Source organism: Acanthopleuribacter pedis, from assembly GCF_017377855.1.
Lineage (GTDB): Bacteria > Acidobacteriota > Holophagae > Acanthopleuribacterales > Acanthopleuribacteraceae > Acanthopleuribacter > Acanthopleuribacter pedis.
Genome location: NZ_JAFREP010000006.1, coordinates 230,685 through 288,355, shown reverse-complemented (window position 1 = coordinate 288,355; position 57,671 = coordinate 230,685). Strand labels below are relative to the sequence as shown.

Genomic DNA, 57,671 nt, shown 5'->3' with positions numbered 1-57,671 from the left:
GACGCCGGCGTAACCGCGAGCGGCCGGCCCTACTTCGCCATGGAGTACATTCAGGGCGAAAGCTTAACGGCCTTTTGTGACGAACACCAATTCACGCCGGGACGACGCCTCGACCTTTTTGTGCAGATCTGCGAGGCGGTGCGCTACTCCCACCAAAAAGGCGCCATTCACCGCGACCTCAAACCCGCCAACATTCTGGTCCAGCAGACCGAGGACGTGGTGGTCCCCAAAATCATTGATTTCGGCATTGCCAAATCACTGTTGACGCCCATGCCGCCCGAGGCCGCTTCACCTCATAACCAAAACCCGGAAACCATGGTGGGCTCTGCCATTGGAACCCTGGGTTACATGAGCCCCGAACAAACGCAACACCAGAACCAGGACATCGACGTGCGCGCCGACATTTACAGCCTGGGCGTGATTCTGTTTGAGCTGATGACGGGAAGTTTGCCGATTCCGGTGGCGACACTAAGACAACAACCGTGGCAAGAAGCCTTGGTGTTGATTCGCGAGCAGGCCGCGCCGCCGGCAAGCACACGCCTGGCCGGTTGGCAGCGCGACAAACAGCGCGAGGCGGCACGCCGCCGCGGCACCCAACCCCGCGCGTTAATCGCTTATTTGAAACAGGATATCGACTGGATCATCGCAAAAGCCCTGGCCAAGAACCGCGATCAACGCTACGCCGGCGTCAGCGATTTGCTGGCCGACATCCACGCCTTCCGCGGCTTCCGTCCCATCGAGGCCGCGCCCGACAGCCGCGCTTACCGTGTGCGCAAATGGCTGCAACGCAACCGCGTCCTCTTCGCCACAACCGGCGCGGTGATGGCGGCGCTGGTCGCCGGCACCGCCATGGCCGTCAACGGATTGGTGCAAGCCCGTCAAAGCCAAGCAACCGCCGTGCAGGAAGCAACACGGGCCAAACATTCGCTGGCCTTGTTGGAAGATTTTTTGACCTCGGTCGAGCCGGGGGAACGGGGTTATGAAACCCGTTTGCTCGATTTGTTGGACAGCTTCCGGGTTCGCCTGCGCGAGGAGGATTCCATCGATCCCCTCACCCAAGCTCATGTGTACCATGTGATGGGCCGGAGTTATACCAAGCTCGGCCAATTCGAACCGGCACGCGCCTGCTTGGAAAACGCACAGCGGATCCGATCCAACGCCCTGGGCGCGGACCACTTGGACAGCCTCGAAAGTCAATTGTTGTTGGCCAACCTGGATCGCGTCACCGGCAACCCCGCCGCCGCGGAAGCCGTTCACCGTGCCCTTTACAAGCAACTGGTCGACGGCCAGGGTGCGCGCCATCCCCTGGCGCTCCGCGCCTTGTCGGAACTTGCGCTGGACCGCCACGCGAGCGGCAACCCACAAGAAGCCTTGGCCAAAATGGTCCAGGTCGTCACCCTGCGTACCGAGGTGTTGGGGGCCGAAAACGAAGCTACCCAAAACGCCATGGACAGCCAAGCGGTACTGTTGACCGACTTGGGACGCCACGGGGAAGCGGAAGAGATTCACCGCAACATCCTTGCACTGAGAACCAAGCAATTCGGCAGCGATCATCCCAAAACACTGGTTTCGATGCACAACCTCGGCCGTAATCTGGCCAGACAAAACCGTCACGACGAGGCCCACGACCTCCTGGCCGAGGTGGTGCTGCGCGGGGCGCAGGTTTTGGGCGAAGATCATCCGCGCAACCTGAATTCCACCGCGCAATTGGGGCGTTCGCTGCTGGGTTTGAAACGGTATGCGGAGGCCGAGGCCTTGTACCGCGGGCTCTTGCCACGCCAAATCAAACGGGTCGGCGAAGACCACAGCTTGGTGCTGGGTACCAAAAACAACCTGTGTTTGGCGCTTTGGTATCAAAAACGGCACGGGGAGGCGGCCCGCCTTCAAGAGCAAATTTACCGTCAAAAAATAAAATTGCTCGGCCCGGACCATCCCAGCACCCTCAACAGCGGCAACAACTTGGCCTACATGTTGGGTGCAGGCGGTGAAACGGAAAAGGCGGAGCGCTTGGCGCGAGAGATTTTGGCGAAAATGAGTGCCCGCTTGGGGAGGGACGCCAAAAATGTGGTGGAAGTCGCGAAAACCCTCGTGGGCATCCTCAAACGCGCGGGCAAACACGATGAGGCCCGCGCGGTAACCAAAGCGTGGATCCCGCAAGAAGACAAACCACAGCCGTAATTAAGCACCTTATTTAGAAAGGTTTATCCAGGCAACGTGCAAGCCGGCGGTAACGGGATGGGTGGGGGAACCAGATCCGCGTGAAGGTCCTGGGTTTTGCCACTAAACACAAATTTCGGGTTCCTTAGACTGGGATCCTGAATCGCCGTGGACCCAATTTGGTAACCAAGTCTTCGGTATAACGCCAACTGACCACCCGTGGTATTGGTCATCCCCACGAATGAAGCAAACCCCTTGCGAAAGAAAAAGGATTGTCGCCGACGCACCAATTCGGTGCCGATCCCTTGGGACTGCATGAAGGGTGAGACAAAAAGCCCGGCGCAATAAAACGCATCTTCGGCCTTTAGGTGGGGCCAAAACCGAGAAAAAGGCAATGCCAAATCGAGCAAGGCCGTCGGGAAACCCAGGGCGGCCCCGATGATGCGGCCGTCGGCGCTAAAAGCCAGAACAACCACGCCGGAACGAATCGAAAGAAGCAATCGCTTGGCTAACTTTTCGGAACTCCAGGGTTCTCGATATTCGGGTGAGCCCAAGGTGCGCGAAATTAGTTCGCTTAACTGAGTGCTTGAAGAGCCAAGCATGGTTTCTTCAAGGTAACCGTAATGCACAGGCATGGCCTTACCTCAACACCTGCAATTTTTGTATAAATCCTCAGCTAAATTACATGAAATCACCCGGCGTTGCAGCAGAAAAAGCGCGGCCGATTATCATTTCTAACTTCGAACTAACCACCTCTATTAGAACCACTTAATCAACAACCGAACCCTCTTCAGTTATCCTCAATTCACACCAGATAAAAGCGCACAACCCCGAAAGTTCAAGCCGCGTCAAGGATCTCGACGGAGAAAAGGCGCCCAACCGTCGAGACCCGGACCCATCACTGGGGGAGTCGGTAGTGCATTTCGTAGAAGTGAAGGCCGTCCTTGATGATGATTTTCATCGTGCCCTCGATTCCGGCGAGTTCCCCCGACCCGGAGTTGGGCACCACCTCCAGTGTCTGCCGCTGTTCACCCTCGTGCATGGTGGCGGCATGCTGCACCACAAAACTACCGCTTTTCCCGTCGAGGCGACCGCTAATCTGTTCCATCGCCACATATGCCGCCGAGGACTTTACCGAGGTTCGCGCGCTTAGCATTTCGCCGACACCAACCCCTTCTAGGTCGCCGGAAAAGGTTTTGTCAAAACCCATCCGACCCAACACCACGCCTGCTTCACCCGTCATCGAACATTCCAGCGGTTTCAACCGCACCTCAAAAGAACCCTTCGCCATCAAAACTCCCCTTTGGTGGTCGCCCTCAACACCGGAACCCAAAAAAATCGCCGTTGCCAGCCATGTTGCGGTAACAATCACACGCCACCTCCTGAAATGGTGCCGGTACCCGGCATGCGTGTTAATTTAAGACGGCGGCCATCGGCCGGTATTGTAAAAACGCGACGAACCGAGGTCGGCATGGCCCCAAACCACCAGGAAATTCGCGGCGTGTTGCACCTGGCGCGCGGTCGCGATAACTACAACTTAACCCGTATCCCGCCCTCCCCGGCACTGGCGCCGTACATCGAACGTTATTGGTTGGTGGGCTGGGATTTACGCGGGCGCGAACCTCAAGTGCAGGAAAACATCCCCCACCCCAACGTCCATCTGGTGATTGAACAGGGCCGGAGCGAGATCGTGGGCGTGGTCACCCGTCGCTACACCCGGATTTTGGAGGGTGAGGGCCGTGTCATCGGGGTCAAATTCCATCCCGGCGGTTTTTATCCGTTTCTTAAGAAACCGATCACCTCCCTAACCGACCAAACGCTGCCCCCCGCGCACCTGTTCGGCGCCGCCTTCAACGACCTAGAAAACGCTGTGCTTTCCGGCGCCACCCACGCGGAACAAGTCCACCATTTGGAACGCTTCCTCAAGGCGCAACAGCCCGACCGGGCGGGGGTCACCGATGAGGTGCGCCTCGCAACGGAAATCACTCACTGGATCGCCGCCCATCCCGAGGTAACCAAGGTCGACCAAATCGCCGACCATTTCGCTGTCTCCAAACGCCGACTGCAACGTTTGTTTCAAAAATTCGTGGGTATCGGTCCCAAGTGGGTCATTAAAAAGTACCGCCTCCACGAGGCCTTGGCCCAATGCGAAACCGCGCCCCCCAATTGGACCGATTTGGCCTACACACTGGGTTACAGCGATCAGGCCCATTTCATCAAAGATTTTAAGGCGCTTACCGGGCACACGCCGACCGCCTACCTACGCCGAAACCAACACCCGCGGGATTAAGGCGCCAAAATAAACAGGTCGGCACCCTCTTCTAGGTTGCGATACCCTTTCATCACAAAATCACGGTAAAAGGTTCCGCTGCTGGTGTAGGTCCGGCCCGCAACCACGACAGGCACGCCGTGATTGAGGATTTGGCACAACACCCGAAAATTCCCAGCCAAAGCATCCCAATTTTTGGGGTCCTTGTTTTCCCGTTCCCATGTGGCGACGTCCTTGTCGGGCACCACCCATTCTTTGATAGGCACAAAGAGTTCCACGCCGCCCTTATCCAAGCCAAGCCGAAAGTGGTCGTCGTCCGACAGTAAGGTTTCAAGGAACTGCTTTTCAAAACCCAGCAAAGGCGTCGGCCATCCCTGATCGCGTGCCCACTGCTTTGGCGCTTTCTTCAACGGCGTTTTCTTGCAGTGTTTTGGGTGGAACCCGTGGGGACAATTCCAATTGGTCAACAAGCGGCCGGCAAGGTGCGCCTTCTCTGCCGCCAAGCGTTCGTTGACACCGACGCGTCGGTAAATCCACACCAAGTCCAGTTCCACGCGGCACCTCCCAAAGGCGTATTCAAAAAGGCTTTGCTCAAAAATACCTGAGCCCAACCAAAAAGAGAACGGCGGCGACCCAAGCGCGTGCTTAGGCCGGCCTAATCCTCAAGGGAAACGCCGAGTTCCATCGAGGGTTTGGCGATCTCCGGGGGGGTGATTTCCGGGGGTTCCACCTGGACACCCAAATCGGGATCGCGGTGGCCGGCCAGGTCGCCGGGGTACAGCATGTTCATCGCAAAAGCTTCATCGCTGAAACCCAGTTCGTGGACCACCGCGGCCAGGGCAAAGGACCAAAAGCCGAAATATTGGCCGTCGTTATCCATGTGGGATTGGCTCCAAGGCAAGGACTCAGTGCCCTCGCGGTAGCGATCCAAAAACCGCAGCACGGCCAAAAGGCGGTCATCGTCGTTTTCAACCTGGCAAACATCTTTAAGGGCTTCGTAGGGCTCGGGATGGAGCAGGGTTTCGACCGGCTCGCGGCCGGCGTCCCAGCAGGAAATCAGGAAATCCAACACAAAGTCACGAGGCGGTGTTTTGCCGGCCGGGGCGGCCTCAACCACCTTAACCACGGCTTCGAACCATTCGCGCGGTACGTCGAACAAAAGCCCTAAAGCAAGGATCTCAACGGCATAGGTATATTGTTCTAAATCGTTTAAGTCAAGCGGTTGAAAACCGGGACTCTGTTGGTAGGCGCACAACGCTTTGAGACACTCGGCAAACAACTGTTTGACCTCGTCCAGGTTTCCGCCGGCTGAATACAACGAAACCGCCAATTTATAACGGCGGATGAACAGCGGATAGAGGTACAAGGCGGTGTCGCCGTTGTTTTCCTCCGCCTCGCGCACCGACGCCTCAAATTCGGCTACACTCTTTTTTCGCCGCGCTACATCTTGCTCGAAGTAACCCTCGGATGCGAAAAACGCACGATGTGCCATCCTTCCCTCCCAATTACGTGATCGCCATGTTGTGAAAACCCAACCTCAGTGTACGCGATGAAAGAGGCCGCGGTTTATTTTTTTTAAAATTCCCAACAACTCATTCTTTAACAGATCTTTACATTAATCATACTCAGCCAAGCACCCTAAAATCAGCGCTCTTTGAAATTTTTTTTGAAGAAAATAGCCCATCTCTGTCGTAATCTTTGTAAGAAGCCCAACGGTTATCATACGGATCGGGGTCTGCCGTCCCACCACAACCCTTTTCCCGGCAAGCGTCCTTTTTACACCGACTTGCTCCACGGGATTCGCGCAAACCAGGCGAATGGGGTGCTCGGGACAAGCGTCTCGGCCGTCGTTGGATTTCCCACGTTTACGCCATTTTTTTATCACATCGCTTTTCTTCATTTAGAAGGCTTTATTTTATACGGCGAGCGGCGAACCTTTATTTCACGCCGCAACGACAACATATGCTGTCGTTTTTCGCCGAAACCAACCGTTCATCAGCTTATGGTACAAAAAGAGGTCCTACATGAGTGTTTTCCACAAACACAACGTCGACGATATTCTGTGGCGGGGCCCGGGCGAACACATTAAGGTGTTGCGTTACGGGCTGGAGGAACGCCTGCACCAAATCGGGGTACTTTGGGTCGAAATCGAATCCCGAGGTCTGGTGCCGGCGGCGGCTTTTATCAACCAATTCGCGGGCATCGACGTGATGGCCGGCAAAGAACAAACCACACCACGTCCCATCAACGGCATCGTCACCCAGGTACGCCAATTGCGCGGCGGTTTCCACGACACCGACGATCCCACCCAGCAACAGTACCGCTATCGCCTGGAAATCAAACCCAAAATGAGCCTGCTGGGCAAAACCAAACGCTCGCGCATCTTTCAACACAAAACCGCCCAAGACATTATCAGCGAGGTCTGCGGCGCCATGGGTGTCCCCTTCGAATGGCGCACCACCGACAGCTTCCCCGAACGGGAATACTGCGTGCAATACGACGAAAGCGACCTCAACTTCGTCAAACGCCTGCTTGAGGACGAGGGCGCTTACTTTTTCTACGACCACTTCAGCCGCAATATCGTTTTTGCCGACGCCCCAAGCGCCCACCAACCCTGTCAGCCCCACGCGGTGGCGAGTTACGACGAGGAAGGGCAAGTCAAAGAAAAGGACGAGGAAGTGGTGATGTCGGCCGAGTTTGTGTTGAACGTGGTTTCCGGCAAAGTGGCCTGCCACGATTACAACTACCAAACCTCGTCGACCCAACTCAACTCGGGGCAAACCAACGCCGCGCCGGCCGCCTTGGCCGACCTGGAAATTTACGACCACAACACGCTTCATGCCGACGGCGGCAAAGGCGACCGCATGGCCAAAATCCGCGCCGAATCCCATTTGGCGGAAATGTGCGCGCTCAGCACCCACGGCAACACGCGCTCCTTTGCCACGGGCGCGACCTTCACGCTCGAAAACCACTTCGATGAAGAACTCAACACGACCTGGCTGATCAAATCGCTGCGCATCGAAGGCGAACAAGGGGATTTCCGCTGCTGGTCCGAATGCTGCCCCACCGGCAACGTGTTTCGCCCGCGCGCGGAAACACCGCGTCCCCGCGTGCACGGTCTGCAAACCGCCACCATCACCGGGCCCGGCGGCAGCGAGGTTTACCTGGACCAAATGGGCCGCTGCAAACTGCAATTCCACTGGGATCGCGAGGGGCCCGGCAACGACCGTTCCTCGATGTGGGTGCGCGTCAGCAACAACTACGCGGGCCGCGATTACGGCATTCAGTTCATTCCCCGCGTCGGCCACGAGGTGCTGGTGGAGTTTCTGATGGGGAACCCGGATCACCCGGTCGTCTGCGGCCGGGTCTACAACGACAACCAAGCCGCACCGCTCGGCCCGGAAAAAAAATACCAGAACGCGATTAAAACCATCAAAGACCACCACATCATCTTTGACGATTCGGACGGCAAAGAGATGTTCGACATGCGTTCCCAGAAGGACATGCAAATCCTGGTGGTCAACGACCAAACCCGCACGGTCGGCAACAACCAAGCCACCATGGTCGGCGTCAATCAGAGCTTGGCGGTGGGCAACAACCGCTTGATGACGGTGGGCAACAACCAAGGTTTGAACGTGGGCAACAACCAGGCGATTACGGTTGCGGTCGACCAAGGCACCGCGGTGGGCAACGACAAAGCGGTGGCGGTGGGCAACAACCACACCGAACAAATCGCCAACGACCAGGTGACCCTGATCGGCAACGTGCAGAACACCGGGATCGGCGTGGATCAAATCACCCAAATCGGTGTCAACCGCGGTTTGCAGGTGGGCGTGGATCAGTCGGAAGTCATCGGCAACAACCACAGTGAAATCGTCGGCAACGACCACAGCGTGGTGGTGGGCAACGACAAAGTGGAAACCATCGGCAACATCAAACGGGAAACCATCGGCGGTAGCAAGGCACAACTCATCGGTGATAGCAAAAGCGTCAACATCGCCGAAAACTACTCGGCCAACATCGGCAAGGTCAAAATGGTGAACGTCGCCAAGGCCTCGGTGGAAAACGTGATGCAAGCCAAAGCCTTAACCGTGGCGGGCGCCTACATGGTGCAGGTCGGCGGGGCACACAACATGATGGTCGGCATCTCCCACACGGAGGAAGCCCTGGTGATGCGCAAAATCATGGCCGGGGTGATGCTCGGGCTGAAATGCGGCCCGGCCAAAATCTCGATGAACCGCGCCGGTGTCATTAATATCGAAGGCACCACCATCAATATCAAAGCCAAGGCGGCGTTGAACCTGGAAGGCGGCACCGTGGCGATCAAAGCCAAGGGCAACGTCACCGTCCAAGGCTCAATGATCAGCTTGAACTAGAGAGGGTCAACCATGGGAAAACCGGCGGCACGATTCAGTGACAGCACCGTGTGTCCCCTGCCGATGCACGGCAAAGGGGCCTTGTACCAAGGCGCGACCTCGGTGGTGATCAACAAACAAGCGGCGGCGCGGGTCGGCGACATGGCAATGTGTCCCGGTTCCGCGGCGGCACCCCAAACCATGTCCTCGGCCAAAGGCGGCGGCGCGGCCATGGCCGGCGGCGATTGCGACGGCGGCAAATGCGATGAAGGCCCCGCGGGCGGCGCGGGCGGCGGTGGCGCGGACATCGTCGCCATGGGCAGCGGAACGGTCTTCATCGAAGGTCTGCCCGCGGCGCGCATGGGCGATCAAATGGCGCACGGCGGGAAAATCGTCAGCGGTTCAAGCAATGTCGTCATCGGTGGATAACTTCCGGTCGTGTTAGAGTGCTCTCATCTTATCGTTCGGGAGCCATTACCGTGAATGCAGTCATTTTTCGCCAACGCGGATTTTTCCGCCTCGGGTTCATCGTGTTATGCGCGATGTTCGTGGCGAAGGCCCCCGGGCTTTTCGCCGACTCCCGCACATCCATCGAAGAGGTTTCCATGTTAGAACACGAATCTGGACTCGCAGAAGAACCGGCCACCTGGAGCGAATTGCTCGACAGTGCCGAACAGGGCCGTTTGTACGCGGTCATCGACGCCTGCAACATGCCGCCGGTTTTGAAAAAAGCGGAAAACTATCCCGCGGTGTGCCTGCACGGCGGACCCAAGGACAAGGGCCGGTGGCCCAGCGCGCCCTGGCTGTTCAAAGCTGACGCGGCACTGATCGACTGGGTGCGCGAGGACCTGTTTGCCGAGCCCTGGGGTTTTTTCCTCGAAAGCAACGCAACGATGAACGAGGTGCACGAGCATTTAAAAAACTTCGAACACATCGCCGATCTGGAAAAACGCAAATACCTGTTTCGTTATTACGATCCCCGCATTCTGTCGCCCTTCTTGCTCAGTTCCACCGCCCCCGAGGTGCGTCATTTCTTCGGCCCGGCCCAACGCATCACGGCGGGCACGGCGCAACTGAGCCTGGTTCACTACAGCACCGTGTCCCGCATTGAAAACGAAACCTATCCGTACCGCACCATGCGGTTGACCGAGGCCCACAACAGTGCCTTTTTCACCTACGACGAGGAACGGTTTCTCAAGGAAGTGATTGCCTTCATCCTCGACGAATTCCCCAAAAAACGCGACCTCGACCCCGACACCCTCGAAATGTGGTGCGAGGGCGGCATCCAACGGGCGCGCCGCAACGGTTTCGTTCTGGCCAAGGACATCATGGCGTTTGTGGCCTTGATGTTCCGCTTTGCACCCGACTTCGACCAAGACGAACAGGTACGCGCGATTCTCGACGACGAGGCCGTCGCGCAGGACCAAAAACTCCGCGCGTTGCTGGACCGCATCAGCGACGACCATTGGATGAACATCATCGCCAAAGGCGATCCCTCGGCTTGGTTCGAGGACGACTAAACCAAAAGCTACGAATGATTAGTACCGTCCTGAGAGGAAATTATGGGTTTAAACAATGCCACCGGGGATTTGGTCATTCCCGACACCATGTCCGCGCGTTTGGAGGAATTGCTCAAAAAGCTGAAAGGCGAAATGGGCGAGGCCGTCACGCAGGGCGTGCTCGACATCGCGGGGATCTTTGACCCCACGCCGGTTTCCGACCTCGCCGGTGGTTTGTTTAGCTTGTGGCGCGGCGATTTCGTCGGCGCCGGTTTGTCGGTGGTCTCGATGGTGCCCTACGTGGGCGACGCCGTCGGCAAAACCGGCAAGCTGGCCAAGCTGTTCAAAACGGTTCAAAAGATGCAAGATCGCTTGAAGTCGATGAAGGCCATTTTCAAGCACATCGAAAAGGCAATCGATCCGGCGACGGCGCGACGCATCAAAAGGTTGATCGGCCAGTTGGACGCCATCAACCAAAAATGGGATTCAGCAGTAAGCGCGGTGGAAGATAGGCTCAAAGGTTTGTTCAAGGGCCGCAACGACGAGTTGCTGGAAAACGCGCAGCGACGCGTGGCGGATAGAAACAAGGAAGGCTGCGCCAAAAAACACCAGCGCCAGACCATGGAAGCGGAGGAGCGCAAAACGGGCGCACACCGCGACACCAAGGGACCGGACAACCGACCGGACGGCACCTACGCGGAGTCGAACCACTCCCCGGCCAATTCCTCGAACCCGACCGTGAGAACGGACGACGGCGGGGCCTTCCAAATGAACTCCCAGGACCACGCGCGCGCGGCCACCACCGGCAGTTCCCACGAGGCTAAATTGTTCCGCGGCGTTCAGGAAGAGATGAACGGTCAGGGTTACTTGAAGGAAGCGGTCGAGATGGACCGCACCGATTCGGCGCTGAAATTTGGCGACGAGTACGATCTCCAGTACGACGACCTGCAGGACAATTTTTGGACCGACGCCAAACTGGACGAATTTTAGGAGGCCGCCCATGAGACTCGACATGCATCCCTACCAAGGTGTGGGCCCGATCCAGTTCGGCATGACCCGCGAGCAAGTGCGCAAAGCCGCGAGCGAGCCGGCACACCCGTTCCGCAAGAACATGTTCAGCTTGTGCGATACCGATGAATTCACCAAAGCCAGGGTCCATGTGTTTTACGAGGCCGAGGGCGACACCGTGGAGGCGATTGAGATTTGGCAGCCGGCCAAACCCACCCTGGGCGGCGCCACCTTACTGGACAAACCCATTGTGCTGTTGCGGCAGCAACTGCTGGAAACGGATCCCGAGATGGCGGAAGAAAAGGTGGGCGAGTTGCAGTCGGACAAGCTGGGTTTGTGCGTGTGGGCACCGACGGCCGACGCGGACCCGCACCTGCCACCGCGTTCGGTGATGATGTTTTGCCGCGGTTACTGGGACAATTTTGAGGAAAAACGCAAAAACGCGATGCTGCACGTGATGAAAAAGTTGGCGGAAGGCTCCTAGCATGGTGCCGTGGAGCCTGGAGACCTTCTGGGAACGCATCGCCCCGACCTTTATTGAAAACTGGCCGCAAGCCTTGCGCGAGCGTTCCCTGCCCGCGCTGGACTTACAGGTTCCCTGGGACGAGCTGCTGGCGGCAATGTCGCATAGCAAATACCGCGGCTGGTTTCCCAACCTCCAGCCGCATCTGTCGCTGGATGCCTTGGAAGAACGCATCGACGCGGGTTTGGCGCAAATCGGTGGGCCGGCCTTTTTGCGGCTGGGTTCACGCAGCCCCAAGGACGGGCTCCAGGCGCAACAGTTCGGGTTACGCATCGAACACGGCCATCAGGGCGTGCGCCTGCTGACAAGCGATTCGCGCCGCGCGGCGTTCGACATCCGCTGCGCCATGGATTACAGCACCATGCCGCGGCTGTTTCTGCGCCCGTGGCGAACCATCCCGACCTGGAGCGAGTTCCGCTGCTTCATCCAAGGCGGCGAGGTGGTCGGCATCTCGCAATACGATTTCCGCGACCTAGGCCGTTCCGAAATCATCGTGCAACACGCGGAGCGCATCGAAGCGGTGTTGCGCGAGGCGTTGGCGGCCATGCTTCCCGAGTTCCATTTACCCGACATCATCGCCGATCTTATCTTGGTTCCCAATGAAGACGACAGAAAAGAAATTACCAAGGACGCTGTAACCAACAATCGCTTCGACGCAATGCTCCTGGAACTCAACCCATTCATTGTCCAGACCAACCCCGCCCTCTTCACTTGGCTGGAACCCTTCGACAGGCGTTTCCGGTTCATTCACTGAGGGCTTTTCATCCAGAAAGGATGAGGCTATTGGCTTCTTAGCGTTAAACCTCAACCCTTGCAGTCTTTCCGATGAACTCAATACCCAAGGCGATCCAGTTGGACGGATGTTGTTAGGTCTTTGCAGTTGAAGTGGCCGTAGGGGGTTTCGCTGTAGACGGTTTCGCCGTCTTGGCCGTTGATGCGGGCGGTGTAGCGGCCGTAGACGAGGCCGCCGAAACCGACGATTTCGTCGACGGTTGACCAGATGGTATAGACCTTGGCGCCTTCGAAACCCGTGGTGCGGTTGAGGTCGGTGAGGAAACGGCTGACGCTGTAGGGTCCCCACACGCCGGCCATGTAGCCGGGGTAGAAGCCGTTGGTGGCGCCGCAGGTGGGGGTGCTGGGTCCGGTGAAATAGCAGGAAGCCAGGCCGTGGTTGGCGCCCGCGATGCCGATGAAGGTGTTGATGCGCGCGGTTAAGGGGCTGCCGAGGTTGTAGGTTCCGCCGTCGGCGCTGTCATTGCCGCCACCGCCTTTGATGGCTTTTCTGGCCAGGGTGACCCCCATTGAGTGGGTGATGACGTCGACTTGGGATGCGCCGGTGTAGGCCAAGACGGCCTCGATGAAGGCGCGGGTGCGGTCGAGATAGCTGTAGGAATGGTATTGCAGAGAAGCAAGGGCCGGGTTGGCCGGTCCCCAGGTGGTGGCGTAGAGTTCGGCTTCGCTGTAGCCGGCGGCGAGGAAGGCGTCGCGCGAGGCACGCCAACCGGTTTGGCCGAAGGTGCGGCCCCAGGCACGGTCGCCGTTGCCATGGACGAAAATGACGGGGCGGCGGTTGACGGCCTGGCCGGCGGTGGTTTTTCCGCCAAAACTGCCGCCGTCGAGATCGTCGCGGGCGAAGTCGTAGGCGGCGTAACCGTTGGCGTTCAGCCAGTTGCGGAAGTCACCGCTGAGTGTCGGCGCGGTTTGGGCGAAAGCCGGGGCAAAAAAAACACAAACGAACAACATACGAAAAACAGACATAGATATCTCCTTACCCGCACTTCTCGCCGAGTTCAAATCTATGGAGAATCGCGAGTCGTCCCCGGCCGGTTCAAACATCAGAAACGCACCCCGGCCGCGGCGAGCGGGTTGTGCAGCGCTTGCTCGTGAAGGGTCCGTTTCACTCTGTTTGTCTCACCGAGGGATTGGCTAAGGACCGAAATCCATTGAGATTAAGTTCAGGATAGACCGCCAAACGTGCGCCACACCATTGAGCAACGGTTTCTAGAAATAAAACACGTTGGCGATTTTTATTTTGAGGCAGTCATTCTGATTAAAAGGTTGGTGCGGTGAAGGCTAGGATCGCCGCCGCGGTCGCCTCGACGCTGTCGATGATGCACAAATGGCCGGCCTTTGGCAGCACCACGGTTTTGGCGTTGGGAATCGCTTCCCCGAGTTTGCGGCCGTTGGCGACCGGCACAACGCGGTCCAACGCGCCGTGAAGCACCAAGGTCGGCACGGCGATGTTTTGCACAACGGCGCTTTGGTCGAAAAAGAAACCCGCCATGGCGTGTTTTTGGACAGTTGTCGGCGGCGGTTGGTAGGCGGCCTCGCGCGCTACCAGTTCCCCATGGCGCTTGGGGTGGTCGGCCTCGAAGTCGGGACGCAAGGCCAGCACGTAACCCTTGCGCACGGCCGCCTCACGCGGCAAGGTCGCCGAGGTCGCGAAGAATTGCAGTACTTCCTGATCCGGCACCACATGGGCTTTGCCGCCGATGCTGGAACCCATCAGCACCAATTTGTCGACGCGCTCCGGGAACTGCAGTGCCATTGATTGCGCCACAAACCCGCCCAACGAAATGCCGGCCACCTGGCAACGGCGTATGTTGAGATGATCCAGCAGTGTCGCGGCGTGGCGCGCGAGGTCGGCCACGGTGCCGGCGGGTTGGTGAGCGCTGCTGCAACCCAAACCGGCGGGGTCAAAACGGATCACGCGATGGTGGGCGGTTAGTTTGGGCAACAGATCGTCCCAAACCGACATGCGGTTGCCGAGCCCGCCGATCAACAACAGCGGGGGCCCCTCCCCGGTTACCTCGTGGCACAGGTCGCCGCCGTTCAACGCCGGCGTGGTTTGCGACCACAGCCAGGCCGGTGCCGTCAGGCCCAAAAAAAGCAAAAATCCAAAACGCACGGTTCCCCCTTGCCCATGGGGCGAGCGGTTAACCGCCCGCCCTAACCCGCATATCTCACAAGGTTTTCTGCTTCTCGCTACGAATCCTTGTGAGAAATGCGGGCTAAGCGAATCGCTTAAAACTTTTGGTAGATCTCGAAGGTGAGGAAACTGGGCTGCGCGGGCGTGCCGAGCAACTGGGTTTTGTCCTCATCGGTGACGTTGGACCAACTCAACTTGAGCAGGGTGTCGACCTTGGGAACCGTGTAGCCCGCGGCCAGGTTGAACTCGCTGAAGGTATCGATGCGGCCGGACCAGTTGCCGGACAGGTAGTCGTAGGCATTGACGCGACGGCCGGTCAGGGTCAGGAAGGAATTGGGCGCGAACAGGTCTTTGATGTTCAGGCTCGCCTTGTACTTCCATTCCGGGGTGTTGAAGGGGATGTCGGGAATGGTGGTGGTGTTTTCGAAGGAGTCCAGCTTGGCGTAACCAATGCTCGACTTGAGGCTGATTTTGTCGTTGAAGAAGTAATCCACCCCCAAATCAAAACCTTCGATCTGAGCCTTGCCGTAGTTCAAATAGGTGAACAGCAGCGGCAACACGGCGCCTTGACTGTCAACGGCGGTCGTACCAAAAGCGGGGTGGGCCACCACCTGCAGCGGGCTAATGAAGTCCTCGTAATCGGAGCGGTAAGCGACGGCGTCGATCATCAGGGCGTTGTTGAACAGGCCGCGGTAACCAACCTCAAAGGTGGTGACTTCTTCGGGCGCCAAACCGGCGATTTCGCTGATGGTGTTGCCGGCGGCATCTTGAATGGTGAAACCATTTAAATTGCCGCGCGCCAAGCCGTTGAAGAAATACAGGTGGGTTTCGATAATTTCCGGCGCACGGTAGGAACTCATGAAGTTGGCGCGCAGGTGGTGGTTGTGGACGTTGTAGGTCACGCCCAATTTGGGGCTGAACTGGCTGTCGAACTCGGAGAAGTCGTCGTAGCGACCGGCGGCAACCACGCGCAAACGGTCTTCCATCAAACGCCAATCCGCTTGTAAGTAAACGCCTTTTTCATCACGGGAAATATCGTTTTTGGTGCCGTCCGGCAGGATGAAGTCATCTAAATAGCTGCCCTCGGAATTGGGCTGGTACTCACGGTAACTCAAACCGGCGACCAGGAACAGGTTGCCGACCTCGTAGTTGGTTTGGAATTCGACGTCGTTGAGGTAGGAATCGTTGATGAACTTGGCGGCGTCGGCGGCCTGCTCCAGACTCAAACCGGCGGCAAGTTGCGCGGGCACGTTTTGGATGGAGTAGGTGTTGCCGGCATCTTCACCGGTGCGGGTCACCTGGAAAAACCAGCGCGGCGCGCTCGCTTTAAACTGCACGTGGCCGATTTCCCAACCGTCGATGCGGTTGCGGCCGACGTTGGTCACGCCAAAGCTGTCGTTTTCGGACCAACCCACGAGCGCGGTGAACATGGTTTCCCCACGACGGTAGTACGCGGTCATTTCGGCTTTGGTGGACAACACATCGTAGTCGCCCACCACCAAGTCTTCCTCGCGGTAGGCGGTGCCGGCGTCAAGCGCGGCCTGCAATTCGGCCTGGGAGGCGTAACCGGTTTGATTGGCGCCGGAAACGTCAAACACGTTGTCGGAGACAAATTCGTCGGCGCTGAGGTATTGGCCGGTGAGTTTAAAGCCCCAGCCGCCCTCAAACACCTGGGCGTAACGGAACTTGGCGTCGACGAGGTTCTGTTCGCCGCCTTTAAAAGCGACACTCAAACCTTCCTCGTCCCAGGGGGTTTTGGTGATGATGTTGAGCACGCCGGCGGTGGTGTTGGAACCGTACAATGCGCCGGCGGGGCCGAGAATTAACTCCATCGAACGAATGTCCAGCGAAGAAACCGGTGCCAGCCCGCCCTGGGGCAAACCGGCGCCCGGCAGCGTCGACAAACGGCCGTCGACAAGCGACAGCATGCGCGAGTTAAACGAGGAGCTGAAGCCGCGCGTGGATACTTTTTGCAGGTTGATGCCGCCGTTGGCGAAATCCACACCTTTGACCTGAGCCAAGGCGCCGGAGAAGGTGGTCGCTGCCGATTCCAGCAAACCTTGGCTGGTCACGGTTTCAATGGTCGAGGGCGCTTCCATGCGTTTTTCCGGGCGTTTGGAAGCGGTGATCACCAGGGATTCCTCCACGGTGACCGCGTCGGGTTCGGTTTGTTCTTGGGTTTCGGACTGGGCCCAAAGCGGGCAGGTCATAACAAGCAGTGCGGCGAGCATCAAAAGCCGTTGGGGTGAACGGTAGGCACTGAGGACTTTCATCGTGGCGCTCCTTCAAGCAGAAACACGGGTGAACCGCGATAGACGAAACGGTTGAGCCGCATTTTTTAGGTATGGAAACAGGGGTTGTTCGGTCGTGGATCATTGGGGTTCGGCGGCGGTCACGGTCGCGCCAACCTCGGCGGGACGGTCGAGCCCCAGACACACAAAACCCAGACAGAAACTCGCCAAAATGGCGTAACTAGCAGATACACTTGGATTTGCCACCCCGAAACCCAAGTGCAGAGCCAGATGAACGGTCAACCCACAAACCGCGGCGGAAGCCGCGATCCAGGCCGACACGGGACGACGCATCAGCACACCGAAAACAATCGGTACAACCGACGCCGCCGCCAGCCCGTACACCCCTTTCTGCGCGAAAAGCCCCACCAGAGCAGGCGGTTGCCACGCCAAAGCAAAGGCAACCAAACCAATCACAACCAGCACCAGCCGCGACAAGTGAAGCCCGAGGCGTTCCTTGTCGGCCGCTTTGCTAAAAGGGAAATACAGGTCGTTGACCACCATCGCCGAAAGCGAAACCAATATGCCGTCGAGGGTAGACATCCCCGCGGCCAGCAACGCGATGGTAATGATGGTGAGAAAAAAAGTGCCGCCGACGATGCCTTCCATCTCGGCGGCAATATAATGCGCAACCACGGCGTCTTGGCTCCCTACTTCCAAGCCGCTGAGGCGCGCGTAAAAACCAGTGAACAGCATCAGTGAAAAGATCAGGCCGGCACCGATGGCGGTAACCAGGAACCATTTCACATCGCGATCATTTTTGAGGTACAGGACCTTGGTCAAAATGTGGGGTTGCATCATCAGCGCGAAGGTGACGATAAACCCGGAGGCGAACACGGACCAAAAGTCGTAGTAAAGCGTTGATTCGGCATTAAGAGGCGCGGCAAATTGGGGCGAAACCGCCGCCAGGCTGCCGAAAAAGTCGCCGTTGAAATAACCCAAACCGGAAACGAACAAAGCCACCGCGATGAACAGCATCAGCACGGCTTGGAAGCTGTTGGTGTAGGCGTGGGCGTAGGTGCCGCCCATGAGCACGTAACTAAACACGAACAACAACACGGCGATGAGCGCGGCTTGGCGCGAGATGTCGAACAGTTGCGCGGTAAGAATGGCGCACCCCACCAGGATCAGCACGACAAAGGTAATGCTGAGCAGATTAATCAGCGCGAAAAACAAGGCCAGGCCGCGGCTGCCGTAGTGTTCGCGGATCCAATGGGGGATCGTCAGCGCCTTGTAGCGCGCGCCGGTGCGGCGGAAGCCGTGGCACAGCAGGAGCAGCGCGGCGATGATGCCGCCTGAAGCGGCCACGCCGTAGTGCAAAAAGGCGGACAATCCGTGGGTGTAAACGAAACCGGGGTTAATGACAAAGGTTGCGGTGGAGGCAATCGAGGAGGCCATGGTCAGACCGACCAGAACCGGGCTCATGTCACCGTTGCCGATGGAAAAACCGGCCAGCGATTTGGTGCGACGCATGCCTTTGACGCTGAGGAAATAGGTCAGGCCGACGTAAAAGGCGGTAACCAGGTAGGCAAACCAGGGAATCGATGTTTCAGGAAGCATATTGAACCCCGGCTTGTATGGTTTTTAGGGCGGTTTCGGTGAGTGCTTTGCGGTTGACTTTGCCGTTGGCGAGCAACGGTAGTTCGGTCAGACAGACCAGGTGGCGCGGGTGTTTGTAACGGGACAGGTGCGGTTCGAGAAAGGCGCGTACGGCGGCCACATCGTAGCTTTGTTCGGTGAGCAGGAAGGCGAAACCGACCTCGCCCCAGCGTTGGTCGGGAACACCGATCACATGGGCGTCGCGCACGTCGGCCATGTTGATCAGGTGACGCACCACCTCGCCGGGGAACACGTTTTCGCCGCCGCTGATGTACATCTCTTTTTTGCGACCCACGATGGTGTAGCAACCTTGGGCGTCGCGTTGAGCCAGGTCGCCGGTGCGCCAGAATTGGCCGTGGCGGGCTGATGCGGTCGAAGCGGCGTTGTTGCGGTAGCCGGCGCACAGGTGCGGCCCGGCGATGCACAGCTCGCCCACACCGCCGTCGCCAACGGGTTGGTCATCCTCGTCCAACAACAGCATGCATGTGCCGAGCATCGGCCAACCGACGGCGGCCGGCTTGCGGCGCGCGGTGGCGTCGTCGATGGTGAAGCAGTTGGGACCAACCTCGGTCATGCCGAACCCTTGGCGGAAACACACGCCGCGTTCGCGCCAAACCTGCATCACGGCCTGTTGGCAGGGGGCGCCGCCGGAAATCACGAAGCGCAGTTGGGATAGATCACAGCCGGCGAAGGCGGCGTGACGCGCCAGCAAGTCGAACATGGTCGGCACGCCGAAGAAAACGGTGATTTTGCCGGCGTTCATTAAATCAAGGATCTGGTCAGGTTGAAAACAATCAACCAAAAGGATGCGACCGCCGGCCTGTAACAGCGGCAAGGTCAGCACGTTGTAACCACCGGTGTGGAAAAAGGGCGCGTGGGTACTGCTCGCATCACGGCTGTCCAGTTCCCAATTGAGGCGGGTTTGTACGATGTTGGCGCCGAGCATGGCGCCGTGGAGCAACACACCCTTGGGGCAACCGCTGGAACCGGAAGTGAACAACATCAACAGCGGCCGTTGTGGATCGACGGGCGCGGCGACAAAAGCGGTCGTTTCAGGCAGGGTCACCAAATCCAAATAGAAGGCGGCGGGATGGTCGAGATGGAAGTCCGCGCCGAGCAAAACACATGTGGCTTCAATGTGATCCAACTGTTGGGTCCATTCGGCCGGGCTGAGGCGGTAGTTCAAAGGAACCAACAAGGCACCGAGGCGCAGGCAGGCGAAAAAGAGGTGCAGATGTTCGGCGCGGTTGGTCGCCAGCACGACGACGCGGTCCCCTTCCCCAACACCCAGTTGGTGGAGGTAGGTCGCCCAACGGTCGGCAAGCCGGTCCATGGCGGCGTAGGTCATGGTGGCGCCGTCGCCGGCCTGTTCCAAGGCGATGCGATCACCAAAACGCGATGCGTTTTCGGCTAAAAAATCAAACCACATGCGCGTTTCCTCCTTGTAAACCCGCGAAAAAAGGCGCGATGGTTTCTGCAAACAACGCGGGCCGTTCCAGCAAAGCGGCGTGGGCGCCGGCAACCACGGTGAGCCGGGCGTCGGGCAAGGCGTCGGCCATGGCTTGCATCGCATGGGGCGGGGTTAATAAATCGTGCGCGCCACTGAGCAAGAGGGTCGGTGCCTTAACCGCGCTTAGGTCAATCGACCCGTCGAGGGCACCGAGGATCAGGCTTTCCACCGCGGCGTGATCGCGGTCGTCGGCGCGCTCGCGGTAGGATGCGATCAGGTCGGGTAAATCGCCCATGGCCGTTTCGCTCCAAATCCAGGGGGCGGCCACGTCGAAGCGACAGGTGCCGCCGCCGGCGCGATGGGCCTCCAGCCAGGATTGCAGCACCGCGCGCTGGACAAGGGTCGGGTTGGCAAAAGCGTGGGCCGCGGCGATGGCGACGACCCGCTCCGGGTGTTTGGCCGCCAGGGCGAGGGCCACGCGGGCGCCGTTGCTGATGCCCGCCAGGTGGCAGCGCTGAATGTCCAACCCATCCAATACGGCGAGGGCGTCCGCGACCTGTTGTTCCAGACGGTAAACGCCTTCCGCCGCGGGGGTTTCCCCCTGGCCGCGCGCGTCGTAACGGATGACACGCGTTTGGCCAAGGTAACCCAGGGCGCCGTCCCAGCTTTGCCGCGCGGCGAACAAGCCGTTGAGCAGCAGCAGCGGGACACCCTTTTCGGGACCGATCAATTCGGCCCCGAAAAAAGCGGCCTTCACAGAGGAGGAAGACAAGGCAATCACCGCTTAACCCAGCACCAAACCACCGTCGACGTTGAGGGTCGTGCCGGTGATGTAGCTAGCCTCGTCACTGGCCAGAAACGCGTAGGCCGCGGCGATTTCGTGGGCGTGACCCATGCGGGCCAGGGGTGGTTTTTGGCGGATTTTGTCCAACACTTTTTCGGGAATGGCCTCCGTCATCGGGGTTTCGATAAAACCCGGTGCAACCGCGTTGACGCGTACATTGGCGCGGCCCAATTCGCGGGCCAGGGTTTGCGTCATCGCGATCACACCCGCCTTGGTGGCCGCGTAGTTGGTTTGGCCGAAGTTGCCGTTGTGGGCCACCACGGAAGAGGCGTTCAGAATCACACCACTGCCGCGTTCTTTCATCATCACGGCCGCGCCTTGGCAAAGTTCGAACACGGCGGTCAAGTTGACGGCGATGACTTTGTCCCAGTCGGCGCGGGTCATTTTGGTGATGGTCGCATCGCGGGTGATCCCCGCATTGTTAATCAAAACGTCGCAATTTTTGTCGCGCAGAAGCTCGAGTGCAGCCTGCATGCCCGCGGATGTGGCCAGATCGGCGGCGAGCAGATGGTGTTTGTCGCCGAAACGTTCGCGGGTCACGTCGGAAATGTCGCGGTCCACCAAACAGAGGGTACTCCCCTCGGCCTCAAACCGCTCGGCGGTCGCCCAGCCAATGCCCTGGTTGGCGCCGGTAATCATCACGGTTTTTTGGTCTAGTCCTTTCACGGTTGGTCTCCTCACACGGCGCCGCTCCGGGTCGCCGTCCTACATCATTAAATAAGGGTGGCGGTGTCCTCGCCGTGAAAAACGGCGCGGTTCCATTCAAAAGCTAAAGCGGACCAAGTGTAGCCAATCCCGGCGCTTGCAAGCACCACCAGGTTGCCTGGCTGGAGCAGGTTCTCTTTTTCGGCCAGCCCCAGCGACAGGACTTGGTCGGGGGCGCCGAAATGACCAAAGTGGTCGAGGTAAATGCTTTGCGAGGGTTTGAGTTCGAGGTCCTGAAGCAAGGCGTCGTGGGCCGAGCGTTTGATGTGCAGCAAGGCCAGGTAATCAATGGCGCGGGATTGGGCCGCTTCGCGAATGACCTTGACGAAATTGGGTTGGGACACTTCGCCCAAGCGTTTGCGCATCTCGCCAATGTGGGGCACGGTCAGAAAGGTATCGGCGTGGTCCAAGCCACCGCGGCTGGTTTTGCGGGTACCGCCGCCGGGAATAATCACGTCCTCGCTGAAACGGCCGTCGGTAATCACCGAGGCGCCGCGCAAGGGATTGTCGCCCTCGCGATCCAACACCATGGCCGCGCCGCCGTCGGCCAGGCTGTAGAGGAACCGCGAATTGGGATCTTGGTAATTGGCGAGGTCGCCGGTACGGTGGCCGCCGCACAACAACACCCGATTGATGTTGGGATCCGCGGCCATCATCGAACGGGCGATATGCAGGCCGACGACGTTGCTGGAACAACGCGCGGCCATGTCAAAGGCCCAGGCGCGGCGTAGGCCGAGCTGTTCCTGCACGTAAATGCCGGCGGACCAAACGGGGTAATCTTTGTATTCGGAACCGGTCCACATGAGCAAGTCGATGGAATCGGGATCGATGTCGCGCAGGGCAAGGCGCGCGGCACGCACGGCCATCTCGCTGGGGTGCATTTCGGCACGGGCGCGGCACTTGCGCACGATGCCCATTTTCTCACGCACGACCTCGAGGGGAAGGTCGGCGGCGGCGGCAATATCGGCCGCCTGTTCGCGGTCGGGCGGCAGCCAAACGGCCGCCCGAGCAAGTGAAATGTCCATGGTAAACTCCCGTGAAAACAAGGCGAACGCGAAAACCACCAACAGCCTCCCCCGGACGGGGGTACAGCGCGGGAATCGACGCCGGTCGCATGACGACCATGAGGGTCGTCGCCGTCGGTCAGTTAACGCGACGGCCGCCGCGGCATAAAGCGGCAATTTATAAAAAATGTTATGGTTTTCGGAACATTATCAGACTCTGTGTAAAGACTTCCCTTTACTCAGCCTGGGATTCCGTGGCCTTGTCACCCGCGAGGAAGGTCGCAATCGCCGCGGCCGTTTCGTGGTGCCGTTCCCAAAAAAACCAGTGATCGCTTTCGGCAAAACGCGTCACCGACGCGTTCGGCAGCTGATCGGCCAGTTGGGTCGCATGTTGGGTGGGCACCAGGCGGTCGGCGTCGCCCGTGAGCAACAAGACGGGGTTGTTAATCAGGTGCAGCGGCACCGGGGATTCAAAGTAACGCGCGACGGCGCGGCGTTGTCGCAGTAGGGAGCGCAACGGTGCCACGTGGCGAAGGCGTTGGTCGAGAAGCAGTTGGTAAGCGGCGGGATCGCGTTGGGCGAAGCCGGGGTGGACGGTCGCCTCACTGTTGGCGCGAACCATGGCCGCGGGTTCCATTTGGTACATGGCGTGGAGCTGCGTTTCATCGAGTAAGGGAATCGCCTCGATGGTTTCATGCGCGGCGGTGGTGGCCAATAACACGCATGAGGCAACGGCTTCGCCGTGTTGAAGCAGCAGCTTTTGGGCGATAAAACCGCCCATGCTGATGCCGATCAGGTGGTAACGGGGATGGCCCAGCCGCTGCATCAAAAAGTGGCAATGGTCGGCCAATTGTTCAAAGCTGTAATCACAACCCGCGTCGGGACTGGCGCCCATGCCCGGCAGGTCGGGCAATAGAAACGAATACCGAGGTTGGAGCTGCCGCGCAATTGGTTTAAAAAGCCAATTGCCGCAGCCGAAACCGGGAATCACCAAAACCGGTTCACCGCGACCAATGCGGTCGATGTGAAGATCGAAATGCGGAGAGCGCCGCACCGGCAGCGGTGAAGTTAACATGAGGGTTCCTCGCCGACACCGTGGGGTTTGCGGCTGGGATCCAACAAACCGTGTAACAACAGTTGCGATACCTTGCCGCCCACTTCCTCCGATTCAATACCGAAATGGTTTTCCACCCCGAACGAGGTTTCAACCAGGTAGTACTGGAACAAAAAACGAAAACACATCATGACGGCGAACAAGGGATCGGCATCCTCGTGTAAAGCGCCCTCGCGGCGCAAGCGGTCAAAATGATCGCCGAACGCGTTCTTAAAGTTGGCGGCCATATTGTGGTAAAAACGCTGAATGTGGGTTCCCTGGAACTCGATCACATCAATGTAAATCAGCATGATGGATTCGCGATTGGAAACGACAATATCGCGAATGGCCTCGGCCAAGGCGGGAATATCGTTGGGAAAGTTGGACTTAAGGATCAACTGGTTCAAGGGCAATTCGGGATCTTCCAAGCGGCGCCAGTAGTTATCCAGCAACTCGGTGAACACTTGGAGTTTGTTATCGAAGTGATGGTACACGCGGCCGATGGAGATATCGGCACCGCGGGCGATATCTTTCATGGAAGTGGCCTTGTAGCCGTTTTGGGAAAAACAGCGCAGGCCGGCGGCGAGAATAAGCTCGCGTGATCGTTGTGATTTAAGCGATTGTTTCATTTTAAAAACCGAACACTCGTTTTGTTTTTTAGAATTCTGCGCCTCAGCGCGCGGGCTGTCAAGGTTTTTTTCGCACTTTTTCGCGCAACCATCTAGCCCGCATTTCTCACAAGGAATTCTGCTACGAACCCGAAACCCATGCGATTACGTGGGGGCGGCCTTCCGCGGGGCGGCCATCCGCATTACTCGGTCGAGCCGCCTTCCCCTCAGCTGCTACGCCGAAAGGTCGGCCCCGCGAAAGGTCGGCCCCGCGAAAGGTCGGCCCCGCGAAAGGTCGGCCCCCTATGCCGTCTCTCGGTCGTAATCTTCGAACTCACAAGGCTTTCAGCTTCTCGCAACGAACCCTTGTGAGAAATGCGGGCTAGGTGACGCCTGGGTGCGACCTGATTCGTCGTTTTTCCTCACGACTTACAAAAGAAGCGATTTTCAAACCATTCTGAGATACAATTCTTCACCAAGCCACCACTTTAACGCTTTTTCTCAATACCACCGCGCCAACCCACCTTTGCGGTTATATGAGTCATGACCCTCACCCACCTTTTTTCACCCATCACCTCCCCCCGGAGTTTTCTCCGACGCGGTAACGGCTTTCCTGTGCTTTGTCTGATGGTCGGCCTTTTGCCCTGGGCACAGGTCTCCGCCGGCCCCCCCTTGTTCAGCACGCGTTACAGCACGGAGGAAGGGCTACTCAACTATCAGGTCAATTGCCTGTTCCAAGATGACGACGGTTACCTGTGGATCGGCACCAATAACGGGCTAAACCGTTTCGACGGCCACGCCTTCTGGAAAATCCAACCCGACGTCGCCGGTGAGGCAGTCAACCCCTACATTTATATTCGTGCCATCGACGCCGACAGCGAGGGAAACCTTTGGCTGGCGGCCTCGGAAGGACTCTATCGCTTCAACAAAAACCGCGATCATCTGACCAAGGTGAAAGCACCGCGGACAGCAACCGAATCGGGGTTTCGCAACCTGCTGGTGGACCACCAGGACCGGGTTTGGGCCACGGACACCTTGGGTCGCCTCTGGCGCTATACCCCCACTACGGAAAACCTGGTCAACTTATCCGATACCATCCCCAACCCCACTCCCGAGGAAGCGATTCGCTGCACTGCCCTCACCGACCTCGGTAATAAACTGTGGCTGGGAACCCAGAAGGGCCTGTTCCGTTGGGACGCGGGCCACGACCGGCCCGTCCCGGTAAAAAACACACGCAATGCCGCGACCCCGGCCTTTGGAAGCGCGGTTCAGATCCTGGCGCGCGACCCCGAGGGGCGACCCTGGGTCGTGGGCGACCAGGGGGTGGCCTCCTTCTCCATGGCACTGGGCGAGTTTCTCCCTCGTTTTCTGTTTGAACAGGACACCCAGGCGCAACCCCCCTACCACGCTTTAGCGGTGGTCGATGCTTCGACCTTGTGGCTGGCGGGCAGGGATCATTTGCTCCATGTCACGTTACGCGGTACCCCGACGGCAACCCGCTATTCCTACGGCGCCATTCACGCGTTAACGGATGATCGGATCCGCACCATGCTGGTGGACGAGGCGGGCACCCTGTGGATCGGCAGTTTGTTTGGCGGTTTGAATCGGATTACCCGGGCCAACACCATCGAATCACTGCCGCTGACCCGTCCCGCCGGGGTCCGTTCACAATATCCCTCGGTTCGCGCGGTAGCCTTTGCGGACAACGATGTGTTATGGGTGGGCGATTACGATGGTTTGTTTTCCCTCCAAAACGGAACCACCCTGCAGCACCAGGGTGATGCGGGCGAGGTCCCAGAGAAGATGCGGATCGAAGCGCTGTTGCCCACCCGACGCAACCAATTGCTCATCGGCGGCACACCCGGCCTATACCAGCGTGCTTCCGCCTCGGATATGGAGAATCCGGGTTTTACGCCGTGGCGCGCGGGCGCGACAACCCCCTTCGGGGCGATGTCGGTACTTAGCCTTCACCAAAGCAGCTCGGAAACTATTTGGGTCGGCACGGCCCAAAACGGCTTGTTCAAAATCGACGAGGCACGAAACAAGGTCACCCCTGTCACGGTGGCCGGCACCCCGCTCCAAAAAATTCTGGGCAAAATTCTGTGCTTAACCCAAGACGCAAATAAGGCGCTGTGGCTCGGAACCAACCGCGGCCTTTACGAATGGACGGCGCGTGGGAAATTACAGCCGCACCTGCTTCCGGTAGACGGCCCGCTGGACAGCCGCCAAATTCGCATTAACAGCCTTTTTGCCCAAAAAGGCAACCAAAGCTTGTGGGTTGCCACCAATGAAGACGGGGTGTTCTTTCGAAACGCGGGAAACAAGGACTTTCAGCAACTAAGCCACAAAAACGGCTTGCCCGGCAATAAGGCACTTTCGCTGATGGAAGACCGGCTCAACAACATGTGGATCAGCACCGTCGCCGGCATCACCAAATACGATCCATTCAGCAGAGAACTGACCAACTATCCCTTTAACGACGGTTCGCGGGCGCTTCGTTTTGTGGGCAACACCATGGCAAGGGACGGCAGCGGCGCGATGGTTGTCGCCGGCACCAACGGCCTTTATCGGTTTCATCCCGGTGCGTTCCGCGGCGAGCTCCCTTTGCTGCAGCCGCGCTTCACCAGCTTAACCCTCTTCCAGGAGGGTAACCTTCGCGAGGTCATCCCCGTCCCAACCGTCACCGAGAGCGACGGCCTGCCCACCCTGCGCCTGCCCTACCAGTCAAGCCACTTCAAGTTACGGGTCTCGGCCCGCAAAATCGCCGATCCCAAGCTGGTGCGCTATGAGTACCAACTCGGCGACGAAGGCAATCCCTGGCAGCCAATCAACCACCCGCTCCCGGTGATTCAATTTACCCACCAGGAACCGGGAAGCTACCTGCTGCGGGTGCGCGCCCACCACGCGGGGAACCGCACGAGCCGGAAACCAACGCAGTTGCGGGTGGTGATCGTGGCCCCTTTCCATCGCAGCACCCCGGCGCTGTTGCTTTATGCCTCGCTGCTCCTGGCAGCCATGGGCACCTATGTGTTTTTTCAGCGGCGCACCACCCTGCGCCACCGGCGCATGACCGAACGCCTGCGCCACTTGGACCAAACCAAGGACCGCATCATGCACAACATCGGCCACGAACTCAAAACGCCGCTGCAGAGCATGATCGGTATCGCGCAAGCCCTGGTGGGCGGGCGTCGCGGCAATTTAAGCCCGGAAGCGCGCAACGATTTACGGGTCCTCATCGACAGCGGCGAGGGTTTGGCGGCCACGGTCGGCGACATCATGGACCTGGCCAACTTAAACAAAAAAGAGCTGCGATTTCACATCACCACGGTCAACCTCAAACAGGTCGTCGATGTGGTGGTGGCCCTATCCAAACCCTTCATCGGCGACAAACCACTCAAGCTGAGCAACAGCATCCCCGAACATTATTTCGTCAAGGCGGATATCAACCGCACAAAACAAATCCTTTTTAACCTGGTCGATAACGCGATTAAGTACAGCAAAAACGGGGTTGTCTCACTTTCGGCTAAAGAAAACGGCAACCTGACAACGATCAAAGTGACCGACCAGGGCCGCGGCATCGAACCCCACCAGATCGACCATATTTTCGAGCACTTCGAACGGGCCGACTTCAACATGGTTGGCAGCTTGGGCGGGGCTGGATTGGGTTTGGCCATCACCAAAACCCTGGTGGAACGCCACGGTGGCGACATCTACGTGCAGTCCACCCCGGGGGAGGGTTCGTCTTTTTATTTCACGCTTCCCAGGGCGGTTCCCGAGGAAGACCCAGCGTCGGAGGCCTCGATCTTCGGCGCGGTAACCCTCAATGATGATACGGGTTACCCAGTGCACGACCACGGGCGCAAAGGGTTCAAAATCCTGACCGTCGACGACAATCCGATCAACCTGCAACTGTTGGTCAATATTTTGTCGGCACAGGATTACCAAATTCAACAGGCCCAAAACGGTTTTGACGCCCTCGAAATCCTCAAAAACGAACCCGAAATCGATTTGGTTCTGCTGGACATCGCCATGCCGAGGCTGTCCGGTTACGACGTATGCCTCAACATTCGCGAGCGCCACGGACCCTCGCAGTTGCCGGTCATGTTCCTTTCGGCCATGCACCAAACCAGCGATATCGCCCGTTGCTTCGAGGTCGGCGGCAACGATTATTTGGCGAAACCGGTCACCAAGGTTGAATTGCTGGCGCGCGTCAAAACCCAACTGGACCTACTGGACGCCCACCGAAACTTGGAAGCCAAGGTCGCCGCGCGCACCCGCGAGGTGGAATTTTTGGCGGAAGTCGGCCGCGAGCTCACCGCCAAACTCGACTTTACCGAGGTCGCGCAAAGGCTTTACCACCAGCTCACCCCACTGATGGACACCTATGGCTACGGTATCGGCATCCACGAACCGGATTCGGCCATGATCCATTTCAAACACCTGATGCGCAACAACAGCCCCATCCCCGACTTCTCACTTGAGGTGGCCAATGGGGAACGCTTGCCCGCCCTCTGTATCCGCACCGGCCAAACCATTCATATTAACAACTTGGATGACGAGTTCCACCGCTACGTCGAAAACCCAAACGCGGCGGAATTTTACGACGGCATCAAATCCTACCTCGCTATTCCCATGATCGATCACGCCGTGGAAGGTGCGCTTGCCAAAGGGGTGATTCTGCTGTTCAGCCCGGAACCTTACGCATACGAGGAATCCCAACTTTCCGTGTTGCGCTCGCTCGCGGGTTCAACCTCCATCGCCTTGGAAAACCACCTCGCCTTTAACGCCATTCGCAAACAAGAGGAAGAAATCCGCCGCACCCAATCGCAGTTGGTGCAAAACGAAAAGATGGCGGGTTTGGGGACCTTGGCCGCGGGGATCGCTCACGAGATCAACAACCCCGCCAACTTTGTCAACGCGGGCACCTTCAACTTACGCGGCACCCTCGAGGCATTTCAAAAATTCCTCTTTGACCTGATGGAAGACGAGGCGGACGAACAGCTGGAAGCCCTGTTCCTGGAAAAATTCGACAAAATGAAAGGCCAACTAAGCACCATCCAAAACGGCGTGTCACGCATTCACGGCATCGTCAAAGACCTGCGAACCTTCTCCCGCTTGGATGAGGCCGAGATGAAAACGGTCAACATCCACGAGGGTTTGTTGTCCACCCTGCACCTGGTCCGCACGCAACACAAAGACAAGGTCACCTTCGACATGGGTTTTGAGGGTGCCTTGTACTGCGAATGCTGGGCGGCGGAACTGAATCAGGTGTTTATGAACATCCTCATCAATGGGTGTCAGGCGATTTACGCGCGTGATGATCAAACCAGCGAGCCCGGTCGGATTTCGATTACCACCAAAACCGTGGGCGACTTGGTGTGGATCGTGTTTGAGGACAACGGGTGCGGCATGGACAAAGCGCTGCGGGAACGCATTTTTGAACCCTTTTTCACCACCAAACAAAACCATGGCACCGGTTTGGGTTTGTCGATTTCCTACGGCATTATCCACAAACACAACGGCACCATCGAGGTGCAATCGGCACAAGGTGTCGGCAGTAGCTTCACCCTAAAAATCCCACTCAGTCAGGCGGTTCATCAAGACGAGAAATCGCCAAAACACCCATTGTCACAAAAAGCATGATGAGGTCGGAAATGGCATTATTTAATAAAGATAAAATCGCGGCCATTCGCGGGAGCAACGACAATAAGCCGTTGATTATGCTGATTGACGACGAGCCGGACAACCTCACCGTGTTGGTCGATCTGCTTGGGGCCCAATACCGTTTGATGACCAGTCCCAACGGCCGCGACGCTTACGCGCAAATTCAGGCCATGGACAACCGCGAGGAACTGAGTCTGATCATCAGCGACCAACGTATGCCGGAAATGACCGGCACCGAGCTGTTCGCACAAATCAAGGACCTGATTCCCGACACGGTGCGCATCATTCTCACCGGTTACGCGGACGTTAAAGCCATTATCGACGCCATCAACGACGCCAACATTTACAAGTTCATGCTGAAACCCTACGACCCACCGCAGCTTTTGCTCACGGTCAAACGCGCCCTGGAATACGCGGACATGAAACGCAAAATCCGCCGCTACACCAAAACGCTGGAGACCAAGGTTACGGAACGCACCCTGGCCCTCCAGCAAAAAAACGCGGAGTTGGAACAGAAAAAAGACCAATTGGTGATGCAGGAGAAAATGGCGGCCATGGGGGTGCTCACCGGCGGTTTGGCCCATGAGTTTCGCAACCCGCTGAACTTCATCACCAACCTATCGCGCATGATGTGCGAACTGGTGGCCGAGGGCCGCGCACTGCTGCACCAACCCCTGGACGAAGCGGGCAAGATCGCCTTGGACGGGGTATTCGAGGATTTGCACGCCAACGCGGATGTGATCAACACCCAAAGCGGGCACATGAACCGCATTGTCGACGCCATGGCGGCGATGATCCGACCGACCAGTGGGCAAAAGCGCCCCACCCCGTTAAACGAATTCGCCGCGGAATACGTGAATTTCGCCTACCACCACCACAAGCTGGTCCACGGCGGCCTGTCGGTCGATTTGATGTTTCATTTGGACGAGCGCCTGGGCGACATCATGATCAACCCGCAAACCCTGAGCCACGCGTTACTTAACTTGGCCAACAACGCAATTGAAGCAGTCTCAGGAGAAACCGGTAAAGCGGGCCGGGTTGTTTTGAAAACCCAACAGGTGGCGGACGGGGTGATCATCCGCTTGGAGGACAACGGATGCGGCATCAAAGAAACAGACCACACCAAAGTTTTTGAGCCCTTCCACACCGCGAAAGGCGTGCGTTCCGGGCACATCGGTCTGGGCCTCTCGGTCGCCTACGATATCGTGGTCAAAGAGCACGGCGGCGATTTAACCCTCCAATCCAAGGCGGGCGAAGGCACGGTGGTTTCGATTCATTTACCCGCTTGAGGCGAAAAAGCCGCGGCGCCGGGGACCCGTTAAAAAACCGTTTTGAGATCGGTTTCCAGGGCGGAAAGGGCGCTGTAGCGGCTGTCGGGCCGCACCTTGAGACACCGTGCCGTCACCATCGCCAGGCGGCGGTCCGGGAAACGCGCCACCTCGGCGTCGCTGAGCACAATGTCGTTTTCGGCCAAAAACCCGGCGCGTTCCCACAAATCACCGTAGCTTTCACCCGGCGCGTGGCCGACAAACCGATGGTACAGGTACAAACCCACCAAATAAACCTGGGTGCGCGCATCGCCGCTCACCTGGTTGAGGTATTCCGGGGTGGCACCGGCGAGGATCATGTCCGGGGTGATTTCGGGGTCGCGCAGGGATTGCACCAACTCGAGGCTGGGCGGTTCTTGGGCGCTCTGGATCCACTCGGCTGGATCGTCCGCGGCCAGCAGTTGCGCGGGCATCATTGCCGACAGCGGTTTGTCGCGGCGGGCGAAACCGCGCAACAATTGGAACACGGGATCCTCGGCCCTGGGTGGCGCCGGGCCGGGGCTTGCGTTGGCCACCGGCGGTTGCGGCGCCGTCGCCGGGTCCAGGCCACCGGTTTCCAGCCATTGCAACAGCGGGCTGATGTGAACCCGGCCGTCGCGTTCGACGGCCAGCGCCGACTGACGCACGTAAGCGAAATGGGGATGGTTGACGGGCAGGGCCGCGATTTGCGCGGCGGCGTTGCCGGCTTCCCACCAAGCGCGCATTTCGTCCGGCAAACACATAAAATTGGAATTAAAAAAGTAAAAGGCCGCTTTGCCGTGTTTGATCTCTTCCAGCACCAAATCCAAATCACCATGGCGCTCGTAATGTTCACCCAACAAGGCGACAAGGTGTGGATTGCCCAGGGTAAGGCGGTGAATATCGCGGCTTACCGTTTCTTCCAAACCTTTGCTCATCAGCACCTTGAGGCTTTCTTCCTCGCTAAACGGACCGAGCAGGCGCGGCGGTAGGAAATCGGGCAAAAACGGCGAGGTGCGCGCCTGGGATTCGTCCAAATCGTACATGCGCATCGAACCCGCCATCACGATGGTCAGGTTACGCGAACCGTGGGTTAACTTGCGAAACACGGCCAAAACCGCGGGTTCCCCCGCGGCCACGTCAACCAACTCCTCGCATTCGTCAATCAGCAGGTAACAGCGTTTGCCCTTCAGCGTTTTGACGCGGCGACGGAAGCGGTTGATCAGCTCTTGAAAGGTCGCTTCCTCGAGGGCGTCGAGGTCCAGATCCAGTTCTTCCGCCACTTCCTCCGCGTCTTCCAAGGCCTCCAAAAACGAATCACGCAAGCCCTCGACATTGCCCGATCCCTGCAAATCCCAATACAGCGCCATCTGATCCGGCCAGTAACCTTCACGGCACAGCCATTCCACCTGGCGCAGCAACGAACTTTTGCCGACGCGGCGGTTGCCCAGAATCCAACTGGTGCGCAGCCCCTCCTGTCGTAAAGCTTCCAAGTGTTCACCGCGCCCGACAAAATCCTTGCCGCGTACCCAGCGATTAATGACAAATGACATGCGTGTTTTCCTCTCAAATTAGCCGGCGCCGCGTGCCTTCACGGCCCTCATGCGCGCGCCTCTTCACTTTTTTCTTGCAGTAATTGTTCCACGTCGCCCAGGCGAATGTGAAACAAACCGGATTGCAGCTTCTGGTCAACCAACTTGATGCACAGCTTTTGAATCAGGTAGGGATGACCGGAAGTGGCCTTGAGCAAGGCGGTCACAGCGGCGGGTTCGTAGGTAAAAATGCCCTCGACGGGATCGAGGATCAGCTCGCGCGCGGCCTCCTCGTCGAGCGATATCACCGGCACTTCCTCAAAGAAGTTGTACCAGGGTGAACCACTGCTCTCCCATTCTTTTTTGAGGTGAATCCCGGCCATGATACAGCTGAGATGCTCGGCGAAATCCTTCATAAAAATACTGCGCAGTTTTTGGTTGGTCTTGTCACTGAACTCGTTCAACACGTCGACCTCGTCCATCAGCAACACGATCAACACATGACGGTCGGCGTGATCGGCCAAGCGCCCGATCAACCGTTTGATGTCCTTGGCAAAGTGCCTGGCCAAGTAACCTTCTTGACGCTGATGGACTTCAAGATCCTCGTGGTCCACGTCCCAATCGGCGGCGGCGGTACACACCTCGGCCATCAAATGATGAAACAGGTCGGGTTCATGCAATCCCTGAAGGTCGATGAATACCGGGTAAAACTGATATTCAGGGGCGTCCAGGGCTTCCAAGTTGCTTTTGAGTTGCAGCAGGAAACTGGTTTTGCCGATGCGGCGGTCGCCGTGAATCATAAATGAGTTTTTGTGGAGCGAACCTTGGATGCGCTGCATCAGGCGTTCCCGACCAAAAAACATCTCGGGTCGACGCACCGGGCTGCCGGCGATGTAGGGGTTGAAATGGCGCAGGCGCGCCAGTTTGCGGGCCTTGTTGCGGCGCACCACCCGCATGATCACCAATACCAGCAGCAACAGGACGAGGGCCAGGTACAGTTGGAAATGGAGGTACCAAGGCCGGGTCAGGGTGAGGCTTTCCCGCAATTCGAGACTGCGCCCCAAATCATCGCGAAGCACCAAGGACACCTCGTAATCGCCGAAGTCGGTGGCGTTCAGGCGACCGATGCGGTGGTGTTGTTGGGGTTGCTCGGTGGGCATCACCTCGAGTTCGAGGTGGTGTTCCTCGCCGTTCACACGCAGGACGCTGTCTTGAATTTGTTCGGCACCGAGGAACCGCGCTTCAAGCAGCAGTTGCCGCAAACCCTCGCGCCGCAGCAACAAGACCCCGGTGAATTCCGAAGGCAACGGCATGGCGTCACTCGCGGTGCGTTCTTTTTCCAACTCGTCCTGAAGTTCTTTGTTTTTCCCCTCGGAGCGCGCCAGTTGGTTGGCGAGTTGGGCTTTTTCTTGTTCCAATGACTTGGCCTGTTCCTCGATTTGAGCCAGCATCGCCTTGGTGTCGGCATCTTCCTGGGCGTCTTTTTGGGCGGCGGCGTCCCGGTCGGCCTGACTGCGGCGGCGCTCGGATTCGAGGGCTTGGATGCGTGTTTCAAACTCGCCTTGCCGACCGGTTGGAATTTGATCGCGGTAGGTGTTAAACAGGGCCTTGGCCACGGCCAAGTCACCTTGGTCCAGGCCGGTTTGAATGCGTTCGGTTAACTCGCGGCGCAAGCGTTGGTCCTTGGCGGCGACATCCTCGCGCATTTGCAGCACGGCACGCATATCTTCAAAAGCGCTTGTATCAACGCCTTGCCGCGCCAGCTCGGCCAATTCTTTTTGAAAATCATCGAGTCGACCGTTTTGCAGGTGTTGGAACAGACGGCGACGTTGGTCGAGCAGCACCCGTTCCGCTTCAATGGCGGCACTGAGTTCAGCGGCCTTTCTGCGATAAGCCTCGAAGATCGGCGTCAAATCGGCTTGCATTCTGGCGGATTGCGCCACCACCTCGCCGCGGAACGCCTGCTGGGCGGCGGCATTGGCGGCGGGTAATTGATCCAGCGCGTAATGGCTCAAGGCTTGGTAATAAAACGGGGCGTAATCAATTTTTTGGACGGCGCGGGTGAACTGATTGCGCTTGGGTTCGGCTTTTTTGGCCAAGGCGGCCTCCATCGCGGCGAGGCAATCCTCGTAGCGTTGCGCCTGGTAGTGTTTGACACCCTGTTCGTAGTGCTCGTACCAGGTCCAGCTCGGGTTCTGGACCAGCATCAACCACAGCAGCACCATCATTTCTTTCTCCAAATCACCGACAGCGTGACCTCGCGGCCGGTTGACCAAAGGTCCGCGGCGAGGTCGATCTCAAACCGGTTGTTCCACACCCAGCCAAAACCGACGGTGGCGTGGTCCTCGTCGCCTAGACCCGTCACCGAAAAACGTTCCGCCACCCGTTCGTCGTCGCCGCGATAGCGAATGGTGTGGCGGGGGTTGCGGAAGTACCCGCCGCGCACGGCCCACACGTTGTGGTTGGCGGCGATCAAATACTCAAAGCCCAGGTGGAATTGATCGATGTCGTCAACCACGTAGTTCTCGACCCGTTCCTCCTCCACGTTCTCGACAATGGCAAAATCGTCGCCAATGATCTGACTGTAGAAAATTCTTTGCCAATCCAGCATCAGACGCGCGGTCGGCAGCACCCGATACTGAACGCCGCCGCCGAATACGTCGGGCACGGCAAAAGGGACGGCAATCTCGTCTTCAAAAAACGGCAGGCCGTTGCGGCTTTCCGAAACCTGCTCCTGTAAAAACAGTTTGGGATTGCTGCGGTACACCAATCCCCAGGTGAAATCACCGCGCACCTCGTGCAACAGGCCGATGCTCCAGCCGAAGGCGTGATCGGTATCATCAATGGACGAGTTGAAATCAAAGGTTTCGGGCAATTCACCAATGGTTTGTTCAAAACCCTCGCGGCCGTAACTGGTTCGCCCCACCAATTCGAACCAATTCAGGGTGGCCCCCAATTTGAAGTCACCGTAGCGGCGCGCCACGCCGAGCCCACGAATATCACCGCTTAAATCAAGGGAAATACGCCGCTGCTCACCGATTTGCGTATCGCCGGTGAAGGAGCTGGAAACAAAGTCTCGGTTTTGCCGATCCTGCAGGTAGCGGTACTGGAAGGCGCCGAAGTACCAGGAGCCGAACCGGTAGTTGGCGGCAAAGAAGTTAAGCTGTTCAAAGTCAACAGCTTCCTGAGTAAAAGAGGTGTTGCCGGCGTTGAGAAAAAAGGCCTCACGGCCGTCCCGCTCGGTCAGGCGGTACTCAAGGGTGATGGCGGGTTCGGCAAGGAACGCCAAGCCGGCGGGGTTGGCATAACTGGCGGAGGCATCGTCGGCGGTCCCGATAAAAGCGCCACCCAGGGCGGCGGCACGGGCGCCCGGCAAACTGAAATCGAATTGGAATTCGCGAAAAACTTCCTCGTTGGTCTGGGCCCACACGGGAAGGCCACCCAAACAGACGATCAATCCGAAAAGGGGCGGGATATGTCGCCGCATGGCGAGACAGGGCAACATCCCGTTCCACAATCGATGCATCAACCGGCCGAGTGCCATGGTGAACCTATCCAAAATCAAAAGGTATTCCCAATCCTTTCATAAAAGCGTCATCGGGAAGCGGGCCGGGCTCATGAAGACCGACCGAGGCGGCGTAGACCGTTCGCGGGTGCGCTGGGTGGTTGGCCGGTTGGAAGCCTTGCCGAGGAACAAAAAGATCCCTAGCAAGAATCATTCATGGTCGGGCAACAACGGGGATGCCGCGTGGGCCGGCAGATTAGAACGAACAGGTGAAGAAGCAAGGATGGTTGTTAACGCGAATCCAGATGCCGAGACAGCTCGGGAAGGCAGCGGCGGAGCAGCCTTCCGGGACAGCCGTTAAGGCAAGCCGCGTCATAAATTAAGGAGCAAGCATACCCTAAGCCTCGTAAAAAAAGAAAGCGCGCATTTGTGGGCAATCGGGAAGGTTGACAGGTCGCGGGACAAAATGACCGGGCGCAAAAGGGAACAAAGGAAACGAACACGACCGGATCCCACGCGAAATCGCGCGTTGATCCATTGAGGGCGCGAAACGCGGTTTACCTCGACCTGTACCAATTCTCACTGGCCGTTTTGGCCCGACGATTGCTACAATCAGTGGTTAGCCTTGAGCTTGGGGTTTTATCGTATGTTGCGAATGATCTGCTTTTTATTCTTATGTGCGGCCTTATGCGCCGTTCACTTGCATCCCTTACAGGCCTGCATCGCCGTCCCACTAAACGCCACCTTGACCTCGGGAAGTTACACCGATGTGGTCGAGGTCAACGATTATATGGTGTTGGCCACGGGCAACGGTCTTGAGATTCGGTTCTTGGATCGCAGTCGCACGGATTTGTTTACCGTCCCCATTCCCGGTGAAATTACCCAACTCATTCCTCAAGGCAACGCCGTTTTTGTGGTCACGGCCGATGTGGGTATGACCCGCGTCCCCCTCGACGGTGACCCCGCCAACTGGAGCGCCCGCGCCCGCGAGATCCTGATCCCCGGCATCCAATCGGCGACGGTGGTCGGCATTAACGTGATCACCCGCCACGCGGACGAAGTCCAATTGCACGAATTCCGAACCCTAAGCGACATAGACTTACTGGACACCTGGCCGATTGCGGGCCACGGGATCTTGGCTTTCGGCAACGTTGTCGCGGTTCACACCAAGGAAAACAATGTTCAGTGGCGCTACGTCGAAAACGGTCGCTTCGCCGGGCCTAGCTTTACCCTGGACGTCGAGGGCCAAACCCGTTTCTACGGCATGGAACTACAGAACAATGTCAATCCCGGCCATCGCCTGGTGGTCCGTGCCGCCGACCGCATCCTTTGGGCCGGCTTCGATGAAAGCGGGCTCGCCGCGCGTACCGGCGAATACTTCCGCAACAACGCCCGGGATCTGGTTTTCGGTTGGTCCGTTTCAGATACCCATCTTTTCCTGCGTTTTGCCGACCGGCTCGAACGACGCAACATCATCCCGCCGGACAGCCCGATCCAACTGCCGATGGCGGGCACCCCGCTCGCCGAAATCGGCGCCACCCGCCTGCGCGCCGTCGGTGACCACGTCTACTTCATTTATGAAGGCAACGACAATGTCGATTGGACCTTGCGCAGTTTCGAACCCTTGGCCGGCGGTTTAGCGCCCGGTCACGATTTGAAAAGTCGTTACGGCGCCATTTCCAGTGTCGCCGTCGCCTCCGGCCACCTCTTTTTTGCCTCGGTTAACGGCTTGTTCAGCGCGGGTGTTGCCGGCGATTTTGTCGAACAAGTCACCCCCCGCGAGGCGCAAACCTTCGCCGGAAAAATCCAGTCGATCACCGGCAACGGTCAAGTTTTGTACGTTGTTACCAGCGAACCCGGCGCCAGTCTCTCCAAGTTGACCGTCCTCTTGGTCGACGCCGACGGCGGCATCAGCCCGGTCCTGGAAGAAGCCTTTACCGGCGCGGTTGAGCGGGTTTCGGTTTACGAGGACCAACTCGCGATTCTGCTGGTCAACCGCAACTACCAGGGACGCAACTACACCGGTTATGTGATCGATCAAAACGACCTGATCAACGGATCGGCCACCTTCGCCAACGCCGCGACCTTTACCGAATTGGTCTCCTTTGACTCCGAGGTTTCCCACCGCGATTTCACCCTTTCCCAAAGCGGCCTGATCCACCACGACGGCGCCACGGTGCGGTTGCACCCCAACCTGAACAACTTGAATACCCGGGTCATGTTGGACCTCAATCAAACGGAGCCGGTACAAACCGTCATCGTGCGCAACGACCAACTCTGGCTACAAACGGCCTCGGCACTGCACCTGTACCGTTTGGACGGGGACCAAGCCCAGCGCATTGGTTCCTACAACAACTGGCACAGCGTCAGTCGCCTGACCGGCAACGAAATCATCGCGCAAAACACCAAGGACCGCAGCCCCGGCCGTTACTACACCTTGGAAGCAGCCCCCAACGGTTTGGTGCAAGCGGTGAGCAGCTTCCGCTCCTCAAGCCCTCCCCTGTTTGCCGACGATACGCGCGACAGCGAAGAACGCCGCTTGTTTACCGTCGAAGCCTCTTCCCTGCGCAGCTACCGCATTGAGTGCAAGGACAACACCGACCGCTACCTGTTCCCTTTCTCCGATAAAGCCGAGTTAGAAGTGTCCACGCTCCTCGACAGCACCGACCAAATCAACTTCACCATCTTTGATCGCGAGGGCAACATCATTGGTTACCAACGCATGGACGGTGATTTGATCAGTATTTTTAACGGTGAACCCCTGGAAGAATGGATTTACGAGTACAACGAACGCGCCGAACCCTACACCGTGGTTTTGAACTCCACCCGTCCCATCGGCCCGATTCTTTCCGATCAAGCCGGCGCATCGCCCAACTCGCGCTACGCCTACCGCATCCCTTCAATCGACGAATTCAAGACCGACATCTACATGCCCCACGTGCCCGATCCGGCTGACTGGAGAACCACCCTTGTTTTGCAAAATGCGCAGCCGGGTTTAGACGACCTGGACGTGCTGAATACCAAAAACGAAACCTTGACCATTGAACTGCAGAACTCCAGCGGGGAACGGCTGTCGCGCCAAGTGCCCTTGGGCGGCACGGATCGTTTCGACATCGGCCTGGACCTTTTTGAAAAAGAAACCAGTTGGACCAAAATATCCAGCTTCGATCTGGGCACCCGCTTGGCCGGTTTCGGTTTGATCCAGCGCAACAACGAAAATCGCGCCGCGGCCATTCCGCTCACCAACACCTTGGGCGAAATTTTGGTGGTCCCCTATATCGCCAACGGCCGTGACCCGGAGTGGTTTACCGGCGTGGTGATGTCGAACCCCAACCCGGAAGAAGCCGTCGTCCGCGTTTTCCCCTACGACGCCGAGGGCCAGATTCTGCCGGCACAGACCATCACCATTCCCGGCCGCTCGCGGCGTGTCGATTTGGCCGAGGACCTTTACCTGGTGCCGGAAGGCTCGAACGAACCGGTATGGATGGTGGTGGCCTCGTCACACCCCATCATGGGCATGTTGCTTTACGGCGATTTTGACGACCAAAGCTTGGCCGCCCTACCGCTTTCTTATTTCGACGGAACCGAACTGCTCATTTCCGGCATTCGTCAGAACGACACTTATTGGTCGCGCATTTCGCTGACCAACATCGACATCACCGACACCACCGTGTTCATCCGCGCAATTGACGATTTGGGCCAAGAAATCGCATCCAAAACCTTGTTTATGCCGCGTCGCGGACACGTGGAGCAACCGGTCAACGAATTGTTTCCGAACCTGACATCACAGGAGTTAGCGACCGTTCGCACCATTCACGTGCAAAACGACCTCAACAATGTTTACGGGGTTTTGTTCCGCGGCCGCTACGATTCCGATTCGATTGAAGCGGCGAGCGCGCTGCACCTTAACGGCAACTAGCCCGCATTTCTCCCAAGGAATTCTGCTACTAAGCCGAAACCCATGCGATTACAAGGGGGCGGCCATCCGCCTTACTCGGTCGAGTCGCCTTCGCCTCAGCTGCTACGCCGATAGGTCGGACCCCTGTCCCGTCTCTCCGTCGTAATCTTCGTACGCACAAGGCTTTCGGCTTCTCGCGACGAATCCTTGTGAGAATTGCGGGCTAGCCCGATCCACGGTTCATCACCCGATAAGCCACCATTCACAACACCGACCCTGGGTTCCCACGGGCGACGCTGCATAAAATGACGTGTCGCCTCCGGTCCAAAGCGACCGGTTTCATGCGGCACAAGCTGCATGAATGCACATGCTTCGCCTGTATTGAAGGAGCCCAGCATGCGGATTCAGGTGTGTTCCCCCTCCGACCTCATTTCCGGTGCCGACCTGCCCTGGGAATTGCCACTGAAAGATTGGCCGGACGATATTTTGGTGGAAATGCCGCGCGGGATCTCACGCAACACGGTTCGCTTTGCGGCCCGCAACGGGATCGTTTACGCGGTCAAGGAATTGCCCGAGCGTCCGGCAACCCGCGAATACCGCTGGTTGCGCGCCTTACAGGAACACGACCTCCCCGCGGTTCAACCGGTGGCACTGATCACCGAGCGCGGCGAAAAGCCAGGACACATGATGGCATTGCTGATCACGCGTTTTTTGGAGTTCGCACTCCCCTACCGGACGTTGCTGAGCGGCAGCAGGCTGCCCATCGACCAGGATCGTTTGCTGGATGCGATGGTGAACCTTTTGGTACGACTGCACCTGGCCGGCTTCCACTGGGGCGATTGTTCCTTGTCGAACACGCTGTTTCGTCGCGATGCAGGTCGCTTGGCGGCGTACATGGTCGACGCCGAAACCGGTGAAATGCACCCGCAACTTTCCGAGGGACAACGGCGTTACGACCTTATTGTGGCGGAAGAAAACGTGGCAGGCGAGCTGATGGACGTCGCCGCGCAAATCGGATTACCGCCGGGCATCGACCCCATCGAAACCGCCAACAACTTGGTGGAACGCTACGAGCGCCTGTGGCACGAAATCACCCGCGACACGGTATTCCGCCGCGATCATCAGTTCCGCATCGCCGCCTACCTGAAGAAACTCAACAACCTGGGTTTTGACGTGGAGGAGCTGGAAATGCGCACCACGGACGACGGGACGCGGCTGCGCATGCGCCCCAAGGTGGTGGAGGAAGGCCACCATCGCCGTCGCTTACACGAGCTGACCGGCCTGATCGCCCAAGAGAACCAAAGCCGGCAAATCCTCAACGAAATCCACCGCCACCGCGCTTGGCTGAGCGAGCAGGAGAAACGCGACATTCCCCAGGCGGTGGCGGCCCACCGCTGGCTGGTTGAGGTCTACAAACCCGCCTTGCTCAAAATCCCGGAAGACCAGGCCGGCAAGCTGGAGGGCCCGGAGTTCTTCCACCAAATCCTGGAGCACCGCTGGTTCTTATCGGAAGCGGCGGCGGCGGATGTCGGCACGGAGGAAGCGACGCGCGATTACATTACCAGCATCCTGCCAAACGTGGCGGAAGAGCGCCTCAGCGGCAAGGTGGAAGAACCGACGACCCAAGTCACAACGCCTGAGCTAAAAACCGTAAAAAAACCGATTGAAATCGACCTCGCGAAAAACGAAACAACGCGTAAAGAATAAGCAGCCCACCTATCCCACCCGCGGGCCAAACCTATTTTTTTCAACACTTAACCCAGACCAAAACATCTCTCCAACACAAAAAAGACTTTCTTGTTTGCACATCTCCCTACAAGGGAACTAGAATTGATTAGCCCTGATTCTTGGGAACGCAAGAGCATCCATGGAAACCCTTCAAATTGACATAGAGGATTTATGGCAGGCTTTTAATCTAGCCTCCGGCATCTCCTCTATCATTGGTCTGCTTCTATCCATTTGGGTTCTTTACGGCGTTACAAAGCTCAGAAAAAGCTTCAAAATCAAGGCAGAACTACCACGCTTACTGGCGAACCTAAAAAAAATCCAAAACGATTTCAGTCAAATTAATGCTGAAAACACAACGCGCCTCATTGAACAAGCATCGCTTTTCCACACCTCTCTTGAAACGATCATACTTCAGGATTTAGATCGTAAGACCAAAGGCAGACTGGCAAACAATAATCAGTCTATTTCAACACTCTTAAAAGTAAAACACTTCCCAACCGACGGCAAAACCCGAATTTACATCCTAATGGTTCAGAGTATTGGCATCATTAATGATTACCAAAACCTCAAGTTAAAGTGGAGCGAACAATGAACGCCAACGAGAAGAAGTGGACCACCATAATATTAAGACTTATAGAGCTAACAGCAGAAAGAAAGCTATCATGGACAAAGTACATCCCATCTGATAGGGAGAACGCAACCAGTAAGCGCCTCGGAAGCATAATTGGCTTAGCACGTGTCGACAATTACGCTCCAAGCGAGTACTTTCATGCATTTCTGGACGACACAGAATTCTACCTCGAAATTAAGTGGGAGAGCTTAAAAGGGCCAATAGGTTCATTGAAAATTATTAACGCCCAAACGCAGACTATAACGACACCAGAGAAAGGGTTAGCGGCCTTAGAAGACCTTATCACTGTCATCAAGGAAACTTCAAAAGACGAAGGTGACCTTCTCGATTCGCTACTAGAAAAGCTCAGCGCAACGGCCAACTAACGCCCTCTCCTCCTTTAACCTAAATTGAGCGATCCTTGGCGGGCTCCTCCCACAGCCTGTTGAGCTACAACATGTCGTGAAAATGCGCGACGTGCTTTCCAAGTACGCGTCGTGCGCAACCCCGGTGCACTTTTCCCAACACGTTTCGCACCAACATTCTGCGCGCTTGCATCCACCCGAATCGCACACTTTAGGTAAGAAGCGCGATAACTCGCGGTAATTTTAGCTAAACCTCTGGGCTGAAACGGCCTGTAAAAATGCTCACTGCACCCGGTGGGTGCACCTCCGCTTTTTCCAAGCCATTTCGCTCCAGATCTTTAGCCAAAAATCCTCGCTCTTATCGCGCCTCTTAGGTTAAATGCACAACACCATCATCTTTTTTCCCGATTACAAATAGAGATTACGACATGTTGTCCACAAGCAGGAGTGCCTTTAACAGGAGCAAACCATGAGTGCTATTACCGACAAATGGTCCGACACCATTCTAAAACTCATCGATATCACGCGTGCCGGCACCCTCATCTGGAAACAACTGTTTCCAGAAAAGGGAGAATCTACTACCAGAAACCACCCATCCTTCGTTCCTTTTATCTTGGAAGTATTCCGCGCTACCTCCCGTCATAATCGAGTTGAAATCACCGTGGCCCCACCAGGTGTTTTCGGCTACTCAAATAGAAGACCTTCGTACCGCTTGACCATCACGGATTCAAGCGGTCGGACCGCAACATCTCACGATACCAGCGCAATCGGCGATTTGGTGGCGGCAATCAAGAAAGCAAAACACAAGGAAAGTGAGGTCTTGGAATCATTCCTTCAAGGTCTTGAGTCTTAATTTTTCCCACAACGTATATTTACGACGACTCACTCTATTTGATTTCCATCATCATACGGTTAACACTCTGCGAGAATGCAGGTTAGCTCATCATATCCTAACAAGAGACGGGCGCAATAGGGCGGCCGAGCCGAGCACCTTTTCGGAGCAACACGACTGGCTCATTTTTCCCTTCGGCCTCGGTCACTTATTTTTGCTCCCGTTGCGCCCTCGTTGCAGCCGCGCCCAGCCATGTCCTTCGCTCGGCAGGCTCGCGTCGGCGCGCGGCAGCCCCTTTGGTTTTTCAATCCTGGAGGATTTGATGATTGTTTCCTGTTTGGCCCAATCCGCCCGTCGCCTGCTCAAAGGTTTGGCCACCGTGGGTTTGGTCGCCACCGCGACCCTGCCCGCCCTTGCCCAAGAACCCATCCTGCGCGGCCGGGCCGTCCTTCCTGCCGACTCCTTTGCCGCCGGCCCTTATTCCGGTTTCCATCTCGGCGGTACCGAATTTAACGGCAAAACCGCCCCTTTCCGCACCGGCCAACCCGTCCAAGGTTTTTCTTCCGTGCTGCGCAACGCCGACGGCACCTATCAGGCCATGTCCGACAACGGCTTCGGCGGTATGGAAAACTCCGCCGACTACATCTTGCGCGTCTACCACATCCGCCCCAACTTCAAAACCGAACGCGGTGGCGACGGCGACATGGACGTGCTCGGGTTCTTTAACCTTTCCGATCCCGACCGTCACATCCCTTTTACCATCACCCACCACTTCACCGATGAACGCCTGCTGACCGGTGCCGACTTCGACATTGAGTCTTTTGTTAAAGCCGCCGACGGTACCTACTGGTTCGGCGATGAGTTCGGTCCCTTCCTGCTCCACACCGACGCATCCGGCCGCCTGCTGGAAGCCCCGATTCCCTTGCCCGATTTCGAAAATCCCGGGCAGTACCTGCAAGCGCCGCAAAATCCCCATCGCGAGGAAGCCTCCGCGGTGCGGATGATGAACGCGGTCCGCCACCACGCCCGCATGCACGGCAACACCAAAACCCCGGTTTTCTCGCCCTGGCACGTGATGTTCGCCGACGACGACGAAACCACCCACATCGGCAACCGCGCCAACCCACCCGCCGGCTCCGGGCTTACGGCCGCCGACTCCGAAATTTTTAATGTCCAATCACTGCAGCGCGCCGGCTATCCGGTCGTTTGCTGGACGGTTAACGACAAAGCACGCATGCTCGACTTGATGGCGCTTGGCGTGGACGGCATTATCTCCGACCGCCCCGACCTCCTGTGGGAAGCGGTTCAGGAATTCGACGCCGACGGCGACGGCACACCCGGCGATTTTCTCGACGCCCATGGGTTAATCGATCTCAACCGCTTCGACGCCCAAGGCCACCGCGGCGGGCGCAACCTACGCCCCGAAAACACCATCCCCGCGGTGGAAGTAGCCCTCGACAACATGATGACCACCCTGGAACTTGATTGCGGCGTGACCGCCGACGGCATCCCCGTCCTCGGCCACGATCCCTACCTGTCCGCTGCCAAGGTACGTCGCGTTGACGGCGCAAGCTACGAAGCCGCCGACGAAATCTTGCTCAAAGACATCACCGCCACCGACTTGCAAAACCAATATGTGGCCGACAAATTGTTCCGCGGCCCCGAGCAGTTGAACGACCCCGCCTTGTCACCCGCCGGCGTGGGTTTCTTCGGCGGTGAGGAAGGCATTTACAAGGTGCCCACCCTGCAACAGGTTTTTGATTTCGTCGAATACTACATCTGCTACTACAGCTATGGCCCAGGGACCGCCCACCCCCAAGCGGAACAACGCCGACGCAACGCGCGTCGGGTTCGCTTCAACATCGAAACCAAAACCAACCCACGGACGGATCGCGATCCCAAGGGCAATGTCTATATCGAGCGCACCCATCCCGCGATCCCCTTTGCCGATGCCGTCGCCGAGGTCATCAAAGCCAACCACATGACGGAACGCGCCGACATCCAATCCTTTGACTTCCACACCCTGCTGCAGGTCCAAGCGGCGCACCCCACGATCCGTACCGTCTACCTGTTCGGGGATTTCCCCATCTACGCGAACGGCGCGGCCGGTTCCGACGACGGCACCAACCTACAGGATCAAGCGGGCGCCAACACGCCTTGGCTGGCGGGCATGCTCTGGCCCTACCGTGTCAACGAGGCCAACGCGCCGGCACGGGTGCGCGGTAGCGGCGGCTTTGAAGGCATGGCCATGAACCCCGAGGGCACGGCCTTGTTCCCTATGTTGGAAAAACCCTTGACCGACGCATCGGGCAAGCAGTTGCTGATCCACCGCTTTGACCTGGCCACCAAAACCTTCACGGGCGAACAGTACACCTATGAATTGGAACCCGAGGCTTCGGCCATCGGTGAATTCATCATGTACGACCCGCGCTACGGGTTGGTCATTGAGCGCGACGGCAGCCAAGGTGATCTCAACGGGTTCAAAAAAATCTACCAGGTGCAGTTCCCCAGTGAAGGCAACGCCCTGATCAAAACCGAGGTCCTCGACCTCTTGAACATCCGCGACGCCGCGGCGATCAGCGCGGGCAACGCCGGTGAAGCACGTGACGCCGGCGACGTCGGTGTCGGCGAAACCTTCGCCTTCCCGTTTGTCACCATCGAAAGCGTGGTGTTCTACAGCCCCTTCACCCTCGGCATTATCAACGACAACAACTATCCTTTCTCCGTGGGTCGCCACATCGGCAGCGGCGCCCCCGACGATAACGAGTTCGTGATTGTGCGTTTGCCGCAACCCTTGGCGATTTCACCCAACACGGCCAAATCGAACGTGGACCCACTCGCTCAAGATACCTACTAAACGCCATCCATAAAGCTTTTTGGGCCGCAAACAAGGACACCTCCATGTTTGCGGCCTTTCTCTATCTGGAAGCTGGATTTTCTCCAAACCAAGGCGCCGTCAAATATTTCGTAAATCCACCAACAAAGGTTCAGACACAAACAGTCGAGACAGCTACACTTCCTGAAAAAGGTTCTGGAGGTTGCCTTGGGAAAGCTAAGAATCGAGCCAAACCAGAAGTTACCAGGTTTCATTCGTCTCCAGGTCGAATCCGAGCAAGCACAAGCAGACATCACGCATGTGGTGGATTATGTGCCGGCTAAGTTCATTAATCGCCAGAATTCCCCTCCAGGTCATAGGCGACGCGGCCCGGTACCTTGGTTGCCGATGATTATACGGGCTACAATATCCAAGTCGCGGAAAACGGACTATTGCGCAGCCAGTCCTGGTCACATACGCGGCGGTATTTTATAGATATTCAGCATTTGGAATCAGACATAAAAATCTACTTAAACCTCGTCGCCTAACTTTACTAAAAAGATCGCGATTTTAACCTAAGAAGCGCGATAACTCGCGGTGATTTAAGCTGAACCTCTGGGCTGCAACGGTCTGTGAAAATGCTCACCGCACCCAGTGGGTGCGCGTCGTGCGCGACCCCGGTCCGCTTTTCCCAAACCATTTCGCTCCAAATTTTTTAGCCAAAATCCCTCACTCTTATCGCGCTTCTTAGGTTTAAGGCCTGTTCGGCTCAGACACAGGCGCATCGCCGTGCCCTGTGCGACCCCGTAATCGATAAAATCGATGCTTGGCGCAAGCGGCAGCGTGACTTCCCCGAGTCGGCAGTCATCGAGTTGCTCCCATAAGCAAGTTTTATGTTCATTGGATTATATTGATCCAAAAGCGTGAGCCATAAATAGAAATTAGTCGTGGTTGAAATCTATATCTTCGGTTATGGTGATCAATTTTAACGAAAAGGAAGAAACATTGATAGTTTCCCAGTTTGGATAAGCAAGATTACGGAGGTCTTTTTTACATGAATTGACCTTCTGCTTCATCAAGTATTGTTAGCAGAATTTGGGTGGATATGTGGACATTTTTGAAGTCGGTGAAGTCACTCAATTGTTGGTTGTACAAGATTTCCACTATGAACAACTCAATGTCATGCTCGTTTGCTTTTTGAACGATCCTTCGAAGATCGTTGCTTACTTGTATATGATCATTTGAAAAAAGCTCACAACTATAAAAGAAGTTTGCTTTTCCTGCCCGTAGAGCTGTTAATACTGAGCTTAGGCTAGAGTTGGTAAGTTTTTTTATTGAATAAGCGAATTTATTGTTGTTGACGGGCGTGTTTGTCGATACAAAAATTTTTGACATTGAATGAGTCCTTTTAAATCATCTGGGACGAAGTTATCTATTGAAACTCCATTGGTTGATATTTGATAGTTATCACTATACCACTTCATTGGGTGCTCGTTTTCTGTTACGGGCTAAAGGTTCCAATCTTTGTCGGCAAGCTGAGGATGAATCAAAGCACGATTCATGTGGTGAGCTTGTAGGGGTTTTCCTAATGAAATTCGGCTTTTTTCCAGAATTCAGGTTCAAACGTTCGATGAAGGGCACAGGAGTGACCGCGATCTTGTATTCGATCTGGGTATTGTGCGCATGGTGCGGCGTCGACCCAAAGAATTACCTGTCAAAGCCGATATTGCGAATCCGCAACGGCCGCGGCTCTCAGTTTCCCTTTCTCGATGCATTTGCCAATAAGCACGAATCCTTAATCCTGATTTAGCGTTGTCTCGTGGCCCTAGCTTAGCCGAAGCCGGGGCACTTTTTTGTCTGCTTGTTGGGAGGCTCACAATATTTCTCCCGTCCGGGGCGGGAAACCCACGGCGTCAACCTTGCCGGCGCGGAACAAACCCCATAGAAAGCAGCACCTTTCTCAAGAAAGCAGGCCGAATGCGCTACCACTTTTAAAACGATGAAGGTAAAGTAAGGTTTTGAACGCCCCCCCAACATCCATCGTTTTCAGCCTCAACCCAAGCCCGATCCCACCGGCATTGATCAGCAGCGGCATGCCTCGCCGCCCCGACACGTTTTCTCAGGAGTCACCCATGAACCCACCCCCTCACCTCAAGCGGGAAGTGATGCAACGCTTGGCCAACGACGAAGCGTTGTTTGACTGGTTTGAGGCGGCCAAAGGTGAGGGATTGTGGTACCGCGATCTCACCCGCCCGGACAACCTGTGGTTCAGTGATGGGTATTTTAAGCTTCTGGGTTACGCCACCCCACCTGAGCAACACCCCTTCCGGCTCTGGGAAGAAGCCATGCATGAGGAAGACCGGGATACCCATCATGAAAACTTGGCAAACCTACTGGAAGACGACACGGCACCAAGCGACGACATCCTCCGCTTTCGCAACCAAGAAGGGCACGTCCTGTGGCTGCGCGCTCGGGCGCGTACGGTGCGCGATGAAAAAGACCAACTGGTGGGCATGCTGTGTACCGTCGCCAACCTCACCCCCCTGATCCAGGCCGAACATCAACTGGAAACCCTCACCGACGAGCTTTACGAAATCAATCAGCGCCACACCTTGGCATTAAAAGCGTCCGGCATCGGGATCTGGGATTACGACAGCCTCAACGACGTCCTGATTTGGTCCCCGGAAATGTACGATCTCTACCAGGTCGCCCCCGAACAGTTCAACCATAACTACGCGGCTTGGTTAGACCTCGTCCTTCCTTCCGACAGAAAAAGAACCGAAACCCTTTTTGAAAAGGTCGTTGCCAAAGGCGAGAAAAAATTTGTAACCGAATTCCGCGTGGTCACCAAAGACATGAGTATCCGTACCATCGGCGTCAATGCCAACATCTTTTATCGGGACGGCCATCCCTTCCGCGTGCTCGGCGCCAATTGGGACCTCACCGAAACCCGCGAACGCGAATGGGTGCTGCAACAACGATCCCACGAACTGAAACGCTCCAACCGCGATCTGGAAGAATTCGCGACCATCGCCTCCAGTGACCTGCAAGAACCCCTGCGCAAGATCCACGGCTTTACCGAACTGCTGATTGAGGAATGCAGCGACGCCGTCAGTGAAGACGGTCGTTTATACCTGGAACGCATCGCCGATGCAGGCAGTCGCATGGAACAGTTGATCGGCAATCTGCTCGAGATCTCCCAAGTCTCACACGGCGATCTGGAACCCGCGCCCGTTTCACTCGGCACCTTGATCAAAAAACTCAAAAGCGAAAGTGAAGCAACGATTCACCTCAGCTGCGATGCGTTGCCAACCTTCACCGCGGATCGCCACTTACTCCACCAGGTTTTTTTTCACTTGCTCCACAACAGCCATCAATTCCGCAAAAAGGGCACAGTCGCCACCATCCATGTTCAAAACATTGGACTGGTGGCGCACCAAGGTCGATCTTTTTGGGAAATCCGTTGGCTGGACCAAGGTATCGGCCTGGAACCGGCCGAATGCGAGCGAATTTTCAAACCCTTTGAACGCCTCCACCAGGGGGGTCGGGAACACGGCGCCGGCATTGGCCTAACCCTTTGCCGAAAAATCATGGAGCGCCACGGCGGATGGATTTCGGCGGAAAACCACGGCGGCGGCGCAGTCTTTCGCCTGCTCTTCCCCGAAACCTCGGTCCTCAAAACCCCGTAACCCATAACATTCTGGGGAGTACCATGGTTCAGCGCCTTCGTATCCTACTCATCGACCCTGATCACGATGAGTTTTTTCTCATCAAAAAATGCCTTTTGCGGCTATCGCACCCCTTTTCGCTAAACTGGGCGGTCGATTGGCCCTCGGCGCGGGAGCATCTTGAACGGGAATCGTTTGACGCCTGCCTGCTTGACTACACGCTGGACCGTGCCCAAGGATTTACCATCTTAGAGCATCTGCGGCGTCAGGACGCCGGCTTACCCGTGATCATGTTGGGCCGTCATCGTCAAGTTTCCCTGGACCGCGCGGTCATCAAATTGGGTGCGGATGATTTGCTGCCGAAGTTTGCCCTCAACGGCTATCTCTTGGAGCGCGCGATTTCTCAAAGCATTGAACGGCGGAAAATCACCCAAGCCCTGCGCCAAAGTGAACAGGATTACCGCCACATGGCGGAGATTTCCACCTCGGTGCTCCACAACATGGGTAACTTTCTCAACAGCCTGCTCACGGCCAACAGCAAGCTAAAGCAGCTCAATGAAACCTCCAAAATTGATACCCTCCCAAAAATCAATCGCCTGCTTGCCAAACACCAGGACAACCTCGCCGATTTTTTGGTGAACCACGAAAAAGGACGTAAATTACCGAAATTGTTGTCCACCCTGTCTGAAGTGCTCCGCGATGAACAGCGCCTGGCGGCGGAGGAAATCGAACGGGGCCGCCACATCATCAAACTGATGACACAAACCATTCGACACCAACAGGATCATGCCAAAGCCCACGCGTTTCATGAACCGATCCACTTGGACCAAATCCTCGATAACGCGATTTCCATGTGTGGGGAGATGTTAAAGAAACACGCGGTTCAACTCCAGTTGGACAAGGCCGGTACACCCATGGTCGAAGGCTCGCGCTCACGCCTCACCCAAATTTTGATCAACCTCATTAAAAACGCGGTGGAATCCATGGAAACAACCGCGATCAAACGGCTCGCCATCACCTTGGAAGACGAGCAGGACATGGCCAAAATCACCATCTCGGACAGCGGTAAAGGCATTCCCGCTGAAAAACAGCCCTTTCTCTTTCAGTTCGGTTTCAGCGATAAGCACGAGGGTCATGGTTTCGGTCTGAGTTTTTGTAAAAACGCGGTGGAAGAGTTGGGCGGCCAATTGGTTTTGGTCCACAGTCGCGAGCAAGAGGGAACGACCTTTTCGCTGACCCTCCCCATTTTGGCGCACAAAGCGCCGCCCTCATCCGAACCGGCTTAGGTCCGACCCAACTGCCGGATTTGGGCCTCGCGGGCCGTTATCACGCCTAGCCCGCATTTCTCACGAGGATTCGTCGCGAGAAGCTGAAAGCCTGGTGAGAAATGCGGGCTAATTCCGAAATAACGCGGAAAACCCTGCTTCTTTTTTTTACGAAAATTCCCAACCGAACCGATAGACCAAATACATCATCAAAGCATCTTGAACCGCACTTCCCACCGCGTATGTCAAAAATCGAGCCTGCAGCATCCTACAGGAGCGCAGGTCGTTTGGGTTTCGGGTGTTTTGAGTCCATCACCGGGCACGATAAGACCCGGCAACAATCCTATATTTGAGGGACATATGGCTAAAGAACGGTCTGGCGGCCAAAGGCTCACGTTCAAATTTTTGCTTCCTGTCTTGGGATTACTCCTGGTCATGCAAGTCATCGTCGGTTTTTTTGTCTTGCGCAACGAACGGGCCACCCTGGAAGAAAACCAGAGGATCCTCGGTCAAGAGTACGCGATGGCGCTGGCCCTTATCTCTGCCGACCTCGTCAGCAAGGATAACCGGCAAGAGCTCTCCCATCTGGCCACCCAATTAAAGAACCGGGATCCGAAAGTCTCCTACGTCGGCTTCTTTTCCCCAAGCGGCGAGAAAATCGCTGATTGCCAATCCCAGGTCATCAGCGAACACACCACCTACACCGGCGCCATTCAGACCAACGGCCAAACTATCGGCCAAGTTCAGATTCTTATCGATCCCAAGGCTACCGATGAAGCCATTCGCAGCATGGCACGAACCCTGGTTCTAACCTTCCTGGTCGCCCTTTTCGCGATGAGTTTTGCGGTTCATTTTGTATTCGGAAAAATCGTGCTCGGTCCGCTTCATGAACTATCCAACGCGGTGGCCGGCGTGGCCCAGGGCGACCTGACCGTTGACATTCACTACCATTCCAACGACGAAATCGGCGACCTTGCCGAGGATATTCGGGTCATGGCCGACAACCTGCGCCACATCCTCCAGAACCTCGGCCGCAACGCCCAAACCCTTTCCGAAAATGCCGGCACCCTCGACCAGATCAACAACGGCATGACCGAACACTTGGGTTCCCTCAGCACGCGCACGGATACGGTTATCGCATCAACCGAGGAACTGACGGAAAGCATGACCAGCACCACCAACCAGATGGAAGGTTCGGCGATGGAGGCGCGCCAAATCGCGCATTCGGTTCGAGAGATGCGTCAAGCGATCAACAGCATGGCGGAAAGCGCGGAGCAGGCGCGCGGGGTCACCCGCGAGTTGGTGGATGTGGTGAATCGCGCCGCGGCCGGCACCGACCATCTCACCAACGCGGCCGGGGAAATCACCTCGATCACCAACGTCATCGACGATATCGCGGAGCAAACCAAACTCCTGGCCTTAAACGCCACGATTGAAGCGGCCCGCGCGGGCGAATTGGGCCGTGGTTTCGGCGTCGTCGCCAATGAAGTCAAAGAGCTGGCCCGCCAGACCAACAACGCCATCGAAGAGATCAGCGGCAAAATCGGGATCATGCAAACCACCGCCGCTTCAACCGCCGACGAGATGGCCACCATCAAAAAAATAATGACCGACGTCGACCAAATTGTGTCCCTGATCGCCAGCGCGGTAACCCAACAAACCGCCACGGTCCAATCGATTTCCGACACGGTGACCGGCATCGCCGCCGGGATTAATCAGGGCAGTGCCACCGTAAGCGAAAGCGCCCAAATATCTCAAAACATGTCCTTCGACATCAAGCAGGTCAACGAGGCCACCGAAGAAGTGCGCAACGTGGGTGCCCGCATCAAAGAAAGCAGCTTGGCCCTCACCGAAATGGCGGAGGAACTCAACAAAACCATGGCGCGCTTCCAGTTGTGAGGTTCAGTGCCTGAACCAATAGGGCGCCGTCATCAGGGGTCAGCATGGCGTTAGAAATGGCTTTGAATTGGAACGATGCGCCCCGCCTACCCCCATTGCCCTCCTTACCAGGCGTACTGAGCAGGAACCTGGCACGGCGTTGGCGATTGCAACCTAGAACACCCTTAAACCTAAGCGGCGCTGAAGCGAGGGGGTTTGGCTAAAGACCTGGAGCAAAATGGTCTAAAAAAAGAGGGCCGGGGTCGCGCACGACGTCCACCCATTGGGTGGTGCGAGCTTTTCCACAGCCCTTTTTAACCCAGTGGTTTAGCAAATCCCCCGCGAGTTATCGCGCTCCTAAAGTTAACGTGAGCCACGGTATCCACGCCCTGTGATGAGCCGCGGCTGCCAACAAATTCGGCCAAAGGCACAACCCGATATTACCTAGCGACGAGGCCCTGTTAGCGGCAACCAACGGATCATTCACACGGATAACCTCATTTTTTCAGGCGAAGACGCCGTGCCTTGAATTGCAATAGTCTCGGACGTCCTCAAAAAATAAAGCCCTGGTTTTTAAGATCCGATATGGCTAGAAAAAATAGGGCTATCCTCATGCAGAATGAAGAAAATTATCTATACAAAGAGCTGGTGTATCTCTTCCAAAAGGACACAACAATCCTCAACTGGCTTGATAGAGGCTCATTAGACGGTATGTGGTTTTGGGATTTGGAGACGCCGGAAAATGAATGGTTGAGCCCACGGTTTAAAGAAATTTTCGGTTACGCCGAAGATGAAATTCCCCACACTTCTGATTGGTGGAAGCAAAATATTTTTGAAGAGGACCTGCCGCTCGCCCTAGAAAATTTCCAAAATCACCTGGATGATCCGTGTCATCCCTACGACCAAGTGGTGCGCTACAGGCATAAGAAGGGTCACACCGTCTGGGTTCGATGTCGCGGAATCATCATTCGGAATGAAGAAGGCAAACCCATAAGGATGTTGGGCGCGCACACTGACGTAAGTAGCTTGAAGCGCAAGGAACTTGAACTTGAAAAGAGCAATCAAAGCCTCGAAAACTTTGCGTTTATGGCGTCGCATGATTTCAAAGAGCCTCTGCGTAAAATCACGGCCTTTGGCGAACTTTTCGAGAGTGAATATAGAGATCTGGTCGACGAAGAGGGAAGGTATTACCTAGGACGTATTACAGATGCAGCACATAGGTTAGAGCTCCTTGTAGACAGCCTTCTCGGATTATCAAAACTAACCGAAAAGGAGCTAGAACGTGAGTCTGTTTCTCTTGGGTCGGTCATTGAGCAAAGCATCAACAATGTGCCTGCAGCTTTTCAAGTAGCGCCATCCTGCCACACAAAAATCTTCGTTGATGCGGTTCTATTATTCCAAGTCTTTAGTAATTTAATAAGCAATTCAATAAAATTCTCTGATACATCTCGGCCCTTAAAAATAACCATTTCCTGCAAACCTTTTATGAAAAGAGAAAACTTTGTGGAGGTGACTTTCTCAGATAATGGACTGGGATTTGGTGGCAATGACTTTAGTGGCATATTTCAGCCCTTTCAACGATTGTTGCCAAAGAGTGACTATCCGGGAAGTGGACTCGGCCTGAGTATTTGTCAAAAAATCATCACGAAACACGGTGGAATAATCTGGGCTAGTTCTAACAAAACCTTTGGCGTAAGTATTTCTTTTACACTTCCTAGGAGTAATGATGAAAAAGACACCTAACATCCTAATGGCTGAGGATGATCATGACGATGTCTTCCTAGCCAAAAGAGCAATAAAAGAGTCTAAAAAACCGCTCAACTTCAGCGTTGTGAAAGACGGCGAGGAGTTACTTACCGAGTTAAAAAATCGGTTCACGAATGAAAAATCAACATTTCCAGATTTGATTCTTATAGATATTGACATGCCGAAAATCGACGGCATCGAAGCGCTTGAGAAAATTCGCAAAAGTTCTTCGTTTCAAAATATTCCAATTGTTATGCTGACTACATCAAGCAACAAAAGCGATATTGAAGTCTGCTATTCTCTTGGCGCGAATTCGTATCTAATCAAACCAAAGTCTCTTCCTGAACTTACTCGAATATTTGATGTATTACAAACGTACTGGTTTGAGACCGTCCAAAGTCCAGGTATTGCAGAAAAACACAACTATAAGATGGAAGAACCGAAATGCAGATAGCCCCAAGTGAAACAGACAAGCACACTTCAAGTTTAAATTCAACAAGAAGACTAAAAATCCTTGTTGTTGAAGACGATATCGACGACTTCTTTCTTCTAAAGAAGTACTTAAGAAGCAATCGATACATCTATGACGTTTCACATGTTGAAAATATTCAAGACGCCCTTCTGTTCGATTTAACGGAGTATGATCTCATTCTCTTGGATTACAAGCTCAGATCGAACACAAGTTTGGACTTAATCGCCAAAGCACGAAAACAGAACCTAAGCCTTCCAATTATTTTAATTACAAACCTCAATGATGAACGCTTGGATGATCTTTCGTTTTCGATGGGTGCCGATGATTTCGTGCCAAAAAACGAGTTATCTCCGACCCTACTGAATCGTACCATTCATCATTGTCTAGAAAGAGAAAGGAAAAATCGGGAGCGAAACAGGGCACAACTTGAATTCAGAAATCTCCTTGAGGTTTCCACAACGACCCTCCACAACACCGCAAACATCCTCAATACATTAATGGCCACCTTAGAATCTATTGAAGAATTGGTTAAGGCCTCTCGTGGTGTCGACCTAATGAAAATTAGCGATTTGTTGCGCGGAGACGAAAAAAAGCTAACGAAAATTCTCAGCTCTCCCGAGAAAAGCGAAAAAATCCTTACGTTTATTGACGCCTTGAGCAATGTCCTTGAAACAGAAAGAAGTCAAGTCTTAGATGAAACAGCACTTGCGATTCGTAAAACGAGAGCAATGCGGGACGTTATCCAAACACAACAGTCGAAAGCAAGTGACGGTTTGTACCTAGAGCCAATTTCTTTTCAGGATTTAATTCAAGAAGCTGTTGAACTAATAAAAGAAGATCCCCTAAGTCATGGTGTCTTATTCGAGAAGGTATTCAACGGAAACCCAATTATTCGCGGCCCAAAAACACTACTCACTCATGCAATCTTTAACATCCTTAAAAACTCACTAGAAGCCATGTCTGATTCTCCTGAGAAAAAAATCACGTTCTATCTTGACACAAAAGCGGCAGCAGACCTACGAATTGTTGATACCGGTCACGGTATTTCTCCCAAAATAATTAAAGATCTTTTCTCTCCTGGTTTCTCAACAAAACCGAATGGCAAAGGCCTCGGTTTGCAATTTTGCCGGAAGATCATTGAAGAATTGGGTGGTACTTTAGAAATAGACACCGGCTTAAAAGTCGGCACAGGAATCACCATCATAGTTCCGTTATACTCATCCCCTCTACAAGAGAAGTTGCATTAGCTCTTGCCTAAGAAGCCCGACAAGAGTGGGGGATTTTGACTAAAGATCTGGAGCGAAATGATTTGTAAAAAGCGGACCGGGGTCGCGCACGACCGCACCCTTTGGTTGCGGTGAATATTTTTTAAAGCCGTTGCAGCCCAGAGGTTTAGCCAAAATCGCCACGAGTTATCGCGCTTCTTAGGTATTAGGCCAAAGGGAGCGCCCCTTGAACAGCGAATGGGACAGATTAGCCTAGCCCGCATTGCTTACAAGGCATTCTGCTACGAGACAACCCATGCGATTACAAGGGGACGGCCTTCCGCGCTACTGGGTCGAGCCGCCTTCACCTCAGCTGCTACGCCGAATGGCAAGCCCCGCGAACGGTCGGCCGCCGGCGAGGGTGCGCACATCCCCGAGGCAAAAAAAAGGAAATTGACGCGACCCCAAAATCTTCCCATTTCCTCCATACTTCCTCCAAATTCCTCGGGCAGGATAGATCACCAAGCAGGGCGGCATAAAACCGGCCCTAACGCGAAGAAACAGGTTCCTTCTTTTCAGTGAGGAACCCTTTTCCAGCGAACTTGAATCGCTAAAAAACAGAGATGACTCAAAGGGCATCCTTCGGGTACCGGAACCTGGCGCTCGTCTGTTCTCTCGCAAATAAAATCGTGGTTTTTTATCCACCCAACCCGCGAAGCGAACGATTTGCACCAAGGGAATCCACCAGGTCCGACCCTTCCAGAGCGTAACCGCCGGCAACAATCAAAATGCGGCTGTTTCACGCCCGACACAAACCAAAACAAACCCGAGGCGGACCAACTCAAGGTCCATCGCCTGTGCGGGTGAA

General features: G+C 56.3%; 41 protein-coding genes (1 of these 41 only partly in view). 23 read left to right on the top strand and 18 right to left on the bottom strand.

Annotated elements, in window-relative coordinates; translation table 11 throughout:
- On the top strand, positions 1-2,178 hold the 3' portion of the coding sequence (locus J3U88_RS09175) for a serine/threonine-protein kinase (RefSeq protein ID WP_207856556.1). It extends 420 nt beyond the left edge of the window; the window shows 2,178 of its 2,598 coding nt (coding positions 421-2,598); its start codon lies off the left edge, out of view; the stop codon is at positions 2,176-2,178.
- A gap of 23 nt (positions 2,179-2,201) precedes the next feature.
- Here the strand turns inward: J3U88_RS09175 and J3U88_RS09170 are convergent, their stop codons facing one another.
- Together J3U88_RS09170 and J3U88_RS09165 are read right to left on the bottom strand one after the other, a co-directional pair.
- Positions 2,202-2,792 (bottom strand): GNAT family N-acetyltransferase, encoded by a 591-nt coding sequence (locus J3U88_RS09170; RefSeq protein ID WP_207856555.1) that lies wholly within the window; start codon positions 2,790-2,792, stop codon positions 2,202-2,204.
- Between the two features lie 263 nt (positions 2,793-3,055).
- Positions 3,056-3,448: a DUF3224 domain-containing protein gene (locus tag J3U88_RS09165; RefSeq protein WP_279382466.1), complete on the bottom strand. Its 393-nt coding sequence runs from the start codon at positions 3,446-3,448 to the stop codon at positions 3,056-3,058.
- A 180-nt stretch (positions 3,449-3,628) separates the two neighbouring features.
- Between J3U88_RS09165 and J3U88_RS09160 the strand changes: the two genes are divergently transcribed.
- Positions 3,629-4,447, top strand: coding sequence for a helix-turn-helix domain-containing protein (locus J3U88_RS09160; protein ID WP_207856553.1), 819 nt, complete (start codon positions 3,629-3,631; stop codon positions 4,445-4,447).
- Here the strand turns inward: J3U88_RS09160 and J3U88_RS09155 are convergent.
- Both J3U88_RS09155 and J3U88_RS09150 read right to left on the bottom strand, forming a co-directional pair.
- On the bottom strand, positions 4,444-4,980 hold the full coding sequence (locus tag J3U88_RS09155; protein WP_207856552.1) for a hypothetical protein: 537 nt from the start codon (positions 4,978-4,980) through the stop codon (positions 4,444-4,446). The genes J3U88_RS09160 and J3U88_RS09155 overlap by 4 nt on opposite strands.
- A gap of 101 nt (positions 4,981-5,081) precedes the next feature.
- A complete protein-coding gene (locus J3U88_RS09150; RefSeq protein ID WP_207856551.1) occupies positions 5,082-5,918 on the bottom strand; it encodes a PoNe immunity protein domain-containing protein in 837 nt (278 codons plus the stop codon).
- A gap of 532 nt (positions 5,919-6,450) precedes the next feature.
- On the opposite strand from J3U88_RS09150, the gene J3U88_RS09145 reads away from it, so the two are divergent.
- From J3U88_RS09145 to J3U88_RS09120, 6 genes are all read left to right on the top strand, one after another.
- Positions 6,451-8,802 carry a type VI secretion system Vgr family protein gene (locus J3U88_RS09145; protein WP_207856550.1) on the top strand — a complete coding sequence of 784 codons (2,352 nt, stop codon included), beginning with the start codon at positions 6,451-6,453 and terminating at the stop codon, positions 8,800-8,802.
- A gap of 12 nt (positions 8,803-8,814) precedes the next feature.
- Complete coding sequence (locus J3U88_RS09140; RefSeq protein ID WP_207856549.1) at positions 8,815-9,210, top strand: PAAR domain-containing protein; 396 nt, start codon at positions 8,815-8,817, stop codon at positions 9,208-9,210.
- A 176-nt stretch (positions 9,211-9,386) separates the two neighbouring features.
- Complete coding sequence (locus tag J3U88_RS09135) at positions 9,387-10,301, top strand: DUF4123 domain-containing protein (protein WP_207856548.1); 915 nt, start codon at positions 9,387-9,389, stop codon at positions 10,299-10,301.
- A gap of 42 nt (positions 10,302-10,343) precedes the next feature.
- On the top strand, positions 10,344-11,270 hold the full coding sequence (locus J3U88_RS09130) for a hypothetical protein (protein ID WP_207856547.1): 927 nt from the start codon (positions 10,344-10,346) through the stop codon (positions 11,268-11,270).
- Positions 11,271-11,280: 10 nt separating this feature from the next.
- Positions 11,281-11,772: a hypothetical protein gene (locus tag J3U88_RS09125; RefSeq protein WP_207856546.1), complete on the top strand. Its 492-nt coding sequence runs from the start codon at positions 11,281-11,283 to the stop codon at positions 11,770-11,772.
- 1 nt (position 11,773) lies between these two features.
- Entirely contained in the window at positions 11,774-12,565 is a 792-nt protein-coding gene (locus J3U88_RS09120) for a cell division cycle protein 123 family protein (protein WP_207856545.1), read from the top strand.
- Positions 12,566-12,642: 77 nt separating this feature from the next.
- Here the strand turns inward: J3U88_RS09120 and J3U88_RS09115 are convergent, their stop codons facing one another.
- From J3U88_RS09115 to J3U88_RS09070, 10 genes are all read right to left on the bottom strand, one after another.
- The gene (locus tag J3U88_RS09115) at positions 12,643-13,569 is read right to left on the bottom strand and encodes an alpha/beta hydrolase family protein (protein ID WP_207856544.1); all 927 of its coding nucleotides are present in this window, start codon (positions 13,567-13,569) and stop codon (positions 12,643-12,645) included.
- Between the two features lie 292 nt (positions 13,570-13,861).
- Complete coding sequence (locus tag J3U88_RS09110; protein WP_207856543.1) at positions 13,862-14,719, bottom strand: alpha/beta fold hydrolase; 858 nt, start codon at positions 14,717-14,719, stop codon at positions 13,862-13,864.
- 116 nt (positions 14,720-14,835) lie between these two features.
- Positions 14,836-17,013, bottom strand: a complete 2,178-nt coding sequence (locus tag J3U88_RS09105) for a TonB-dependent receptor plug domain-containing protein (RefSeq protein WP_207856542.1) — start codon at positions 17,011-17,013, stop codon at positions 14,836-14,838.
- 99 nt (positions 17,014-17,112) lie between these two features.
- On the bottom strand, positions 17,113-18,591 hold the full coding sequence (locus J3U88_RS09100) for a sodium:solute symporter family protein (protein WP_207856541.1): 1,479 nt from the start codon (positions 18,589-18,591) through the stop codon (positions 17,113-17,115).
- Positions 18,581-20,059, bottom strand: a complete 1,479-nt coding sequence (locus J3U88_RS09095; RefSeq protein WP_207856540.1) for a class I adenylate-forming enzyme family protein — start codon at positions 20,057-20,059, stop codon at positions 18,581-18,583. Before J3U88_RS09095 ends, J3U88_RS09100 begins: the two co-directional genes overlap by 11 nt.
- The gene (locus tag J3U88_RS09090) at positions 20,049-20,852 is read right to left on the bottom strand and encodes an alpha/beta fold hydrolase (protein ID WP_207856539.1); all 804 of its coding nucleotides are present in this window, start codon (positions 20,850-20,852) and stop codon (positions 20,049-20,051) included. Before J3U88_RS09090 ends, J3U88_RS09095 begins: the two co-directional genes overlap by 11 nt.
- 12 nt (positions 20,853-20,864) lie before the next feature.
- A complete protein-coding gene (locus J3U88_RS09085; RefSeq protein WP_207856538.1) occupies positions 20,865-21,590 on the bottom strand; it encodes an SDR family oxidoreductase in 726 nt (241 codons plus the stop codon).
- Between the two features lie 47 nt (positions 21,591-21,637).
- Positions 21,638-22,654 (bottom strand): 3-oxoacyl-ACP synthase, encoded by a 1,017-nt coding sequence (locus J3U88_RS09080; RefSeq protein ID WP_207856537.1) that lies wholly within the window; start codon positions 22,652-22,654, stop codon positions 21,638-21,640.
- Between the two features lie 214 nt (positions 22,655-22,868).
- Complete coding sequence (locus J3U88_RS09075; RefSeq protein WP_207856536.1) at positions 22,869-23,708, bottom strand: alpha/beta fold hydrolase; 840 nt, start codon at positions 23,706-23,708, stop codon at positions 22,869-22,871.
- Positions 23,702-24,355 (bottom strand): TetR/AcrR family transcriptional regulator, encoded by a 654-nt coding sequence (locus J3U88_RS09070; protein ID WP_207856535.1) that lies wholly within the window; start codon positions 24,353-24,355, stop codon positions 23,702-23,704. The genes J3U88_RS09075 and J3U88_RS09070 overlap by 7 nt, the downstream gene beginning before the upstream one ends.
- A 618-nt stretch (positions 24,356-24,973) precedes the next feature.
- Between J3U88_RS09070 and J3U88_RS09065 the strand changes: the two genes are divergently transcribed.
- Positions 24,974-29,977, top strand: a complete 5,004-nt coding sequence (locus J3U88_RS09065; RefSeq protein WP_207856534.1) for an ATP-binding protein — start codon at positions 24,974-24,976, stop codon at positions 29,975-29,977.
- Positions 29,978-29,988: 11 nt separating this feature from the next.
- The gene (locus tag J3U88_RS09060; RefSeq protein ID WP_207856533.1) at positions 29,989-31,287 is read left to right on the top strand and encodes an ATP-binding protein; all 1,299 of its coding nucleotides are present in this window, start codon (positions 29,989-29,991) and stop codon (positions 31,285-31,287) included.
- Positions 31,288-31,316: 29 nt separating this feature from the next.
- On the opposite strand, the gene J3U88_RS09055 is transcribed toward J3U88_RS09060, so the two are convergent.
- The 3 genes from J3U88_RS09055 to J3U88_RS09045 are packed head-to-tail and all read right to left on the bottom strand — an operon-like array spanning position 31,317 to position 36,381.
- Positions 31,317-32,837, bottom strand: coding sequence for an AAA family ATPase (locus J3U88_RS09055; RefSeq protein WP_207856532.1), 1,521 nt, complete (start codon positions 32,835-32,837; stop codon positions 31,317-31,319).
- Positions 32,838-32,884: 47 nt separating this feature from the next.
- Positions 32,885-35,044, bottom strand: a complete 2,160-nt coding sequence (locus tag J3U88_RS09050; protein WP_207856531.1) for an ATP-binding protein — start codon at positions 35,042-35,044, stop codon at positions 32,885-32,887.
- Positions 35,041-36,381 (bottom strand): OmpP1/FadL family transporter, encoded by a 1,341-nt coding sequence (locus J3U88_RS09045; RefSeq protein WP_207856530.1) that lies wholly within the window; start codon positions 36,379-36,381, stop codon positions 35,041-35,043. The genes J3U88_RS09050 and J3U88_RS09045 overlap by 4 nt, the downstream gene beginning before the upstream one ends.
- Positions 36,382-37,021: 640 nt before the next feature.
- Between J3U88_RS09045 and J3U88_RS09040 the strand changes: the two genes are divergently transcribed.
- The 7 genes from J3U88_RS09040 (at position 37,022) to J3U88_RS35275 (ending at position 47,117) form a co-directional block, all read left to right on the top strand.
- A complete protein-coding gene (locus J3U88_RS09040; protein WP_207856529.1) occupies positions 37,022-40,240 on the top strand; it encodes a hypothetical protein in 3,219 nt (1,072 codons plus the stop codon).
- A 375-nt stretch (positions 40,241-40,615) separates the two neighbouring features.
- Positions 40,616-41,926: a DUF4032 domain-containing protein gene (locus tag J3U88_RS09035; RefSeq protein WP_207856528.1), complete on the top strand. Its 1,311-nt coding sequence runs from the start codon at positions 40,616-40,618 to the stop codon at positions 41,924-41,926.
- 160 nt (positions 41,927-42,086) lie between these two features.
- Entirely contained in the window at positions 42,087-42,539 is a 453-nt protein-coding gene (locus tag J3U88_RS09030) for a hypothetical protein (RefSeq protein WP_207856527.1), read from the top strand.
- Complete coding sequence (locus J3U88_RS09025) at positions 42,536-42,943, top strand: hypothetical protein (RefSeq protein ID WP_207856526.1); 408 nt, start codon at positions 42,536-42,538, stop codon at positions 42,941-42,943. Before J3U88_RS09030 ends, J3U88_RS09025 begins: the two co-directional genes overlap by 4 nt.
- 448 nt (positions 42,944-43,391) lie before the next feature.
- A complete protein-coding gene (locus J3U88_RS09020) occupies positions 43,392-43,775 on the top strand; it encodes a hypothetical protein (RefSeq protein WP_207856525.1) in 384 nt (127 codons plus the stop codon).
- Positions 43,776-44,076: 301 nt separating this feature from the next.
- A complete protein-coding gene (locus J3U88_RS09015; RefSeq protein WP_207856524.1) occupies positions 44,077-46,611 on the top strand; it encodes an esterase-like activity of phytase family protein in 2,535 nt (844 codons plus the stop codon).
- A gap of 356 nt (positions 46,612-46,967) precedes the next feature.
- A complete protein-coding gene (locus J3U88_RS35275; protein ID WP_207856523.1) occupies positions 46,968-47,117 on the top strand; it encodes an IS66 family transposase in 150 nt (49 codons plus the stop codon).
- A gap of 1,412 nt (positions 47,118-48,529) precedes the next feature.
- Here J3U88_RS35275 and J3U88_RS34615 read toward each other — a convergent pair.
- Positions 48,530-48,664, bottom strand: a complete 135-nt coding sequence (locus J3U88_RS34615; RefSeq protein ID WP_279382461.1) for a hypothetical protein — start codon at positions 48,662-48,664, stop codon at positions 48,530-48,532.
- 37 nt (positions 48,665-48,701) lie between these two features.
- On the opposite strand from J3U88_RS34615, the gene J3U88_RS09005 reads away from it, so the two are divergent.
- From J3U88_RS09005 to J3U88_RS08980, 6 genes are all read left to right on the top strand, one after another.
- Positions 48,702-50,258 (top strand): sensor histidine kinase, encoded by a 1,557-nt coding sequence (locus J3U88_RS09005; protein WP_207856522.1) that lies wholly within the window; start codon positions 48,702-48,704, stop codon positions 50,256-50,258.
- Between the two features lie 23 nt (positions 50,259-50,281).
- On the top strand, positions 50,282-51,523 hold the full coding sequence (locus J3U88_RS09000; protein ID WP_207856521.1) for a sensor histidine kinase: 1,242 nt from the start codon (positions 50,282-50,284) through the stop codon (positions 51,521-51,523).
- A 414-nt stretch (positions 51,524-51,937) separates the two neighbouring features.
- The gene (locus J3U88_RS08995) at positions 51,938-53,401 is read left to right on the top strand and encodes a methyl-accepting chemotaxis protein (protein ID WP_207856520.1); all 1,464 of its coding nucleotides are present in this window, start codon (positions 51,938-51,940) and stop codon (positions 53,399-53,401) included.
- 591 nt (positions 53,402-53,992) lie between these two features.
- On the top strand, positions 53,993-55,123 hold the full coding sequence (locus tag J3U88_RS08990; RefSeq protein WP_207856519.1) for a PAS domain-containing sensor histidine kinase: 1,131 nt from the start codon (positions 53,993-53,995) through the stop codon (positions 55,121-55,123).
- Positions 55,107-55,580 (top strand): response regulator, encoded by a 474-nt coding sequence (locus J3U88_RS08985; RefSeq protein ID WP_207856518.1) that lies wholly within the window; start codon positions 55,107-55,109, stop codon positions 55,578-55,580. Before J3U88_RS08990 ends, J3U88_RS08985 begins: the two co-directional genes overlap by 17 nt.
- Complete coding sequence (locus tag J3U88_RS08980) at positions 55,571-56,845, top strand: ATP-binding protein (protein WP_207856517.1); 1,275 nt, start codon at positions 55,571-55,573, stop codon at positions 56,843-56,845. Before J3U88_RS08985 ends, J3U88_RS08980 begins: the two co-directional genes overlap by 10 nt.
- The last annotated feature ends 826 nt before the right edge of the window (positions 56,846-57,671 follow it).

Bases quoted from the DNA above. Each gene is read 5' to 3' on its own strand.
- J3U88_RS09170 (WP_207856555.1), bottom strand. From the start codon at position 2,792: ATGCCTGTGCATTACGGTTACCTTGAAGAAACCATGCTTGGCTCTTCA.
- J3U88_RS09165 (WP_279382466.1), bottom strand. From the start codon at position 3,448: ATGGCGAAGGGTTCTTTTGAGGTGCGGTTGAAACCGCTGGAATGTTCG.
- J3U88_RS09160 (WP_207856553.1), top strand. From the start codon at position 3,629: ATGGCCCCAAACCACCAGGAAATTCGCGGCGTGTTGCACCTGGCGCGC.
- J3U88_RS09150 (WP_207856551.1), bottom strand. From the start codon at position 5,918: ATGGCACATCGTGCGTTTTTCGCATCCGAGGGTTACTTCGAGCAAGAT.
- J3U88_RS09145 (WP_207856550.1), top strand. From the start codon at position 6,451: ATGAGTGTTTTCCACAAACACAACGTCGACGATATTCTGTGGCGGGGC.
- J3U88_RS09140 (WP_207856549.1), top strand. From the start codon at position 8,815: ATGGGAAAACCGGCGGCACGATTCAGTGACAGCACCGTGTGTCCCCTG.
- J3U88_RS09135 (WP_207856548.1), top strand. From the start codon at position 9,387: ATGTTAGAACACGAATCTGGACTCGCAGAAGAACCGGCCACCTGGAGC.
- J3U88_RS09130 (WP_207856547.1), top strand. From the start codon at position 10,344: ATGGGTTTAAACAATGCCACCGGGGATTTGGTCATTCCCGACACCATG.
- J3U88_RS09125 (WP_207856546.1), top strand. From the start codon at position 11,281: ATGAGACTCGACATGCATCCCTACCAAGGTGTGGGCCCGATCCAGTTC.
- J3U88_RS09120 (WP_207856545.1), top strand. From the start codon at position 11,774: ATGGTGCCGTGGAGCCTGGAGACCTTCTGGGAACGCATCGCCCCGACC.
- J3U88_RS09115 (WP_207856544.1), bottom strand. From the start codon at position 13,569: ATGTCTGTTTTTCGTATGTTGTTCGTTTGTGTTTTTTTTGCCCCGGCT.
- J3U88_RS09105 (WP_207856542.1), bottom strand. From the start codon at position 17,013: ATGAAAGTCCTCAGTGCCTACCGTTCACCCCAACGGCTTTTGATGCTC.
- J3U88_RS09100 (WP_207856541.1), bottom strand. From the start codon at position 18,591: ATGCTTCCTGAAACATCGATTCCCTGGTTTGCCTACCTGGTTACCGCC.
- J3U88_RS09095 (WP_207856540.1), bottom strand. From the start codon at position 20,059: ATGTGGTTTGATTTTTTAGCCGAAAACGCATCGCGTTTTGGTGATCGC.
- J3U88_RS09080 (WP_207856537.1), bottom strand. From the start codon at position 22,654: ATGGACATTTCACTTGCTCGGGCGGCCGTTTGGCTGCCGCCCGACCGC.
- J3U88_RS09075 (WP_207856536.1), bottom strand. From the start codon at position 23,708: ATGTTAACTTCACCGCTGCCGGTGCGGCGCTCTCCGCATTTCGATCTT.
- J3U88_RS09070 (WP_207856535.1), bottom strand. From the start codon at position 24,355: ATGAAACAATCGCTTAAATCACAACGATCACGCGAGCTTATTCTCGCC.
- J3U88_RS09060 (WP_207856533.1), top strand. From the start codon at position 29,989: ATGGCATTATTTAATAAAGATAAAATCGCGGCCATTCGCGGGAGCAAC.
- J3U88_RS09055 (WP_207856532.1), bottom strand. From the start codon at position 32,837: ATGTCATTTGTCATTAATCGCTGGGTACGCGGCAAGGATTTTGTCGGG.
- J3U88_RS09050 (WP_207856531.1), bottom strand. From the start codon at position 35,044: ATGATGGTGCTGCTGTGGTTGATGCTGGTCCAGAACCCGAGCTGGACC.
- J3U88_RS09035 (WP_207856528.1), top strand. From the start codon at position 40,616: ATGCGGATTCAGGTGTGTTCCCCCTCCGACCTCATTTCCGGTGCCGAC.
- J3U88_RS09030 (WP_207856527.1), top strand. From the start codon at position 42,087: ATGGAAACCCTTCAAATTGACATAGAGGATTTATGGCAGGCTTTTAAT.
- J3U88_RS09025 (WP_207856526.1), top strand. From the start codon at position 42,536: ATGAACGCCAACGAGAAGAAGTGGACCACCATAATATTAAGACTTATA.
- J3U88_RS09020 (WP_207856525.1), top strand. From the start codon at position 43,392: ATGAGTGCTATTACCGACAAATGGTCCGACACCATTCTAAAACTCATC.
- J3U88_RS09015 (WP_207856524.1), top strand. From the start codon at position 44,077: ATGATTGTTTCCTGTTTGGCCCAATCCGCCCGTCGCCTGCTCAAAGGT.
- J3U88_RS34615 (WP_279382461.1), bottom strand. From the start codon at position 48,664: ATGCCGCTGCTGATCAATGCCGGTGGGATCGGGCTTGGGTTGAGGCTG.
- J3U88_RS09005 (WP_207856522.1), top strand. From the start codon at position 48,702: ATGAACCCACCCCCTCACCTCAAGCGGGAAGTGATGCAACGCTTGGCC.
- J3U88_RS09000 (WP_207856521.1), top strand. From the start codon at position 50,282: ATGGTTCAGCGCCTTCGTATCCTACTCATCGACCCTGATCACGATGAG.
- J3U88_RS08995 (WP_207856520.1), top strand. From the start codon at position 51,938: ATGCAAGTCATCGTCGGTTTTTTTGTCTTGCGCAACGAACGGGCCACC.
- J3U88_RS08990 (WP_207856519.1), top strand. From the start codon at position 53,993: ATGCAGAATGAAGAAAATTATCTATACAAAGAGCTGGTGTATCTCTTC.
- J3U88_RS08985 (WP_207856518.1), top strand. From the start codon at position 55,107: ATGAAAAAGACACCTAACATCCTAATGGCTGAGGATGATCATGACGAT.
- J3U88_RS08980 (WP_207856517.1), top strand. From the start codon at position 55,571: ATGCAGATAGCCCCAAGTGAAACAGACAAGCACACTTCAAGTTTAAAT.